This window comes from Tessaracoccus terricola (genome assembly GCF_054776555.1).
On record NZ_BAAHBS010000004.1, the window covers coordinates 684535 to 737648 of the forward strand.

General features: G+C 69.7%; 63 protein-coding genes (2 of these 63 only partly in view). 38 read left to right on the forward strand and 25 right to left on the reverse strand.

Annotated features, from left to right (window positions below; genetic code table 11):
• Positions 1–404: the 5' portion of a DUF4307 domain-containing protein gene (locus ACYU7G_RS08835; protein WP_461106857.1), read on the reverse strand. It extends 13 nt beyond the left edge of the window; only the first 404 of its 417 coding nucleotides appear in the window; it begins with the start codon at positions 402–404; its stop codon lies off the left edge, out of view.
• A 55-nt stretch (positions 405–459) separates the two neighbouring features.
• Here ACYU7G_RS08835 and mca point away from each other — a divergent pair, with 55 nt between their 5' ends.
• Complete coding sequence (mca, locus tag ACYU7G_RS08840; RefSeq protein ID WP_461106859.1) at positions 460–1362, forward strand: mycothiol conjugate amidase Mca; 903 nt, start codon at positions 460–462, stop codon at positions 1360–1362.
• 10 nt (positions 1363–1372) lie between these two features.
• Here the strand turns inward: mca and ACYU7G_RS08845 are convergent, their stop codons facing one another.
• On the reverse strand, positions 1373–1915 hold the full coding sequence (locus ACYU7G_RS08845) for a rhomboid family intramembrane serine protease (protein ID WP_461107287.1): 543 nt from the start codon (positions 1913–1915) through the stop codon (positions 1373–1375).
• Between the two features lie 101 nt (positions 1916–2016).
• Here ACYU7G_RS08845 and ACYU7G_RS08850 point away from each other — a divergent pair, with 101 nt between their 5' ends.
• Both ACYU7G_RS08850 and ACYU7G_RS08855 read left to right on the forward strand, forming a co-directional pair.
• Positions 2017–4029, forward strand: coding sequence for a thioredoxin domain-containing protein (locus ACYU7G_RS08850; RefSeq protein WP_461106861.1), 2013 nt, complete (start codon positions 2017–2019; stop codon positions 4027–4029).
• A 22-nt stretch (positions 4030–4051) separates the two neighbouring features.
• Positions 4052–4876 (forward strand): aminotransferase class IV, encoded by an 825-nt coding sequence (locus tag ACYU7G_RS08855; protein ID WP_461106864.1) that lies wholly within the window; start codon positions 4052–4054, stop codon positions 4874–4876.
• On the opposite strand, the gene ACYU7G_RS08860 is transcribed toward ACYU7G_RS08855, so the two are convergent.
• Both ACYU7G_RS08860 and ACYU7G_RS08865 read right to left on the reverse strand, forming a co-directional pair.
• Complete coding sequence (locus tag ACYU7G_RS08860) at positions 4851–5606, reverse strand: ABC transporter permease (protein WP_461106866.1); 756 nt, start codon at positions 5604–5606, stop codon at positions 4851–4853. The genes ACYU7G_RS08855 and ACYU7G_RS08860 overlap by 26 nt on opposite strands.
• Positions 5603–6583: an ATP-binding cassette domain-containing protein gene (locus ACYU7G_RS08865; protein ID WP_461106868.1), complete on the reverse strand. Its 981-nt coding sequence runs from the start codon at positions 6581–6583 to the stop codon at positions 5603–5605. The genes ACYU7G_RS08860 and ACYU7G_RS08865 overlap by 4 nt, the downstream gene beginning before the upstream one ends.
• A 91-nt stretch (positions 6584–6674) precedes the next feature.
• Between ACYU7G_RS08865 and ACYU7G_RS08870 the strand changes: the two genes are divergently transcribed.
• Positions 6675–7628 carry a helix-turn-helix transcriptional regulator gene (locus ACYU7G_RS08870; RefSeq protein ID WP_461106870.1) on the forward strand — a complete coding sequence of 318 codons (954 nt, stop codon included), beginning with the start codon at positions 6675–6677 and terminating at the stop codon, positions 7626–7628.
• 6 nt (positions 7629–7634) lie between these two features.
• Here ACYU7G_RS08870 and ACYU7G_RS08875 read toward each other — a convergent pair whose 3' ends face one another.
• Positions 7635–8972 carry a PhoH family protein gene (locus tag ACYU7G_RS08875; protein WP_461106873.1) on the reverse strand — a complete coding sequence of 446 codons (1338 nt, stop codon included), beginning with the start codon at positions 8970–8972 and terminating at the stop codon, positions 7635–7637.
• Positions 8973–9157: 185 nt separating this feature from the next.
• On the opposite strand from ACYU7G_RS08875, the gene ACYU7G_RS08880 reads away from it, so the two are divergent.
• Positions 9158–10312 carry an acyl-CoA dehydrogenase family protein gene (locus ACYU7G_RS08880; RefSeq protein WP_461106875.1) on the forward strand — a complete coding sequence of 385 codons (1155 nt, stop codon included), beginning with the start codon at positions 9158–9160 and terminating at the stop codon, positions 10310–10312.
• Here ACYU7G_RS08880 and ACYU7G_RS08885 read toward each other — a convergent pair.
• Positions 10299–10958 carry a PIG-L deacetylase family protein gene (locus ACYU7G_RS08885; RefSeq protein WP_461106877.1) on the reverse strand — a complete coding sequence of 220 codons (660 nt, stop codon included), beginning with the start codon at positions 10956–10958 and terminating at the stop codon, positions 10299–10301. The genes ACYU7G_RS08880 and ACYU7G_RS08885 overlap by 14 nt on opposite strands.
• Before the next feature lie 27 nt (positions 10959–10985).
• On the reverse strand, positions 10986–11630 hold the full coding sequence (gene trhA, locus ACYU7G_RS08890) for a PAQR family membrane homeostasis protein TrhA (protein ID WP_461107289.1): 645 nt from the start codon (positions 11628–11630) through the stop codon (positions 10986–10988).
• 126 nt (positions 11631–11756) lie between these two features.
• Between trhA and ACYU7G_RS08895 the strand changes: the two genes are divergently transcribed.
• Complete coding sequence (locus tag ACYU7G_RS08895) at positions 11757–12557, forward strand: isoprenyl transferase (RefSeq protein WP_461106879.1); 801 nt, start codon at positions 11757–11759, stop codon at positions 12555–12557.
• A gap of 45 nt (positions 12558–12602) precedes the next feature.
• Complete coding sequence (locus ACYU7G_RS08900; protein WP_461106881.1) at positions 12603–13157, forward strand: DUF4245 domain-containing protein; 555 nt, start codon at positions 12603–12605, stop codon at positions 13155–13157.
• Here ACYU7G_RS08900 and ACYU7G_RS08905 read toward each other — a convergent pair.
• On the reverse strand, positions 13154–13357 hold the full coding sequence (locus tag ACYU7G_RS08905) for an exodeoxyribonuclease VII small subunit (RefSeq protein ID WP_461106882.1): 204 nt from the start codon (positions 13355–13357) through the stop codon (positions 13154–13156). The two genes, ACYU7G_RS08900 and ACYU7G_RS08905, sit on opposite strands and share 4 nt — an antisense overlap.
• Positions 13350–14573, reverse strand: a complete 1224-nt coding sequence (gene xseA, locus ACYU7G_RS08910) for an exodeoxyribonuclease VII large subunit (RefSeq protein ID WP_461106884.1) — start codon at positions 14571–14573, stop codon at positions 13350–13352. Before xseA ends, ACYU7G_RS08905 begins: the two co-directional genes overlap by 8 nt.
• A gap of 52 nt (positions 14574–14625) precedes the next feature.
• Between xseA and ACYU7G_RS08915 the strand changes: the two genes are divergently transcribed.
• Genes ACYU7G_RS08915 through ACYU7G_RS08925 form a run of 3 tightly spaced genes read left to right on the forward strand, consistent with a single transcriptional unit; the run spans position 14626 to position 17645 of the window.
• On the forward strand, positions 14626–15393 hold the full coding sequence (locus ACYU7G_RS08915) for a YwiC-like family protein (protein WP_461106886.1): 768 nt from the start codon (positions 14626–14628) through the stop codon (positions 15391–15393).
• Between the two features lie 29 nt (positions 15394–15422).
• On the forward strand, positions 15423–16400 hold the full coding sequence (locus ACYU7G_RS08920; RefSeq protein WP_461106888.1) for a 4-hydroxy-3-methylbut-2-enyl diphosphate reductase: 978 nt from the start codon (positions 15423–15425) through the stop codon (positions 16398–16400).
• A gap of 21 nt (positions 16401–16421) precedes the next feature.
• Complete coding sequence (locus ACYU7G_RS08925; RefSeq protein ID WP_461106890.1) at positions 16422–17645, forward strand: pyridoxal phosphate-dependent aminotransferase; 1224 nt, start codon at positions 16422–16424, stop codon at positions 17643–17645.
• Here the strand turns inward: ACYU7G_RS08925 and ilvA are convergent.
• From ilvA to ACYU7G_RS08940, 3 genes are read right to left on the reverse strand one after another with little or no spacing between them, the layout of a single operon-like run.
• On the reverse strand, positions 17629–18897 hold the full coding sequence (gene ilvA / locus ACYU7G_RS08930) for a threonine ammonia-lyase IlvA (protein WP_461106892.1): 1269 nt from the start codon (positions 18895–18897) through the stop codon (positions 17629–17631). The genes ACYU7G_RS08925 and ilvA overlap by 17 nt on opposite strands.
• Positions 18894–20423 (reverse strand): DNA recombination protein RmuC, encoded by a 1530-nt coding sequence (locus ACYU7G_RS08935; protein ID WP_461106894.1) that lies wholly within the window; start codon positions 20421–20423, stop codon positions 18894–18896. Before ACYU7G_RS08935 ends, ilvA begins: the two co-directional genes overlap by 4 nt.
• 35 nt (positions 20424–20458) lie before the next feature.
• Positions 20459–21271 carry a DUF6576 domain-containing protein gene (locus ACYU7G_RS08940; protein ID WP_461106896.1) on the reverse strand — a complete coding sequence of 271 codons (813 nt, stop codon included), beginning with the start codon at positions 21269–21271 and terminating at the stop codon, positions 20459–20461.
• Between the two features lie 84 nt (positions 21272–21355).
• Between ACYU7G_RS08940 and ACYU7G_RS08945 the strand changes: the two genes are divergently transcribed.
• Positions 21356–22690: a DUF222 domain-containing protein gene (locus ACYU7G_RS08945; RefSeq protein WP_461106898.1), complete on the forward strand. Its 1335-nt coding sequence runs from the start codon at positions 21356–21358 to the stop codon at positions 22688–22690.
• A 1-nt stretch (position 22691) separates the two neighbouring features.
• Here the strand turns inward: ACYU7G_RS08945 and ACYU7G_RS08950 are convergent, their stop codons facing one another.
• A complete protein-coding gene (locus tag ACYU7G_RS08950; RefSeq protein ID WP_461106900.1) occupies positions 22692–23816 on the reverse strand; it encodes a L,D-transpeptidase family protein in 1125 nt (374 codons plus the stop codon).
• A gap of 195 nt (positions 23817–24011) precedes the next feature.
• On the opposite strand from ACYU7G_RS08950, the gene ACYU7G_RS08955 reads away from it, so the two are divergent.
• The 10 genes from ACYU7G_RS08955 to ACYU7G_RS09000 are packed head-to-tail and all read left to right on the forward strand — an operon-like array spanning position 24012 to position 31394.
• Entirely contained in the window at positions 24012–24779 is a 768-nt protein-coding gene (locus ACYU7G_RS08955) for an enoyl-CoA hydratase/isomerase family protein (RefSeq protein WP_461106902.1), read from the forward strand.
• Entirely contained in the window at positions 24776–25615 is an 840-nt protein-coding gene (locus ACYU7G_RS08960; protein WP_461106904.1) for an SDR family oxidoreductase, read from the forward strand. Before ACYU7G_RS08955 ends, ACYU7G_RS08960 begins: the two co-directional genes overlap by 4 nt.
• A 26-nt stretch (positions 25616–25641) precedes the next feature.
• Entirely contained in the window at positions 25642–26766 is a 1125-nt protein-coding gene (locus ACYU7G_RS08965; protein WP_461106906.1) for a hypothetical protein, read from the forward strand.
• Positions 26767–26797: 31 nt separating this feature from the next.
• Entirely contained in the window at positions 26798–28060 is a 1263-nt protein-coding gene (locus ACYU7G_RS08970) for a M18 family aminopeptidase (RefSeq protein ID WP_461106908.1), read from the forward strand.
• Positions 28060–28593: a GNAT family N-acetyltransferase gene (locus ACYU7G_RS08975; protein ID WP_461106910.1), complete on the forward strand. Its 534-nt coding sequence runs from the start codon at positions 28060–28062 to the stop codon at positions 28591–28593. Before ACYU7G_RS08970 ends, ACYU7G_RS08975 begins: the two co-directional genes overlap by 1 nt.
• A 52-nt stretch (positions 28594–28645) precedes the next feature.
• Positions 28646–29716: a redox-regulated ATPase YchF gene (gene ychF / locus ACYU7G_RS08980; RefSeq protein ID WP_461106912.1), complete on the forward strand. Its 1071-nt coding sequence runs from the start codon at positions 28646–28648 to the stop codon at positions 29714–29716.
• Positions 29717–29723: 7 nt separating this feature from the next.
• Positions 29724–30242, forward strand: coding sequence for an AAA family ATPase (locus tag ACYU7G_RS08985; protein WP_461106914.1), 519 nt, complete (start codon positions 29724–29726; stop codon positions 30240–30242).
• A gap of 33 nt (positions 30243–30275) precedes the next feature.
• Complete coding sequence (locus ACYU7G_RS08990) at positions 30276–30557, forward strand: type II toxin-antitoxin system RelE/ParE family toxin (protein ID WP_461106916.1); 282 nt, start codon at positions 30276–30278, stop codon at positions 30555–30557.
• Complete coding sequence (locus tag ACYU7G_RS08995; RefSeq protein ID WP_461106918.1) at positions 30532–30852, forward strand: HigA family addiction module antitoxin; 321 nt, start codon at positions 30532–30534, stop codon at positions 30850–30852. The genes ACYU7G_RS08990 and ACYU7G_RS08995 overlap by 26 nt, the downstream gene beginning before the upstream one ends.
• Positions 30849–31394, forward strand: coding sequence for an AAA family ATPase (locus ACYU7G_RS09000; RefSeq protein ID WP_461106920.1), 546 nt, complete (start codon positions 30849–30851; stop codon positions 31392–31394). The genes ACYU7G_RS08995 and ACYU7G_RS09000 overlap by 4 nt, the downstream gene beginning before the upstream one ends.
• 337 nt (positions 31395–31731) lie before the next feature.
• On the opposite strand, the gene ACYU7G_RS09005 is transcribed toward ACYU7G_RS09000, so the two are convergent.
• The gene (locus ACYU7G_RS09005; protein ID WP_461106922.1) at positions 31732–32121 is read right to left on the reverse strand and encodes a barstar family protein; all 390 of its coding nucleotides are present in this window, start codon (positions 32119–32121) and stop codon (positions 31732–31734) included.
• Positions 32122–32153: 32 nt separating this feature from the next.
• Complete coding sequence (locus tag ACYU7G_RS09010; RefSeq protein WP_461106924.1) at positions 32154–32525, reverse strand: hypothetical protein; 372 nt, start codon at positions 32523–32525, stop codon at positions 32154–32156.
• Between the two features lie 73 nt (positions 32526–32598).
• Here ACYU7G_RS09010 and ACYU7G_RS09015 point away from each other — a divergent pair, with 73 nt between their 5' ends.
• Positions 32599–33420 (forward strand): siderophore-interacting protein, encoded by an 822-nt coding sequence (locus ACYU7G_RS09015; RefSeq protein ID WP_461106926.1) that lies wholly within the window; start codon positions 32599–32601, stop codon positions 33418–33420.
• A gap of 164 nt (positions 33421–33584) precedes the next feature.
• Here the strand turns inward: ACYU7G_RS09015 and ACYU7G_RS09020 are convergent, their stop codons facing one another.
• Positions 33585–34172 (reverse strand): VOC family protein, encoded by a 588-nt coding sequence (locus ACYU7G_RS09020; RefSeq protein WP_461106928.1) that lies wholly within the window; start codon positions 34170–34172, stop codon positions 33585–33587.
• Positions 34173–34255: 83 nt separating this feature from the next.
• Between ACYU7G_RS09020 and ACYU7G_RS09025 the strand changes: the two genes are divergently transcribed.
• Together ACYU7G_RS09025 and ACYU7G_RS09030 are read left to right on the forward strand one after the other, a co-directional pair.
• Positions 34256–34612 (forward strand): hypothetical protein, encoded by a 357-nt coding sequence (locus ACYU7G_RS09025; RefSeq protein ID WP_461106930.1) that lies wholly within the window; start codon positions 34256–34258, stop codon positions 34610–34612.
• Between the two features lie 29 nt (positions 34613–34641).
• A complete protein-coding gene (locus tag ACYU7G_RS09030) occupies positions 34642–34917 on the forward strand; it encodes an alpha/beta fold hydrolase (RefSeq protein WP_461106932.1) in 276 nt (91 codons plus the stop codon).
• Positions 34918–34927: 10 nt separating this feature from the next.
• On the opposite strand, the gene ACYU7G_RS09035 is transcribed toward ACYU7G_RS09030, so the two are convergent.
• On the reverse strand, positions 34928–35374 hold the full coding sequence (locus tag ACYU7G_RS09035) for an AAA family ATPase (RefSeq protein ID WP_461106934.1): 447 nt from the start codon (positions 35372–35374) through the stop codon (positions 34928–34930).
• A gap of 51 nt (positions 35375–35425) precedes the next feature.
• On the opposite strand from ACYU7G_RS09035, the gene ACYU7G_RS09040 reads away from it, so the two are divergent.
• On the forward strand, positions 35426–35722 hold the full coding sequence (locus ACYU7G_RS09040) for a putative quinol monooxygenase (RefSeq protein ID WP_461106936.1): 297 nt from the start codon (positions 35426–35428) through the stop codon (positions 35720–35722).
• On the opposite strand, the gene ACYU7G_RS09045 is transcribed toward ACYU7G_RS09040, so the two are convergent.
• On the reverse strand, positions 35697–36848 hold the full coding sequence (locus tag ACYU7G_RS09045) for a tocopherol cyclase family protein (protein WP_461106938.1): 1152 nt from the start codon (positions 36846–36848) through the stop codon (positions 35697–35699). The two genes, ACYU7G_RS09040 and ACYU7G_RS09045, sit on opposite strands and share 26 nt — an antisense overlap.
• Between ACYU7G_RS09045 and ACYU7G_RS09050 the strand changes: the two genes are divergently transcribed.
• The gene (locus tag ACYU7G_RS09050) at positions 36810–37271 is read left to right on the forward strand and encodes an HAD-IA family hydrolase (protein ID WP_461106940.1); all 462 of its coding nucleotides are present in this window, start codon (positions 36810–36812) and stop codon (positions 37269–37271) included. The two genes, ACYU7G_RS09045 and ACYU7G_RS09050, sit on opposite strands and share 39 nt — an antisense overlap.
• On the opposite strand, the gene ACYU7G_RS09055 is transcribed toward ACYU7G_RS09050, so the two are convergent.
• Positions 37268–37921, reverse strand: a complete 654-nt coding sequence (locus ACYU7G_RS09055; protein WP_461106942.1) for a hypothetical protein — start codon at positions 37919–37921, stop codon at positions 37268–37270. The genes ACYU7G_RS09050 and ACYU7G_RS09055 overlap by 4 nt on opposite strands.
• Before the next feature lie 22 nt (positions 37922–37943).
• Complete coding sequence (locus tag ACYU7G_RS09060) at positions 37944–38318, reverse strand: VOC family protein (protein ID WP_461106944.1); 375 nt, start codon at positions 38316–38318, stop codon at positions 37944–37946.
• Positions 38319–38489: 171 nt separating this feature from the next.
• Here ACYU7G_RS09060 and ACYU7G_RS09065 point away from each other — a divergent pair, with 171 nt between their 5' ends.
• The gene (locus ACYU7G_RS09065; protein WP_461106945.1) at positions 38490–38690 is read left to right on the forward strand and encodes a GNAT family N-acetyltransferase; all 201 of its coding nucleotides are present in this window, start codon (positions 38490–38492) and stop codon (positions 38688–38690) included.
• Between the two features lie 67 nt (positions 38691–38757).
• On the opposite strand, the gene ACYU7G_RS09070 is transcribed toward ACYU7G_RS09065, so the two are convergent.
• Complete coding sequence (locus ACYU7G_RS09070; RefSeq protein ID WP_461106947.1) at positions 38758–39033, reverse strand: hypothetical protein; 276 nt, start codon at positions 39031–39033, stop codon at positions 38758–38760.
• On the opposite strand from ACYU7G_RS09070, the gene ACYU7G_RS09075 reads away from it, so the two are divergent.
• Entirely contained in the window at positions 39007–39675 is a 669-nt protein-coding gene (locus ACYU7G_RS09075) for an MFS transporter (protein WP_461106949.1), read from the forward strand. The genes ACYU7G_RS09070 and ACYU7G_RS09075 overlap by 27 nt on opposite strands.
• A 319-nt stretch (positions 39676–39994) precedes the next feature.
• Here ACYU7G_RS09075 and ACYU7G_RS09080 read toward each other — a convergent pair whose 3' ends face one another.
• Positions 39995–40897 carry a macrolide 2'-phosphotransferase gene (locus ACYU7G_RS09080; protein WP_461106951.1) on the reverse strand — a complete coding sequence of 301 codons (903 nt, stop codon included), beginning with the start codon at positions 40895–40897 and terminating at the stop codon, positions 39995–39997.
• 56 nt (positions 40898–40953) lie between these two features.
• On the opposite strand from ACYU7G_RS09080, the gene ACYU7G_RS09085 reads away from it, so the two are divergent.
• The 3 genes from ACYU7G_RS09085 (at position 40954) to ACYU7G_RS09095 (ending at position 42437) form a co-directional block, all read left to right on the forward strand.
• Complete coding sequence (locus ACYU7G_RS09085; protein WP_461106953.1) at positions 40954–41388, forward strand: GNAT family N-acetyltransferase; 435 nt, start codon at positions 40954–40956, stop codon at positions 41386–41388.
• Positions 41385–41873 (forward strand): HIT family protein, encoded by a 489-nt coding sequence (locus tag ACYU7G_RS09090; RefSeq protein ID WP_461106955.1) that lies wholly within the window; start codon positions 41385–41387, stop codon positions 41871–41873. Before ACYU7G_RS09085 ends, ACYU7G_RS09090 begins: the two co-directional genes overlap by 4 nt.
• A 69-nt stretch (positions 41874–41942) precedes the next feature.
• A complete protein-coding gene (locus ACYU7G_RS09095; protein ID WP_461106957.1) occupies positions 41943–42437 on the forward strand; it encodes a hypothetical protein in 495 nt (164 codons plus the stop codon).
• Positions 42438–42460: 23 nt separating this feature from the next.
• On the opposite strand, the gene ACYU7G_RS09100 is transcribed toward ACYU7G_RS09095, so the two are convergent.
• Complete coding sequence (locus tag ACYU7G_RS09100) at positions 42461–44800, reverse strand: glycoside hydrolase family 65 protein (RefSeq protein ID WP_461106959.1); 2340 nt, start codon at positions 44798–44800, stop codon at positions 42461–42463.
• 41 nt (positions 44801–44841) lie between these two features.
• Entirely contained in the window at positions 44842–46821 is a 1980-nt protein-coding gene (locus ACYU7G_RS09105; RefSeq protein ID WP_461106961.1) for a cation:proton antiporter, read from the reverse strand.
• On the opposite strand from ACYU7G_RS09105, the gene ACYU7G_RS09110 reads away from it, so the two are divergent.
• Together ACYU7G_RS09110 and ACYU7G_RS09115 are read left to right on the forward strand one after the other, a co-directional pair.
• Positions 46820–47446, forward strand: a complete 627-nt coding sequence (locus ACYU7G_RS09110; RefSeq protein WP_461106963.1) for a hypothetical protein — start codon at positions 46820–46822, stop codon at positions 47444–47446. The two genes, ACYU7G_RS09105 and ACYU7G_RS09110, sit on opposite strands and share 2 nt — an antisense overlap.
• Positions 47443–48384, forward strand: coding sequence for a hypothetical protein (locus tag ACYU7G_RS09115; protein WP_461106965.1), 942 nt, complete (start codon positions 47443–47445; stop codon positions 48382–48384). The genes ACYU7G_RS09110 and ACYU7G_RS09115 overlap by 4 nt, the downstream gene beginning before the upstream one ends.
• 31 nt (positions 48385–48415) lie before the next feature.
• Here ACYU7G_RS09115 and ACYU7G_RS09120 read toward each other — a convergent pair whose 3' ends face one another.
• A complete protein-coding gene (locus ACYU7G_RS09120) occupies positions 48416–48769 on the reverse strand; it encodes a hypothetical protein (protein WP_461106967.1) in 354 nt (117 codons plus the stop codon).
• Positions 48770–48798: 29 nt separating this feature from the next.
• Between ACYU7G_RS09120 and ACYU7G_RS09125 the strand changes: the two genes are divergently transcribed.
• The 5 genes from ACYU7G_RS09125 to ACYU7G_RS09145 all read left to right on the forward strand — a co-directional run.
• Complete coding sequence (locus ACYU7G_RS09125; RefSeq protein ID WP_461106969.1) at positions 48799–49020, forward strand: helix-turn-helix domain-containing protein; 222 nt, start codon at positions 48799–48801, stop codon at positions 49018–49020.
• 186 nt (positions 49021–49206) lie between these two features.
• Positions 49207–50265 carry an iron-siderophore ABC transporter substrate-binding protein gene (locus ACYU7G_RS09130; RefSeq protein ID WP_461106971.1) on the forward strand — a complete coding sequence of 353 codons (1059 nt, stop codon included), beginning with the start codon at positions 49207–49209 and terminating at the stop codon, positions 50263–50265.
• Positions 50262–51302: a FecCD family ABC transporter permease gene (locus ACYU7G_RS09135; protein WP_461106973.1), complete on the forward strand. Its 1041-nt coding sequence runs from the start codon at positions 50262–50264 to the stop codon at positions 51300–51302. Before ACYU7G_RS09130 ends, ACYU7G_RS09135 begins: the two co-directional genes overlap by 4 nt.
• Positions 51299–52351, forward strand: a complete 1053-nt coding sequence (locus ACYU7G_RS09140) for a FecCD family ABC transporter permease (protein WP_461106975.1) — start codon at positions 51299–51301, stop codon at positions 52349–52351. The genes ACYU7G_RS09135 and ACYU7G_RS09140 overlap by 4 nt, the downstream gene beginning before the upstream one ends.
• Positions 52348–53114: the 5' portion of an ABC transporter ATP-binding protein gene (locus ACYU7G_RS09145; protein ID WP_461106977.1), read on the forward strand. It continues 58 nt past the right edge of the window; the window shows 767 of its 825 coding nt (coding positions 1–767); the start codon lies at positions 52348–52350; the stop codon falls past the right edge of the window. The genes ACYU7G_RS09140 and ACYU7G_RS09145 overlap by 4 nt, the downstream gene beginning before the upstream one ends.

A 53114-nucleotide genomic window follows, 5' to 3' on the forward strand; every position in this document is an offset into this window, starting at 1 on the left:
TGACAGCCCTCCAGGTCCACTGCAGTGGCTTCCCGGATGGTCCTGATCTCCACGTAGAGCTCGGTGAGCTCCTTGTCACCCGCCGGTACCTGCACCTCGAGCTCCCCGACGCGCTCATAGTTCTCGGCCTGTGCGAACAGCTGGCACACGGCCGGGCGGGACGGGTCGGTGCGCTGCACCACCAGCTCCACCTCGGTCACCTCGGGGCTGACCGTGTCGAAGGCGCGGACCAGGCCGGCCACCGGCGGGTTGGAGCGGACCAGTCCGGCGAAGGCGACGATCGCGACCGCGGCGAGCAGCGCCACGGCCGCCGAGATCCCGACGGCGAGGTCAACCGGGTTCCGCTTCGGGTACCGGGCGGAGATCCTGGCGCGATCGGCGTCGGTGAGTTCAGGCTTGGTCACGCCACCATTGTGCCCGGCTGGAAAAGGTGGGTGCACACGGGCCAAGATTGGACGCATGAACCAGACCGGACCTGCCCCGCTGCGGCTGATGCACGTCCATGCCCATCCCGACGACGAGTCGAGCAAGGGCGCGGCCACCACCGCCAAGTACGTGGCCGAGGGAGTCGAGGTCATGGTGGTCACCTGCACCGGCGGTGAGCGCGGCGACGTGCTCAACCCCAAGCTCGCCCACGATCCGGAGGTGCTCACCAACATCGCCGAGATCCGCCGTCGCGAGATGGCGGCCGCCCGCGAGATCCTTGGCGTGGAACAGGTCTGGCTCGGGTTCGTGGACTCCGGGTTCCCGGAGGGGGACCCGCTCCCGCCGCTGCCCGAGGGCTGCTTCGGGCTGGAGGACCCCGTCGTCGCCGCCGGCCGGCTGGTGAAGGTGATGCGGGACTTCCGTCCCCACGTCGTGACCACCTACGACGAGCGCGGCGGCTACCCGCACCCGGACCACGTCCAGTGCCACAACATCACGGTGGAGGCGTTCAGGGCGTCGGCGGACCCGGCGCAGTGGCCCGAGCACGGACCCGCCTGGCAGGCGGCGAAGCTGTACTACCACATGGGCTTCCACCGGCGGCGCTACGCGGCGTTGGAGGCACTGATGCACGAGCACGGCCTGGAGTCCCACCAACCGGCACCCACCCGTGACGACGACCCCTTCTCCGACGGGCGGATCACCACGTTCGTGAACTGTGGCGACTACTTCCACGTCCGCGACGCGGCGCTGCGGGCCCACGCCACGCAGATCGACCCGGACGGTCCCTGGTTCGCGGTCCCGCTGGAGATCCAGCAGGCCGGCTGGCCCACCGAGGACTACCAGCTCGTCATCTCCAAGGTGCCGACGATGATCCCGGAGGATGACCTGTTCAAGGGCCTGCGGCAGGTGCCGCTCGAACCGGAGTTCGTGATCTGAGTCCACCGGGTCAGGCGGTGGTGGTGGAATCCCGTCGGCCGCGACGGTGCTGCCACCAGGCCGCCAGTCCGCCGCCGATGGCGCCGCCGAGGTGCCCCTGCCAGGACACGCCCGCCGCCGTCGGCAACAGGCCCACGAGGATGCCGCCGTAGACGAGCAGGAGCACCACCCCGAGCGCGATCTGCCCGGCCCTGCGCGTGAACAGGCCCCTGATCAGCAGGTAGGCCAGCCAGCCGAAGATCAGGCCCGACGCACCCGCCGTGACGGTGTTGACCGGCGCGATCAGCCACACCAGCAGGCCGGAACCGAGGATGGAGGCGGCCGTCGTCACCAACCAGCGCACCAGCCCGGCCAGGTAGGTGAGGACGCCCAGCACCATGAACGGCCCGCTGTTGCCGATCAGGTGGACCCACCCGAAGTGGAGCCACGGCGCCACCAGGATGTTGTCCAGCGAGTCCAGTTGGCGCGGGACGATGCCCAGGGGGTCCAGGCTGTTCCCGGTGGCCTGGTCGAAGACCTCCAGCACCCACATGATCGCGAGCAGCACCCCGATCACGAGCACAGCCCTGATGACGGGATGCATCTTGTTCTCGGGAGCCGCATGGGTGGTCATGGCCTCCATTGTCCCATCTGGAGGGCGCTAGCCTTCGGTCCATGGCCAATCGACTCGGGGACGCAACCAGCGACTACCTGCTCCAGCACGCACACCAGGGCGTCGACTGGTGGCAGTGGGGGCCCGACGCCTTGGAGCATGCCCGCGCCACCGGCAAGCCGATCATGCTCAGCGTGGGCTACGCGTCGTGCCACTGGTGCCACGTGATGAGCGAGGAGTCCTTCGACGACGCGGAGATCGCCGCGCAGATCAACGAGCACTTCGTGCCCATCAAGGTGGACCGCCAGCAGCACCCCGACGTCGACGCCGTCTACATGGCCGCCACCCAGGCGCTCAACAACGGCCAGGGCGGCTGGCCCATGACCGCGTTCCTCACCCCGGACGCCAAGCCGTTCTTCACCGGCACCTACTTCCCGCCGGAACCCCGCGACGGCATGCCCTCCCTCCCGCAGGTGCTCGAGGCGCTGGCGACGGCCTGGGCCGAGCGCCGCGACGAGGTGGTGGGCTCCGCCGAGGTCATCACCCATCAGCTCGCCGCCGGCACCGGGCCCGACCCGATGGAGCAGGCACCGGACCTGCGCGCCGCCGTCGACACCATCGCGGCAGACTTCGACGTCATCCACGGTGGCTTCGGCAACGCCCCGAAGTTCCCGACGGCCACGGTCCTGGACGCGCTGCTGGTCAAGGGCGACCCGAAGTCCCTCGACATGGCCCAGCGCACCCTCGAGGCCATGGCTCGCGGCGGCATCCACGACCAGGTGGGCGGCGGCTTCCACCGCTACAGCGTCGACGCCGGCTGGGTGGTGCCGCACTTCGAGAAGATGCTCGACGACAACGCCATGCTGCTGCGCGCCTACGTCCGGGGCTGGCGCCGCACCGCGGACCACGACACCGCGCTGCGCAACCTGTTCGAGCGCACCGCCTACGGCATCGTCAGCTGGCTCGTGCACGAGATGCGCACCGAGGCGGGGGCCTTCGCCGCCGCCCTCGACGCCGACTCCACCGACATCCGGGGCATGACCTTCGAGGGCGTGTTCTACCTGTGGAACCAGGAGGTGTTGACCGATGTCCTGGGGGAGGAGCTGGGCGAGTGGGCCGCGGACGTGTTCCACGTCACCGCCGGCGGCACGTTCTCCGACGGGCTCTCGGTGCTGCAGCTGCGCGGCCGCCCGGACGGGGACAAGCTCGACGACGTCCGCGCCCGGCTGCTCGCCGAACGCGCCTCCCGGTTCCGCCCGGCCACCGACCGGCTCGTGGTGGCCGGCTGGAACGGGCTGGCCATCTCCTCGCTCGCGAACGCCGCGATGGTGTTCAACGAGCCGCGCTGGCTCGAGATCGCCCTCGAGGCGGCCCAGTACCTCGTGGACGTCCACCTGGCCGACGGGGACCTGCGCCGCAGCTCCCTCGAGGGGGTCGCCGACACCGCGACCGGCTCCGCGGAGGACTTCGGGACGGTCGCGGAGGCCTTCGCGGTGCTGGCCGGCATCACCGGCGACGTCGCATGGTTGCGCCGCGCGGAGACCCTCGTGGAGCGGGCACTCGAACTGTTCGGTGCCCCCGACGGCGGTTTCTTCGACTCCGCCGCCTCGGACCTGTACGACCGTCCCCGCTCCCTGACCGACCACGTCTCGCCGAGCGGCACCTCCGCGCTGGTGACGGCCCTGCACCAGGTGGGCCTGCTCGCCGAGCGGCCGGACCTCACGTCCAGGGCTGAGGAGGCGGCCCGCACCACGTTGCGGACCGTGGCGCAGGCCCCCCGGTTCGCGGGGTCCGCGCTGGCCGAACTGATGGTCAGTGACGAGGCCCGCCGCGGGCTGAAGCGGGCCACCGTCGTGGTCATCTCCGAGGACCCGTTCGACGAACTCGCCCGCGCCGTGTGGCGGATGGCCCCCGCCGGCACCGCGATCCTGCGTGCCGAACCCGGAGCGCAGGGCTGGGGGAGCCTGCTGCAGGGACGGACGGAACGTGCCGTGTACGTGTGCCGCGGCACCGTCTGCTTCGACCCGGTCGACGACTACAACGAGCTGAGGACACCCCTCTGGCGCCGCGCCTGAGACGCAGGGCTTATGGTGGGGCATGCTGATCTGGATCGATGACCAAGTGGTCGACGGCGCAGATGCCGTCGTCAGCGTGCATGACCACGGCCTCACCGTCGGCGACGGTGTGTTCGAGGTGGTCAAGGCCCCCGGAATGGTTCCGTTCGAGCTGGCGGCGCACCTGCGCAGGCTGGTCACCTCGTCGGAGCGGATGGGACTGCCGCTGCCCGACGTGGACCGGGTGGAGGCGGCGGTCCGGCAACTGCTGGCCGCCCACGACGGTCCGGATGCGCAGGTGCGCATCACCTGGACCGCGGGCGACGGACCGCAGGGCTCCGACCGCTCCGAGGGTGAACCCCGCCTGATCGCCTCGGCGGGCCCGGTGCGCAAGCGCGCGGCGACGGAGACCGTGGCCGTGATGCCGTGGGTCCGCAACGAGCGGGGCGCCATGGCCGGGGTGAAGACCACCTCCTACGCGGAGAACGTGGTCTCGCTCGAGCGGGCCCACTACGTCGGCGCGGGGGAGGCGCTGTTCGCCGACACCCGGGGCCGGCTGTGCGAGGGGACCGGCAGCAACGTGTTCGTCGTCACGGACGGGCGGCTCACCACCCCCACGCTGGCCGTCGGCTGCCTCGCCGGCATCACGCGCGCGCTGGTGCTGGAGTGGAGCGACGCGAGGGAGGAGGACGCGCCGCTGGAGGTGCTGGAGACCGCCGACGAGGTGTTCCTGACCTCCACCACCCGCGACGTCCAGCCCGTGACCCGGATCGTGTGGCCGGACGGCCGGGAGCGCGAACTCCCGGCCGGCCCGCGCACCCGCGAGGTGGCGGAGACGTTCGCTACGCGCTGTGCCGCATCGACCTGATCCCCAACCACAGCCCGAGGGCGGCGGTCAGGCCGGCAGCGACGAACCCCCAGGCGACGGCGGGGGCTCCGAAGCTCCCGGCGAACAGGGCGCGCTCGGCCTCGACGACGTGGGTCAGCGGGTTCACGCGCGCCGCCACCTGCATCCAGCCAGGGCCGCCCTCCAGCGGGAGCAGCATCCCGGACAGGATCATCAACGGGAACAGGAACGTCTGCTGCACCGCCCAGAACATCCAGTCCTGCTTGCGCACGGCGATGGCCAGGGCGTAGCTGAGCGAGCTGATCCCCACGCCCAGCACCGCGAGCAGCACCAGCCCGGCCAGCGCGCCCGGCAGGCTGAACCGGAACCCGAAGGGCAGCATTACCAGCACCACCAGCACGGCCTGGGCCACCAGCGTGATGATCTCTTTCATGGCACGCCCCACCAGCAGCGAGGAGCGGCTGAGCGGCGTCACGAGCATCCGCTCGTGGGCACCGGTCTGCATCTCGTAGAGCAGGTTGGAGCCCACGGCGCTGGAGCCGAACAGGGAGATCATCACCAGGATCGCAGGCACGAACCACTGCCAGACCTGGCCGGGGAGCTCGTCGCCCAGGTTGCTGGCCAGCAGCGGCCCGAACAGCGCGAGGAAGAAGATCGGCTGGACCAGGCTGAAGATGATCGAGAACGGGTCGCCCAGCACGGGGCGCAGCTCGCGGGAGGTGACGATTGCGGTGTCGGTCAGGACGCTCATTGTGCGGTCTCCAGTTCGGGGGTGGAACCGGCTTCGCGGAGGCTGCGGCCGGTGAGGTTGAGGAACACGTCGTCGAGGGTGGGGCGGCGCACCTGGATGTCGGCGATGCCGATGCCGGCGGCGTCGGCGAGGTGGACCAGGTCCGTGACCCGCGTGGAACCGTGGGTGATGGCGGCACGGACGGCGGTGCCCGCGACGTCGACCTCGCTGGTGGCCTCCCACTCGGTGAGGCGGGCGGCGAGATGGTCGGCGTCTGCAGGGCTGGCCGCGGTCACGGTGAGCCGGTCACCGGCGTGCCTGGACTTCAGCGCCTCGGGGGTGTCGTCGGCGATGATCGAACCGTGGTCGATGATCACCACTCGCTCGGCCATGGTGTCCGCCTCGTCGAGGTAGTGGGTGGTGAGCAGCAGGGTCATGTCGGTGGCCGCCCGCAGTGCGCCGATGTGCTCCCAGAGGTTGGCCCGGTTGTGCGGGTCCAACCCCGTCGAGGGCTCGTCGAGCACCAACAGCTCCGGAGCGTGCATCAGCCCCATCGCGACGTCGAGGCGCCGCCGCTGCCCGCCCGAGAGCTCGGAGACCTTGGTCCGTTCCTTGCCCGCGAGGTCCAGGCCGGTCATGAGCTCCTGGCCGCGCCGCCGGGCCTCGGCGCGCGTGAGGCCGAACGTGACCCCTTGGTAGTAGAGCTCGTCGAGCGCGCGCTGGCCGTGGCCGGCGCCGTTGCCCTGCCCGACGTAGCCCAGCCGGCGCCGCACCTGGCCCGGGTCCCGGGTCACGTCGAAACCCGCCACCTGCGCAGTGCCCGCGGTGGGGGCCAGCAACGTGGTGAGCATCCGCATGGTGGTGGTCTTGCCGGCGCCGTTGGGACCCAGCACGGCCACCGTCTCACCGCGCTCCACGGTGAGGTCGATGCCGCGCACGGCGTGCACCGTCTCGGTGCGGCTCACGAAGTCCTTCGCCAGCCCTCTTGCTTCGATCATTCCTGTCTCCCTGCTCCGGTTGTGCTTGCAGGAAAGACGCTACGGAACGTAGAGGACAGGTTCTGTCCGCTACTGGTGTGAGAATGAAGTCATGTCGAATCCATCGGGAAGGCTGCTCGAGTTGCTCTCGCTGCTGCAGGCGCGCCGGGACTGGCCCGGGGGAGCGCTGGCGGAGCGCCTCGAGGTGAGCCCCCGCACCGTCCGCCGCGACGTCGAGCGGCTGCGGGACCTCGGCTACCCCGTCCAGACCACCAAGGGCCCCGCCGGGGGCTACCGGCTCGCGCCCGGGCTGGACCTGCCGCCGATGCTGTTCGACGACGACCAGGCGGTGGCGGTTTCGGTGGCGCTCCAGACCATCCGGACCGACGTGGCGGGGCTCCGCGACGCCGCGCAGCGGGCGCTGGCCACCATCCGTCAGGTGCTGCCGTCGCGGCTGCGGCACCGGGTGGATGCACTGCAGGTGACCTCACTGGGTGGGGACCCGGCCCCGGAGGAGACGGTGGACACGGCCGTGCTGGTCCACATCGGATCGGCCATCCGGGACCGGGAGGTGCTGCGGTTCGACTACGTCGCCCGCGACGGCACGGAGTCACTGCGGCAGGCAGAACCCCACCGGCTCGTGAGCCGGGGCAGGCGCTGGTACGTCCTGGCCTGGGACCGGGACCGCAAGGCCTGGCGCACGTTCCGGGTGGACCGGTTGGTGGCGCGCACCCCCAACGGGCCGAGGTTCGAGCCGCGGCAGCTCACCGACGAGCAGGTGGCGGAGCTGTTCGGGACCGAGGAGGAGCTGCCGCAGTGGCCGGCCACCGGCACCGTCGTCATCCAGCAACCTGCCCACGTGCTCGCGCGCTGGATGCACGGCGACCGCGCCACCATCACCGCCATCGACGCGCACAGCAGTCGGGTGGAACTCGGGGCCTGGTCCCACGGCGCCATCGTCGCGACCCTGCTGATGTTCGAGTCGGACTTCGAGGTTATAGAGCCCCCGGAGTTGAGGGAGGCCGTCGACGAGGTCGCGGCCCGGGTGGGCCGGGCCGCGACCTGAACCGTGTCAGTCCTCGCCGAGCAGGTCGGTGACCAGGGCGGCGATCTGGGAGCGCTCGGAGCGGGTCAGCATCACGTGGGCGAACAACGGGTTGCCCTTCAGCTTCTCCACCACCGCCACCACGCCGTCGTGCCTGCCGACGCGCAGGTTGTCGCGCTGCGCCACGTCGTGGGTGAGGACCACCCGCGAGTTCTGGCCCACGCGGGACAACACCGTCAGCAGCACGTTGCGCTCCAGCGACTGGGCCTCGTCGACGATGATGAACGCGTCGTGCAGGGAGCGGCCACGGATGTGGGTCAGCGGCAGCACCTCGATCAGGTCCTGCTCGAGGATCTCGTCGATCACGTACTTGTTGGTGACGGCAGAGAGCGTGTCGAAGACCGCCTGGCCCCAGGGCTGCATCTTCTCGCCCGCGGTCCCCGGCAGGTAGCCGAGGTCCTGGCCGCCCACGGCGTACAGGGGTCGGAACACCATCACCTTGGAGTACTTGCGCTGCTCCAGCACCGCCTCCAGGCCGGCGCACAGGGCCAGCGCGGACTTGCCCGTGCCGGCCCGCCCTCCAAGGGAGACGATGCCGATCTCGTCGTCCATCAGGAGTTCCAGGGCCACGCGCTGCTCGGCGGACCTTCCCCGTACGCCGAACACCTCGCGATCCTGCTTGATCAGCTTGACCTCTCCCGACGGCAGCTTGCGCGCCAGCGCCGAGGAGCCGGGTGCGTGCAGGACGATGCCGCTGTGGACCGGCACGTCGTCGGCGGCGGGCAGTTCGACGGTGCCGTGGTCGTAGAGGCTGCCCACGTCATCGGCCGTGACGTCGAGCTCGGTCATCCCGGTCCAGCCCGTCTCCAGCGGCAGTTCGTTGCGGTACTCGTCGGCTGCGAGCCCGACGGCCGCGGCCTTGACGCGCAGCGGCACGTCCTTGGACACCAGCACGACGTCGTGGCCCTCGGTGCTGTAGTTCAGGGCCACGGCGAGGATGCGCGAGTCGTTGTCACCCAGCCGGAACCCGGACGGCAGGGCCGACGGATCGGTGTGGTTGAGCTCCACGCGCAGGTTGCCGCCGGAGTCGTTGATGGCCATCGGAGTGTCCAGCCGGCCGTGTTCCAGCCGGAGGTCGTCCAGCAGGCGCAGGGCCTTGCGGGCGAAGTAGCCGAGTTCGGGGTGGTGGCGCTTGGCCTCGAGTTCGGTGATCACGACGATGGGCAGCACCACGTTGTGTTCTGCGAACCTGAGGACCGCTTTCGGGTCACTCAGCAGGACCGAGGTGTCGATGACGTAGGTGCGGATCGCCTGGTCCGCGGGCGTGGCGGTGATGGCCGCCGCTTGATCGTTGACGTTGAGCACGGGTGCTCCCTTCGCGGGGGCAGGTGCTCCACCTGTCCCCGGCAGTGGGGTCAGGTGACCGGTATGGCTGTGATGGAGCGGTTCTCCATGGAAGAGAATGTAACCCGCGCGGCGATGGATCCGGGCAGGAACCGCCAAGAAATCACACTGCTGTAACTTCCCGTTCATCTCGTAGGGTCAAGGGCATGACTTCTTCGCTGCTCCCAGACGCCCTGCTGGACCGGATTCGCGAGCGTGCCGCCGCGCACGACCGCGAGAACACCTTCCCCTTCGATGACCTGGAGGACCTCAAGGCCGCCGGCTACCTGACCGCCCTGGTGCCGACGTCGTTCGGCGGGGGAGGGCTCAGCCTGGAGGAGCTGACCCGGGAGCAGATGCGGCTGGCTGGGGCGTCCCCGGCGACGGCGCTGGCGGTCAACATGCACCACGTCTGGGTGGGGGTGGCCAAGGTGGTGCACGAGCGCGGGGACGCCTCCTGCGACTTCATCCTCACAGACGCCATGGCCGGCGAGGTGTTCGCGTTCGGCGTGTCCGAGGCGGGCAACGACCTCGTCCTGTTCGGCTCGGCCTCCGATGCCGCCCCCGACGGCAACGGCGGCTACGGCTTCACGGGCACCAAGATCTTCACCTCGCTGTCCCCGGGGTGGACGAGGCTCGGCACGTTCGGGACCGACACCACCGGGCAGGACGGACCCCACAACGTGTGGGGCTTCGTGAATCGGGACGCGCCCGGCATCACCGTCAAGGACGACTGGGACGCCTTGGGCATGCGGGGCTCGCAGTCGTGCACCACCGTCCTCGACGGCGTGCCCGCCCCGGCCGACCGGATCGTGCGCCGCATCCCGCCGGGCCCCACCATGGACCCGTTCATCTTCGGGATCTTCGCCAACTTCGAGATCCTGCTGGCCTCGGTCTACACGGGCGTGGCGCAGCGGGCGCTCGACGTCGCCGTCGAGGTGGTGGGCAAGCGCAAGTCCATGAAGAACCAGGGTGCCCCGTACAGCGACGACCCCGACATCCGCTGGCGGCTGGCCGACGCCGCAATCCAACTCGACGGGCTGTTCCCGCAGATCTCCCAGATCGCCCGGGACGTGGACGAGCAGGTGGACCGCGGCGCCGTGTGGTTGCCGCAGCTGTCCGCGGTGAAGTCGCGCGCCACCGAGGTGGCCAAGGACGTGGTGGAGAAGGCCATCCGGGCCTCCGGTGGCTCCTCCTACTTCAACCGCCACGAGCTCTCGCGGCTGTACCGCGACGTGCTCGCGGGCATCTTCCACCCCAGCGACGACGAATCGGTGCACGCCGCCTGGGCCAACGTCCTGCTGGGGCCTATTTCAGGATGAAGCCCACCCGCAGCAGGCCGTCGTCGGTGGTGGCGAGGTCCTCCACCAGTTCGGTGGCCTGTTCGAATGCGGGCTTGTCCGGGTTGAGCACCTCGAGGTAGACCTTGTGCTCCGCCAACGAGGCGACGGCGCGTTGCACGTCCTCGGCCTCGACGTCGACGCAGTGAGTGGTTCCGGGGCCGAACTCGTACACCCACTGCGGCTTGTGCTCGGCCCGGGCCACCGCGTCGTGCACGGCGTTGCCGAACTCGATGTGGTCCGACTGGTTGGGGATCTCCTCGGTGTAGTTGGGGCCGGTGTAGCCGGTGATCACCACGTCGGGGCGGCGGGCCTCGATCTCCTTGACCACTGCGTCGCGCAGGGCGTCGTCGTTGCTGAGCCGGCTGTCCGGGAAACCGAGGAAGTCCACCACTTCGACGCCCACGTGCGCTGCGGCGCGCAGTTGCTCCTGCTCGCGCAGCGGGCCGCACTCCTCGGGGCTCATGCCCTCGATGCCGGCCTCGCCGCTGGTGGCCAGCACGTACTCGACGGTCTTGCCGCCCCGCGTCCAGTGGCTCACTGCCGGAGCCATTCCCCACTCGACGTCATCGGGGTGGGCGACGAAGACCACTGCCTTGTTCCAGTCCTTCGGGAATTGGTTCGTCATGGCTGAAGCCTACGTCGGGGGTAGTGCTCAGGCGGCGAAGACGGCGAGGGCGATGGCCACCAGGTGGCAGGTGGCGGCCAGGATGGTGCAGGTGTGGAACACCTCGTGGAAGCCGAACCAGCGGGGGCTCAGCCTCGGGCGCTTGGTGCCGTAGGCGAGGGCGCCCACCGAGTAGAGCAGGCCGCCGACGATCACGAGCACCACGACGGCTGGGCCGCCGTTGGCCCAGAACTGGCCGAGCCACCCGACGGCCGCCCAACCCATCGCCACGTAGAGCAGGGTGTAGAGCCACCTGGGGGCGCCGAGCCAGACCAGTCTGAACAGCACGCCGAGGACCGCGATGCTCCAGATCAGCACCAGCAGGAACACCCGCGAGTTGCCCTCGAGCAGGAGCAGGGACAGGGGGGTGTAGGTGCCCGCGATGAACACGAAGATGTTGGAGTGGTCGATGCGGCGGAACACCGCCAGGGTTCGGGGCTTCCAGTTGCCGCGGTGGTAGGCCGCGCTGGTGCCGAACAGCTGCACGGCCGAGAGCGTGAACACGCCGCAGCCGATCCGGCCCAGCAGGGTGGGCGCGAAGACGGTCAGCACGAGCCCCGCCACCAGGACGGCCGGCGCGAACCCGAGGTGCAACCAGCCGCGCATCAGCGGCTTCTCGGGGGCAGTTGTCATGTTCGTCCGTTCAGTGGTTACGGTCACGTAGGTTACGGTACCGTAAGTTACGGCAATCCGCCATGGTCCAACGCTACCTTCGCGATCCTCCCGGGGGAACGCCGCCGCCTCGCTACTCTGTTTGCCATGTCCTTCCTCCGCCGCGTCATGGAGCGCGTGTGGCCGCCCAGGTGGTTGTACAAGACCTACGAGTCCCAGCTGCTCGAGAACCTGGACCGCTCCCGCCTCCCGGAGCACGTCGCCGTGCTCGCCGACGGCAACCGGCGCTGGGCGAGGCTGAACGCCCCGGGGCAGCCGCTGGTGGTGGGGTACCGGGCCGGTGCCGCCAAGCTCGAGCAGTTCGTCGAGTGGTGCGACGACGTCGGCCTGAAGGTGGTCACCCTCTGGGTGCTCAGCACGGACAACCTCGACCGTTCCTCCGACGACGAACTGGGCCCCCTGCTGGGCGTCATCTCGGACCTCGTGGCCGACCTCGCGGCAACGGGCCGTTGGCGGGTGCAGGCCGTCGGCGCGCTCGACCTCCTGCCCGAGGAGTGCGCCGCCAGGCTGCGCGAGTCGGCGGCCTCCACCGACGGGGTCACCGGCATGCACGTGAACGTCGCGGTCTCCTACGGCGGCCGTCACGAACTGCGCGACGCCGTGCGCTCACTGCTCGCGGAGCGGGCGGAGGCCGGCGCCTCCCTGGACGAGGTCTCCCGCACGTTGGAGATAGACGAGATCTCCGAGCACCTCTACACCAAGGGCCAGCCGGACCCGGACCTGATCATCCGCACCTCGGGGGAGCAGCGCCTCTCCGGTTTCCTGTTGTGGCAGTCCGCGCACAGCGAGTTCTACTTCTGCGAGGCGCTGTGGCCGGACTTCCGCCGCGTCGACTTCATGCGCGCACTGCGCAGCTACACCCAGCGCGAGCGTCGCTACGGCCGCTGAGGCGCCGATTGGTCCGGGCTCGGCACCTCATGGGACGATGGGCCAATGGCTGGCAGGAAGAAGAACACGGGTCCCAGGGACATGGTGATCTCGCTGCTGGTGCTGTTCGTGCCGATCATCGCGATCTACTGGTTCTTCACGCTGGACCCGGAGCCCGAGGCGGAGAAGGTCGACTACGCACCCATGCTCGCCGTCGCGCAGGAGGAGTCCCCGTATCCCGTGCTGCGTCCGGTGAACCTGCCGGAGGACTGGGTCCCCGTGCGCGTGGCATGGGCCGCCGACGGCGAGCCCTGGATCAACAACGAGCCCGCAGTGGGCAACTCCTGGCAGCTCGGCTTCATGGCGCCCAACCAGATCTACGTGGCCGTGCAGCAGCGCGATCGGGCGCCGGTGCAGTTCATCGAGCAGGTGACCCGCGACGGCGTCGCCTCTGGTGAGACCGTCCAACTCGCGGAGCGCGAGTGGGAGCAGTGGGTATCCGAGGACGGCCGTTCCCGCAGCCTGGTGTGGCGCGACGGCGACCTCAGCGCCGTCGTCACCGGCGACACCGACTTCGAGCAGCTCGAGGCGTTCACCGCCGCCCTGGCCGGGACCGGCTAGTCCTGCTGCTCGCGGGCCTCACGGGCCTTGGCGACGACGGCGCGGGCCGCGTCGAGGTGTCCCTGGCAGATGGCCGCCAGTTCCTCGCCCCGCTTCCACAGCGCCATCGAGTCGGCCAGGGGCGCCCCGCCGGACTCGAGCTTGCGCACCACCTCGACGAGTTCCTCGCGGGCAGCCTCGTAGGTGAGTTCCTCAGCCATCGTTCTCCTGTTCCGTGACGCCTGCGACGTCGAGTGCCAGCTGGCCGTCGGCCAGGTACGCGTTGATGCGGGTGCCCGGGTGGGCGTCGGCCACCGACGACACTGACAGGCCGTCGTCGTCGACGAGGACGGCGTAGCCCCGCTCCAGGGTGGCCTTGGGGGACATTGCCCGGATGCTGCTGATCCGGGAACGCAGGTCCGACTCCTCGTGGCGCAGCCGGTTCTCGATGCCGGAGGCCAGCCGGTGCCGCAGCAGCTCGAGCTTGTCGAGGTGGGCGCCGAACGTGGCCGTCGGGTCCATCAACGCGGGCCGGGTGCGCACGTCGCCCAGCCAGCGCTGCGCCGTCTCGAGGCGGTTGCCGATGGCGGCGTCGAGCCGGTGCCGGGCCTGCGCCACGACGTCGGCCTCCTGGTGGAAGTCCGGCACCACGCGCTTGGCGGCGTCGGTGGGGGTGGAGGCGCGCAGGTCCGCCACGAAGTCCAGCAGCGGCACGTCCTGCTCGTGCCCGATGGCCGAGACCACCGGTGTGCGGGCCTGTGAGACGGCGCGCACCACGCCCTCGTCGGAGAAGGCGAGGAGGTCCTCGAGGCTGCCGCCGCCGCGGGCGATGATGATGACGTCCACCTCGGGGTCCGCGTCCAGCCGCTGCAGCGCGGTCATGACCGACTCCGCGGCGAACGGCCCCTGGACGGTGGCGTGGGCGATGTTGAACCGGGCGGGCCAGCGGTCCTCGACGTTGGTCAGGACGTCGCGCTCGGCGTCGGAGCCCTTGCCCGTGATCAGCCCGATGGTGCGCGGGATGAACGGCAGCCTGCGCTTGCGGTGCGGCTCGAACAGGCCCTCGGCCTGCAGCTTGCGCTTCAGCTGCTCCAACTGCGCGAGCAGGCGGCCCTCGCCGGCCACGCGGATCTCGAGGCACTCGAAGCTCAGCCGTGCGCTGCGGTCCCAGACCCTGGGCCGCAGCCTGGCCGTGACCCGGGAGCCGTCCGGCAGCGGGCCAGCGGCGTCGAGCACCATGGCGGAGGCGGTGATGGAGGCCGAGACGTCGGCGATGCGGTCCCGGAACGTCAGGAACTGCGTGGGGCCGCTGCGGCGCTTGATCTCGATCACCTGGGCGTCCACCCAGATCTCGCCGAGCCTGCCCACCCAGTCCTTGACCGCCATGACGACGCGGCCAAGGGGCTGCGGCTCCTCGGCCGAACTGTTCATCGCCATGACGGGTACCCTACCGGCGAGCACTGACAACGCCGTCGATACGCTGGCGGGCATGAAGCGCGCGAAGGGCCCTGCCAAGGGATGGCTGCCGAACCAGCACGGGGCCTGGGCGATGCTCGTGCTGCCGTGGCTGCTGGGACTCGCCCACGCCGTCGGCGCGGGGGCCTTCGAAATCGCCCACGTGGTGCTGTTCGCGTTCTGGATGGTGGGCTACTTCGCCTTCTTCGCCGCGACGCTGTGGCTGAAGTCCCGGTTCAAGCGCCGATACCTGCCGGCGCTGGCCACCTACGGGGCGACGGCGGCGGTGCTCGGGCTAATGGTGCTGTGGCTCGCGCCGCAGTGGTGGGTGTGGGTGCTCGCGTTCGCGCCGATCTGTTCCTTCGCGCTCTGGCTGGCGTGGAAGCGGCAGGAACGCGACGTGGTATCGGGGCTCGCGACCATCGTCGCCGCCTGCCTCATCCCGTTGGTGATGGGCGGCTGGGGACCGGTGCCGGTGTCCCTGGCGCTTGTGTGCTTCGGGTACTTCTTCGGCACGGTCCTCTACGTGAAGACCGTGATCCGCGAACGGGGCAAGCCGGGGTGGGTGGCGTTCTCCGTGGCCTGGCACGCGGCCTGCGCCGTCGCGGTGGTCGGGGTTCCCGCGCCGCTGCCGAGGTGGTGGCTCGTGGCGTTCTTCGTGGCCGTCGCGCTGCGGGCCCTGCTGGTGCCGCTGCTGGGCCCGATGCGCGGCCGCAGGGTGGACGTGAAACTGGTGGGGATCTGGGAGTTCGTCACGTCCGCGGCCCTGCTCGCGATCACCCTCCCCGCGCTCATGGGTTGATCCTCACAGGCCTCGCCTAGACTGGCAGCATGAACGCCACCCAGACCAGCAAGCAGGTCCTCGTCGCAGCCCCCCGCGGCTACTGCGCCGGCGTGGACCGGGCCGTGATCACCGTCGAGAAGGCGCTCGAGACCTACGGCGCACCCGTCTACGTGCGCAAGCAGATCGTGCACAACCGCCACGTCGTCGAGACCCTGGAGCAGCGCGGCGCCATCTTCGTGGAGGAACTCGAGGAGGTGCCCGAGGGGTCCACCGTCGTGTTCTCCGCCCACGGCGTCTCGCCCGCCGTGCACGCCGAGGCGAAGGTCCGGCAGCTCAAGGCGATCGACGCCACCTGCCCCCTGGTCACCAAGGTCCACCGCGAGGCCGTGCGCTTCGACAAGGAGGACGTCGACATCTTCCTGATCGGCCACGCCGGCCACGAGGAGGTGGAGGGCACCACCGGTGAGGCCCCGGACCGCATCACCCTCGTCGAGCACCCCGATGACGTCGACGAGCTCGACGTGCCCACGGACCGGCCCATGGCGTGGCTCAGCCAGACCACCCTCAGCGTCGACGAGACGATGGAGACCGTGAACCGGCTCCGCCAGAAGTTCCCGCTGCTGATGGACCCGCCCTCCGACGACATCTGCTACGCCACCCAGAACCGCCAGCAGGCCGTCAAGCAGATCGCGCCCAGGGTGGACCTGATGATCGTGGTGGGCTCGAAGAACTCGTCCAACTCGGTGCGCCTGGTGGAGGTCGCGCTCGAGGCCGGCGCGAAGGCCTCGCACCTGGTGGACTACGCCAGCGAGATCGACGAGGCCTGGCTGGAGGGCGTCTCCTCCGTCGGCGTCACCAGCGGTGCCTCCGTGCCGGACGAACTGGTGCAGGGCGTGCTGGAGTTCCTGGAGGAGCGGGGCTTCCCCGCCGCGGTGGAGGAGCGCCTCACCGAGGAGAACCTCACGTTCTCCCTGCCGCCGGAACTGCGCCGCGACCTGAAGGCGAACAGCGCCCTGAACCACTGATCCTGCTGCGATCATGGTGGGATGCGTGAGATCAGGCAGAGCCGCAAGCTGAAGGACGTCCGCTACGACGTGCGGGGACCCATCCTCGTCGAGGCCGAGCGCCTCGAGGCGCTGGGGCACCGCATCCTGCGGCTCAACATCGGCAACCCGGCACCCTTCGGGTTCGAGGCGCCCGCCTCGATCGTCGCCGACATGGTGCACCACCTGCCCGACGCGCAGGGCTACAGCGACTCGCGCGGCATCTTCTCGGCCCGCACCGCCGTCGCGCAGTACTACCAGAGCCACGGCCTGGTGGACTGCCACGTCGACGACGTGTTCATCGGCAACGGTGTCTCCGAACTGATCTCCATGGTGCTGCAGGCGTTCGTGGACGACGGCAACGAGATCCTCGTGCCCGCACCCGACTACCCGCTGTGGACAGGTGCGGTCTCCCTCGCCGGCGGCACCCCGGTGCACTACCTGTGCGACGAGTCCAACGGCTGGGAGCCGGACCTGGCCGACATCGAGTCGAAGATCACGGAGAACACCCACGCCCTGGTGATCATCAACCCGAACAACCCGACGGGGGCGGTCTACAGCGAAGCCACGGTCAAGGCGCTGGTGGACATCGCCCGCCGGCACGACCTGGTGGTCTTCAGCGACGAGATCTACGAGAAGATCCTGTTCGACGGCGCTGTCCATCACCACTGCGCCACCTTCGCCGGGGACGACGTCCTGTGCCTGACCTTCAGCGGACTGTCGAAGGCGTACCGGGTGTGCGGCTACCGGGCCGGCTGGGTGATGGTCTCCGGCCCCAAGCACCAGGCGCGTGACTTCCTCGAGGGCCTCACCCTGGTCTCCAACATGCGGATGTGCTCCAACGTGCCCGCCCAGCACGCCATCCAGACCGCACTCGGCGGCTACCAGTCGATCGAGGAGTTCATCGGGCCCGGCGGCCGGTTCTACGAGCAGTCCATGCTTGCCCACCGGCTGCTGAACGAGATCCCCGGCGTGAGTTCGGTGAAGCCGGAGGGTGCCCTGTACGTGTTCCCCCGCCTGGACCCGGAGGTCTATCCCATCGAGGATGACCAGGCGTTCGTGATAGACCTGCTGCGCTCGCAGCACATCCTCGTCACCCACGGCACCGGCTTCAACTGGCCCCACCCGGACCACTTCCGGCTGGTCACCCTGCCCGACGTGGAACTGCTGGAGGAGGCCATCGGCAGGATCGCCGAGTTCCTCGAGCAGGTCAGATCAGGAACCTGAAGAACGGGCTCTCCGCCTCCACCACCTCCACCTGCATGCCGGACTCGGTGATGCGCTGGAGCAGGAACTCGTAGTCCCCGGGCTGCCCCAGCTCGACGCCCACCAACGCGGGGCCGGTGTCCCGGCTGCTGCGCTTCACGTACTCGAAGTAGGTGATGTCGTCCTCCGGCCCGAGGACGTTGTTGAGGAACCGCCGCAGCGCGCCGGGTTCCTGCGGGAACTCCACCAGGAAGTAGCGCTTGCGGCCCTCGTGGACGAGGGAACGCTCCACCACCTCGGCGTAGCGGGCGACGTCGTTGTTGCCGCCGGAGACCATGGTCAGGACAGTGGATCCCGCGGGGATGGAGATCCGGGTGCCGACGCCTCCCGTCGGCAGCGCGGCCGGCGCGAGGGCGCCGGCGGGCTCGGCGATGATGCCGTCGACCTGGTACATCTCCAGCATCTCCGAGCAGACCTGCCCCTCCGGGATGCGGGCGAGTTCGACGTCGGCCTCGCGGATCACGTCGAAGGTGTAGTCGCCCACCCGGCTGACGGCTGCGCCGTCGACGAACGTGTCGATGTCCTGCAGCGCCACGGGGCGGCCCGCGGAGACGGCGGCCGCCACGCAGGGGGCGCCCTCCGGTTCGATGCCGACGATGCGCACCCCGGGATGGTTCGTGCGCAGCCAGGCCGCGGCGCCCGCCAGCAGGCCGCCGCCGCCCACGGGGAGCACCACCACGTTCGGGACCTTGTCGAGCTGTTCGAACGCCTCGACGATGGCGGTGGCCTGCCCGGCAGCGGTCAGTTCGTGGTCGAAGGCGGGCACGATGGTGGACCCGTTGGCCGCGGCGAACTCCTTGGCGGCCTGGCTGGCCTGGTCATAGGTGGAGCCGGACATCTGCAGCTCCACGTGTCCCTGTCCGAGTTGGAGGATTCGCTGCCGCTTCTGGCGCGGTGTGGTGGTGGGCACGATCACGGTGCCGCGGATCCCCAGCACCGCGCAGCTGTGGGCCACGCCCTGGCCGTGGTTGCCGGCGGAGGCGCAGACCACGCCCGCCTCCTGTTGCTCCCTGCTGAGCTGGCTGATCAGGTTGTATGCGCCGCGCAGCTTGTAGGAGCGGACCGGCTGGAGGTCCTCACGCTTGATCCAGATGTCGGAACCGGTGGCGTCGGAGAGTCTGGCGTTGCGCGTGACGGGGGTGCGGGCCGCAATGCACGAAAGCCGGGCCGTCGCGTCTGGTACCAGTGCTGCCAGTTCGGTGAGGGCGCTCATTCGCCCATTGTGTCATCGGTGCCAGTGCGCTTGCGGAGCTCTCGCACGGTGCCGAGGCCCAGTGCGGGTTCCTCGTCGAACAGGGAGGCCTCGATGGCGAGCCGGTCCTGCTGCTCCTGGTGCTCGATCATCTCCGGTACGGAGATCTCCCGCGGGGACGTGTCCACCGTGGAGATCTCCTTCAGGTCCGTGTCCACCACGTCCAGCTCCCTGAGCTTGCGGGCAGAGACCATGACCCTGGTCTCCAGGGTTCCGACGGCCTTGTTGAAGTGACCCACGGTGGTGTTCAGGGACCTGCCGAGCTTCTCGAAGTGGTCACCGAGGGTGGAGATGCGCTCGTGCAGTTCCCGGCCGAGCTTGGAGACCTTCGCCGCGGACTCGGCGAGCGCCGCCTGCTTCCAGCCGTGGGCCACGATGTGCAGCAGTGGGATGAGGGTGCCGGGGGCGGCGAGCATGATGTTGCGGCGGGCGGCGTACTCGTGGAGGTCCGGCTGCTGCTCCAGCGCGAGGCGGTAGAACTCGTCGGAGCCGAGGAACAGGACCACGAACTCGGGGGAGCCCACGTCCAGGTGCCAGTAGTTCTTCCCGCTGAGCGCGTCGATGTGGCCCCGCACGTGCCGGGAGAAGGTCTCCAGGTGCTTCTTCTGCTTCGCCATGTCCTCGGTGTTGTACGCGTCCAGGACGGCCTTGAGCGGTACCTTGGAGTCAACGAACACCACCTTGCCGTCGGCCAGGTTGATGCGCATGTCGGGGCGGAACCGATCACCGTCGGCACTGGTGTAGGAGGTCTGGTCGTCGAAGTCACACCGCGCCGTCAGGCCCGAGATCTCGACGATGCGCTTCAGGCTCTGCTCACCCCAGGAACCGCGCACCTGCGGCGTGCGCAGTGCCGTGCTCAGGCTGAGCGCCTCCTTGCGGATGGTCTCCCCGGAGTCCTTGACCGCCTGCACCTGCTCGCGGAGTTCCGCGGACAGTGCGGCGCGCTGCTTCTCCACCTCGCCCAGCCGGTCACTGAGGCGGTTGAGGTGCTCCTGCAGCGGAGTCACGAGCTGCTGCGTGGCGGCCAGGCGTTCATTCGCGGTCTTGTCCGCCTTCGCGCTCTGCGCCTCCAGGGACTGCTCGGAGAGGAGCTTGAACCGATCCTCCATCGCCTTGCGATCAGCCTTCAGCTCCTCGGTCAGGCGCAGCGCGGCGTCCCGCTCGGCCTCGGCCGTAGCCCTGCCGGCCAGCGCCTTCGTCAGTTCGGTGCGCACGTCGGCGGTCTCCCGCTGAGCCTCCACCGTCGCGGTCCGCAGGTCCGCCATCTGGGTGAGGTGGCCCGCCAGTTCGGAGCGGACGTTGGCCGTCTCCTCGCGGGCCCGGCTGGCCTCGGAACGTGCGGTCTGGGCATCGAGTCTGGCATCGGAGAGCGTCTTCTCCTGCTCCGCCGTGGCTTCGGCGAGGCGGCTGCGGCGTGCGAGCAGGTACCCGGCGAGGGTGCCGAGCAGGGCCGCGACGATGCTGACGATGATGCCTGTGGTGGTCATGGGTCCACCATTTCAGGCAGCACTGACAATTGGGGTCAGCGACGCCGCCGCAGGCGCAACTTCTCCAGTTCCGCACGCTCGGACTTGGTGAGGCTGTGGATGCCCTGGGCGCTGATCTTGCCGAGCAGGTCGTCCAGGCGCTCCTCGTCGGAGGCCTGGCGCTTCTCGGTGCGGGTGGGGGTGTGGTGCCGGCGCGTGCGAGGTCGGGACTGGTGCTCCTTCCCGGGGATCCACGAGTAGGAGCCGAGCAGCCCGATGCGCTTGGCCGCGACGGCGACGATGACCAGCGCGATCAGCAGCGAGAACAGGCCGCCCCAGGCGCGGGCGGCCAGCATCTGCAGGACCTGCAGTCCCAGCAGGACCGCACCGATCACCCAGGCGGGGATGTTGAAGAAGAAGCGGCGGGTGGGATACTCCGCGATCCACAGCAGCAGCACGAACAACTCGATGGTGTTCAGCCCGAGCGCCGCGACGGAGCCGCGCGCGACGAGACCCACCAGCACGGTGGAGATGGTCAGGGCGCCCCAGCACCACAGGTACAGGCGTGCCATCGCGGCCCGACCCACCTGGGACTCGAGCGAGGTGCCGAAGTACCACAGCAGCACCAGCGTCAGGAGGCTCCACAAGGAGATCTGGTCCGCGAGCGGCCAGGTGAACAGGCGCCAGACCTCACCGCTGAACAGCGCGTCCGGGATCAGCGCCAGCAACAGCGGCAGGAACGGGACGATGACCGAGGCCAGCAGCCCCAGCGCCCCCAACGCCACGACGAAGATGGTGGACGTCACGTCCACCCTGCCGACCCTGAACCAGGCGTCCCCCTGCGCACGGGACTCGAATGCACCACTCACGCCTCTAGGTTCCCATGTCCTTCCAAACGAGGCCAGAGACACGTCTCCCACCGAACTGTCAGACCCCCTTCGTAGAGTGCCGACATGGACACGCAGACGGCCAACGCAGGCCTGGATGCGGCGGGAGGGCAGGACATGGCAGAGCTGGTTGACACCAGGCAGCCACAGGGTCTGGAGGCGCTCGAACGGGTGACGGACTCAGTGGCCATGATTCGGCTGGGGGAGGTGCAGAAGGCGATCGCACTGGCGGACCTCGCCGAGGTCTACTCGGTGGAGGTGGACACGCTGGTGCCCGAACTTGCCGAGCGGATGATCCATCCGGGCCACGAGGGGACACCGGCTGTCTCGGAGTTCCTGGGGCTGGAGATCGGAGCGGCCCTCGGCATCAGCCAACAGGCCGCATTCTCGCTGGTTGCGGAGGTCCTGGACCTGAAGCACCGCCACCCGGAACTCTGGAGGGTGTTCTGCGTCGGGGGGATCGAGCGTTGGGAGGCGTCCAAGCTGGTGGACATCACCGCAGACCTCAGCGCGGAGCAGGTGCGTGAAGTGGACGCGAAGATCGCGCGCAGGGCCGGCCAGGTCTCCTTCAACCACCTGAGGCGGCTCACCCACGGCTGGGTGGCGCAGGCGGACCCCGAACTCGCACGGGAACGGGAGCGGACGGCCCGCAGCGGCAGGCTCGTGCACCTCGGTCCCAGCGTATTCGGGACCTCTGAGATGGTGGCCAGACTGGAGGCGAGGGACGCCAAGCTCCTGGACGACACGCTGAACCGTCTGGCCTGCGCGATGGCGGAGGCTGGTGACGAGCGTGACCGCAACCAGCGCCGGGCCGCCGCGCTGGGGCTGCTGGCGGACCCGTCCGCCGCGCTGGACATGCTTGGAGGTGACGCCGACGCCACCGCGCGCAGTCGCGGAAGGACGGTCGTCCACGTGCACCTGGCTGCCGGCACGGTGGTGGACCCGGACACCGGCGTCGCCAGGATCGAAGGATTCGGTCCCCTCACCGTGGCATCGTTGCCGGAGTTCCTCGCCGGCAGCCACGTCACCGTGCGCCCAGTGCTCGACGACGCGGACGTCGAACCCGTCGACTCCTACGAGATCCCGGACCGGATCAGGGACGCCGTGCACCGTCGCAACCCGACGGAGATGTTCCCCTACTCCGGGCGATGTTCACGCTCGCTGGACCTGGACCACGTCGAGCCTTATGCGTGGGAGGGCGCCCGGAGGCAGGCGCAGACCAGGATCGAGAACCTCATCCCGTTGAGCCGACGCGTCCACCGGGCCAAGACCTTGACGGCATGGCAGGTGGTGCGGACCGCCCACGGCAAGTTCGTGTGGCACTCGCCACTGGGGCGGCGCTACACGGTGCTGCCCGATGGCACCACCCGGTCCGAGCTCGAGGGTTCGTTCCGGGTGTAGCTCAGCGGATGGCGATCACGTCGCCGGGGGTGGCGTGCTGCAGCCAGGTGCGCATGCTGGCCTTCGTGATGGACACGCAACCCGCCGTCGCGCCGGAACCGTGCACGTGCAGGAAGATCGCGCCGCCCTTGCCCTTCACGGCGGGGGAGCGGTTGTAGTCGATGACGCCCACCAGGTCGTACTGGCCCGCGTACTTCACCAGGTGCTCGGACTCGGACTTGTCGAAGCCACCGGCGCCGGCCTCCCGCCACTGGTTGTAGTGCGCCGAGTTGTTGTCGAGCACCCAGTACGAGTTGGGCCCGACGTCGCGCCAGGCCAGGGCGGTGCCGGGGTCGGGGTCCAGCCCGAAGGCGTCGTGCACCGTGAAGTCGCCCGTGGGGGTGGTGAACGTGTCCTGCCTGCGCTCGGCGGCGGGGGCGGTCCCGCGCGACCCGATCCGGCCGCTGGTGTCCCGGAACACCGTCCGCACCGTGCAGGAGGTGTTCGGGACGCGCTCCACCATGGCGACGACGGCGCTGGTGCCGCTGCTGCGGACCGCGGTGGCCGTGGTGCGGGAGGCGGGCAGGTCGATCCGGATGCCCTCGACGGTGACCGTGCAGCTGCGGGCCTTGGACACGTCTGGGGGTGAGGTGAGCCTGCCGAACTGGACGACATTGTTGAACACCCACTTGTCCTGCCTGACGTAGCGTCCGTCGACGGCGGCCACCACCGTCGCGCGGATGAACGAGCGGCAGCCGTTGGGGCCGGTCCACTCGTCCTTGCAGGAGGTGCGCCACTGCCTGCCGTTGGAGGTGAACTCGCCGGAGTTGGCCAGCGGGTTGGAGCCCCAGGCCGCCTCGGGGATGGGCAGGTAGGTGAGGTTGTTGAAGGCCCAGCCGTTGACCACCTCGTACCCGTTGCCGGGGTGCTCCAGGATCTGGGTGGCCCAGATCTCGCTCTCGCAGCGCAGGATGGTGGAGGTGTAGGACTCGCACCAGGTACGCCACTTGCGGCCGTCGACGGTGTGTTCGCCGGGTGTGGTGTAGACCCAGCCGCTGTCGGCCGCCGCGGGCTGCAGCGGGAAGCCGAACAGCAGCAGGGGTGCCAGGACCAGAACCAGCAGGTGGCGTTTCGCCCGGGAGGTCACTTGGCGTCCAATCGTTGCGGCAGCGCCAAGGAGCGCTCCGCCGCGAGTGCAGCGGGGGCAGCATCGTGGTGGAACAGGACGACGGTGGCCATTCGGAACTCCTCGGATGGAGGTCGGGCTCCCGAGAATAGTTGACGAACGTGTCAGCTGCGAGGGCTATCGTGGGGGAGCGAACCAGCCGCGAAGGAGCGCCCTGTGTCCCAACCGATCCTGCTCGCCGTCGACGACGGACTTGCCCGCATCACCCTCAACCGGCCCGAGCGCCTGAACGCGTTCGACACGTCCCTGGCCGCGGCCTGGGAGGAGACCACGTCGGAGGTCACCGCCCGCGAAGACGTCGGCGCCGTGCTGCTCGACGCGGCCGGACCAGCGTTCTGCGCCGGTGGAGACGTGGTGGCGATGGCGGCCACCATGGGTTCCGGTGCCCAGATCGAGGCCCTCGCGGAGACCATCAACCGCGGCATCCGGACCCTGCGGGACTCGAGCCTGCCAGTGGTCGCCGCAGCCCACGGCACGACGGCCGGAGGCGGGCTGGGGATCCTGCTCACCTCGGACTACGCCGTCGTGGGCAGGAGTTCGCGGATCGGCAGCCTGTACGCCAACGTCGGGCTCACGCCGGACCTGTCGGTCACCGCACAACTGGCACGCGCCGTCGGGGAACGGCGGGCCCTGCAGTTGCTGCTCTCGGACCGGATGCTGACCGCCGACGAGGCCCTCGGCTGGGGGCTGGTGGCGGAGGTGGTCGACGACGACGCCGTCGGCAGCCGGGCCGAGGAGGTGGCCAGGTCATGGTTGTCCGGGGCCGCACGTGCCTACGGCGAGGCCAAACGCCTTGTCAGGTCACAACCTGGCCGCAGCTTCGAGGCACAACTGTCCGAGGAGGCCGCCACGATCGGTGCCATCTTCGGCAGCGCCGAGGCCCAGGCCCGGATCGCCGCCTTCGCGAAGCGGGGCCGGTCATGAGCGCCGCCAAGCCCCTGGAGGGGCGCACCCTGCTGATGTCCGGCGGCAGCCGCGGGATCGGGCTGGCCATCGCGCTGCGGGCGGCCGCGGACGGCGCCAACGTCACGCTGCTGGCCAAGACTGACACCCCGCACCCGAAGCTGGAGGGCACCATCCACACCGCGGCGGAGCAGATCCGCGCCGCCGGTGGGCGGGCGCTGCCCGTGGTGGGTGACGTCCGTGACGACGAGGACATCGCCCGGGCCGTCGAGGCCACCGTCGCGGAGTTCGGTGGCATCGACGTCGTGGTCAACAACGCCTCGGTGATCGACCTCTCTCGCTCGGAGCAGTTGGCCGCGAAGAAGTACGACCTGATGCAGGACGTCAACGTGCGCGGCACGTTCATGCTCTCCCGCGCCGCCATCCCCGCGCTGCGAAACAGCGCCAACCCGCACATCCTCTCGCTGTCCCCGCCGCTGAACCTCGACCCGAAGTGGCTGGGCGCCCACACCGGCTACACCCTCGCCAAGTACGGGATGACCATGGCCACCCTCGGTCTGGCGGCGGAGTTCGGGGAGGAGGGGATCGCCGCGAACACGCTGTGGCCCCGCACGACGATCGCCACCGCCGCCGTCCGCAACGTGATCGGCGGTGATCGGTTGATGGCGGTCAGCCGCACCCCCCAGATCTACGCCGACGCGGCCTACGAGGTGATCACCGCTCCCGCGGCCTCCCGCGCTGGCCAGACGCTGATCGTCGAGGACGTCCTCGCGGCGGCCGGGATCACCGACTTCTCCGGCTACGCGGCAGTGCCCGGAACCCCTGACGAGCGGCTCTTCCCGGACATCTTCCTCTGAGCTTGTCGGCCCGTAGTTTGGAGGGCATGAGACGACTCCCGATCGCCCTCCTCGCGCCGCTCCTGCTGGTCACTGCCTGCACCGGGGAACCACAGACTGAGTCGTTGGCCGCTGGGGACGGGTACTCCGTGCTGGGAGCACTGTCCGAGGTGCCCATGGGTGCAGGCGGGGAACAGTTCATGGTGACCACCGGGGACCTGGCCGAGGCGAGCCGCTTGTCCGGCCTGGCGCGCCCGGACGACGTCGCGGACCGGGACGCTGTCAACGATTGGATCGGACCGCTGCTCGGCTCGAGCGGCGCAGACAGGATGCATGCCCCGGTGATGGTGCCGCTGGGTTCACTGCTGTCCCAGCACGCCGTCGCGGGCATGGCTGGGGTGAACGAGGAACTGGGCTGGTCGTTGCTGGACGTGGACGCGTTCGTGGAGGTCACCGCGGCACCGGACAATTTCGCCGTCGTGCTGGGGGAGGGGATCGCGCCGGCCGAGGACCTGCCGGAGGTCACCGAAGGCGTGGTGACCGCGGGCGAGGGTGAGGACCACGAGGCAGATGTGGGGGCGGTCACCCCCGCCAGGCCGATCGGCGCGCCCCTGCGCATGGCGCAGTCCGGAGATGCGCTGGCGGTCTCGCCCACGACGTCGTTGGTGCAGGCCTGGGCCTCGGGCGGCCAGTCGCTGGCCGACGATGAGACCCTGGCCGCGGTGGCCGCGGCGTTCGACGACGTCGGCGTGGTCTCGGCCGTGCTGGCGAAAGGCCACACCCGTGATGTTGCGGCCGCGCTCGCCGGCCGCGGGGGCAGCCAGGAGCAGGTGGATGCCATGCTGGCCGAGTACGAGGAACTGGTGCCGGCTGGGCCGTTCGCCGCAGTGGGGTTGGGTTTTGGGGTGGACGGCGAGGAGCCAAGGGTCACGGTTGTTCTCCACCTCAGCGACGACGCCGCCGCCCAGGCCGCCGTGCAGGTGCTCGAGCGCCAGTACGCCGAGGGCAACTCGCTGCTCACCGGCAGGCCACTGGCAGACACCTTCGAACTCCTTGACGCAGCGGCCGACGGCCCCCTTGCGGTGCTGCAGCTGACGCCCGTCCAGGGGGTGCCGGTCCACACGGCCTTCCAGCAGCTCCTGGCCGGGGACCTGCCCTTCGCCCACCGGTGAGTTGCCGGACACATCTGGTTGACTGGCTCCCATGTTCAACGACGCCGCCGCACACCTCGATGACCTGGCAGACTTCGTGGTCGCCTCGCCCACCTCGTTCCACGCCGCCGCCACGGCCGCGTCCAGACTGGAGGCGGCAGGGTTCCTGAGGGTGGACGAGAAGGGTGCCTTCCCGCGGGGCGGGGGCAAGTTCTTCATCGTCCGCCACGGCGCGATCGTGGCCTGGTTGCAGCCGGGTGAGCTCTCCGAGGATGCCGGATTCCGCGTCGTCGGAACGCACACCGACAGCCCGGCCTTCAAGGTCAAGCCCGGGGAGCTGCTGACCAGCGCCGGCTGGAGCCAGGTGGGGGTCGAGATCTACGGAGGGATGCTGCTGAACTCCTGGCTGGACCGCGAGCTCGGCATCGCCGGCCGGATCGTCACCAAGGACGGGCAGGAGCACCTCGTCCGGACCGGTCCCATCGCCCGGGTCCCGCAGCTGGCCGTCCACCTGGACCGCGGCGTCAATGACGGACTGAAGCTGGACAAGCAGACCCACACCCAGCCGGTGCTCTCGCTCGCGCCCCGCGGTGGGCTGCTGAAGCACCTGTGCGAACTGGCCGGGATCCAGCCCGCCGACGTCGCGCTGCACGACCTCTACTGCTTCGACGTCGCCGCCCCGGCCCGGTTCGGTCTGCACGACGAGTTCTTCGCCTCCGGCCGCCTCGACAACCTGGCCAACACCCACGCCGCGCTGACTGCCATGGAGTCCGCCCAGCAGGGCCGCCATGTCCCCGTGTTCGCCGCCTTCGACCACGAGGAGGTGGGCTCGGCCACCACGTCGGGTGCGGCGGGCCCCATCCTCGAGGACGTGCTGGTCCGGATCGCCTCCGCGGCCGGCCTCGACGTCGACGGCACGCGGGCGATGCTCGCCCGGTCCTCGTGCGTCTCGGCCGACACCGGCCACGTCGTCCACCCCAACTACCCCAACCACCACGACCCCGTGGTCAAGCCGCTGCCCAACAGGGGGCCGTTGGTGAAGCTGAACGCCAACCAGCGCTACGCCACTGACGCCGTCGGTGGTGCCATCTGGCTGGACGCGTGCGAGAGGGCAGGGGTGCCGACGCAGCCGTTCGTGTCCAACAACGCCATCCCCTGTGGTTCCACAATCGGCCCCATCACGGCCACGCGGCTGGGGATCACCACCGTCGACGTCGGGATCGGGCTGCTCAGCATGCACTCGGCCCGTGAGATGTGTGGTGTCGAGGACCCGCACCTGATGGCCCGCGCGCTGGCGGGGTACTGGGCGGTCTGATGGGAACCAGGTTCGCTGCCGCGGCCGACGTCCCGGCGCTGGCGGAGCTGGCAGCCGAGACGTTCCCCCTGGCCTGCCCGCCTGGCACGGACCCGGACGACGTCGCGGACTTCATCGCCACCCAGTTGAACGAGCGAGAGTTCGCGGCGCACGTGGCTCAACCCACCCGGGTGGTGCTGGTCCACGAGGCCGATGGCGGCCCCCTGGACGGCTACGTCCTGATGATCGGCGCCGACGAGGTGACTCCGGAGGGAGGGTTCGGCGTGACCGGTGCCCGCAGCGCCTACCTGTCCAAGTTCTACGTGCTGCCCGGGGCGCACGGTGGCTCCGTCGCGGCACCGTTGATGGAGGCTGCGAAGGACGCGGCGGCGTCGCGGCTGGGGGCGGACTCCATCTGGCTGGCCACGAACGTGGCCAACATCCGCGCCCGCCGCTTCTACCTGAAGCACGGGTTCGGGATCGTCGGAAGCAAGACCATGCAGGTGGGATCGGTCCTGATGAACGACGACGTGTTCGAGCTCCCGCTCCTTTGACCGACCTGCCGCCGGTGCTGTTGCGTGCTCGAACCGCGTACACTGCCCTGTTGTGGCACTCACTATTGGAATCGTCGGCCTCCCGAACGCCGGCAAGTCGACCCTTTTCAACGCCCTGACCCGCAACGAGGTGCTCGCCGCGAACTACCCGTTCGCGACGATCGAGCCCAACGTTGGCGTGGTCGGTGTCCCCGACGATCGGCTCCCGCAGCTGGCTAAGATCTTCGGCTCCGAGCGGATCCTGCCCGCCACGGTGAGCTTCGTCGACATCGCCGGCATCGTGAAGGGCGCCTCCCAGGGCGAGGGCATGGGCAACGCGTTCCTGGCCAACATCCGTGAGGCCGACGCCATCTGCCAGGTCACGCGTGTGTTCGAGGACGAGGACGTCATCCACGTCGACGGCAAGGTCGACCCGGCAAATGACATCGACACCATCACCACTGAGCTGATCATGGCCGACCTCGCCACCGTCGAGAAGGCTCTGCCGCGCATCGAGAAGGAGGCGCGGATCAAGAAGGAGTCGCAGCCCAAGCTCGCCGCGTACCAGGCCGCCAAGGAAGCACTCGAATCCGGCAAGGGCGTCCGCGCCGCCGGCCTGGACCTGGACGAGCTCAAGGACCTGTTCCTGCTGACCGCCAAGCCCTACATCTACGTGTTCAACTGCGACCAGGACGAGCTGGGCGACGAGGACCTCAAGGCCCGCATGCGCAAGGTCGTCGCCCCCAACGAGGCGATCTTCCTCGACGCCAAGTTCGAGTCCGAACTGGTGGAGATGGACGAGGACGAGGCCAGGGACTTCCTGGAGGAGATGGGCGTCGAGGAGCCCGGCCTCGAAGTGCTCGCCCGCGTCGGCTACGACACCTTGGGCCTGCAGAGCTACCTGACCGCCGGACCCAAGGAGTCGCGCGGCTGGACCATCCCCAAGGGCGCCACCGCCCCCGAGGCCGCTGGTGTGATCCACACCGATTTCCAGAAGGGGTTCATCAAGGCTGAGATCGTCAGCTTCGAAGACCTGGTTGCCACCGGCTCCATGGCCGCTGCCAAGGCCGCCGGCAAGGTGCGCCTCGAGGGCAAGGACTATGTCATGCAGGACGGCGACGTGGTGGAGTTCCGTCACAGTTAGGCATCTGATGCTCATCGTGATCTCTGGGCTGCCCGGCGTGGGCAAGACGACCGTCGCTGACCTCGTCGGTGCTCGTCTCGGCGCGACGCGTCTGTCCATCGACCCGGTCGAGGAAGCCCTGCTCGGTGCGGGCTTCCCGCACGGGTGGGAGACGGGCGTCGCCGCCTACGAAGCGGTTCGCGCGATGGCTGAACTGAATCTGCGGACCGGTCGGACGGTCGTGGTGGATGCCGTCAATGACAGCGAGCCAGCGCGTGAGACCTGGCGTCGAGCGGCCGACTCAGCGGACGCGGGATTGTGCTGGGTCGTCTTGACGATGAGCGACACCATCGGCCACGCGTCGCGGCTCCACGAACGTGATCGAGGCTTCACGCATGTCGTCGAGCCGACCTGGCCCGAGGTGGCCGGGCGGGAGGTCGCGCCGTGGGTTGATGTCCACGTGGCGATCGATGTGTCGGGCAGGAGTGGGGAACAGATCGCCGCAGATGTCGAACGATACGTCGTGGAGTCCCGGTTTAACGTCTAGCGTCATTGACGGATCTCGTTATATACTGGTCGTGTGATCAGATCGTTCGGCAGCAAGGACACCGAGCGCATCTGGCATGAGCAGTACGTCAAGCGCGTTGACCGGACGGTGCAGCGGGCGGCCTTGCGGAAGCTCGAGCTGATCCATGCGGCGCAGGATGTCGAAGACCTCAGGGTCCCGCCGGGCAACCGCCTGGAGCGGCTGGTGGGCAATCGACGCGGGCAGCACAGCATCCGCGTGAACGCGCAATGGCGTCTCTGCTTCGTCTGGAGAGAGGGAGGTGCGGACAATGTCGAACTCGTCGACTACCACTGAGGCTGACCTGATTGAGCCGATCCACCCGGGAGAGATCCTGATGGAGGACTTCATCGAGGGCTTCGCAATCACGCAGAACAAGCTGGCCGTGTCGATCGGTGTGCCGCCGCGCCGGATTAACGAGATTGTGCACGGCAAGCGGGGGATCACCGCAGACACGGCGATCCGTCTGGCGCGCTATTTCGGGACCTCCGAGGAGTTCTGGATGAACCTGCAGTCGAACTACGAGCTGCGGCTCGAGCGCCGTGCACTGCGCGACAAGGTTGCCGCGATCACGCCGTTGCAGGTCGCATGACCTCTGGGGTGACCGGCTCTGAGAGTTCTCGTCTGATCATCATCCGCGGGAACTCGGGCAGCGGGAAGTCGCATTTGGCGCAGGCGATCCGAGCTGCGCGTCCGCGCGGCGTGGCGATCATCGGCCATGACGTGCTTCGGCGAGAGATCCTCCACGTTCGCGACCATCCGGGTGCGTTGAGCGTGCCGTACATCGATCTGTCGGCGCGGTTCGCGCTCGACAACGGTCTCGACGTCGTGATCGAAGGCCTCCTGCATTCCGAGAGCTATGGCGAGATGCTCGCTGAGCTGCGAAAAGATCATGCTGGTCTGACTCGCTGCTACTGCTATGAACTCGACCTCGATGAGACGCTCGAACGGCATCGAACGAAGGCATTGGCCGATGAGGTGTCGGAGGCCGATGTCGCGTCCTGGTACCGCAGTGCGGACCGGGTCCCCGCCTTGGATGAGTCAGTATTCGATGCCACGGTCAGCGCCGCTGACGCTCTGCAGCGGGTCCTCGTGGACGCGGGGTGGGGCGAGGCGCTCGACATCGGTTCATGACTGACGCTTGTGATGCCCTTCCCCTACATGGTGCGGTCGAGCCGAACTCCATCAGAGGTTGCTCTGTACCGGAACTCGGTGGAGTTCCACTTCAACGTGTCGTGTCGACGTCAGTTGGCGACGGGCCCCGTGCCGACTTGGCGAGCTCTGGGATTTTTGACCGAAGACGTCGGAACGAAGAGCCCAAAACCGGACCCCTTGCGAAACCCCTGCATAGATTCCGGAACAGGGGGTGCCCATAGGTGCAAGGCGAGAAGTAACGAATGGTGCCGCAACCCGTCGGCGACCACGGCGTCGACGCGAATGTTCCCGGCGTCCAGCCGCCCAGGGCTTCCGATCAGCTCAGGGTGAGCCGCACACCGGGGTGATCTGCGAATACCTCGAGCACCAAGTCGAAGTACGTCGGGCCGACGCCTGCGAGCAAGTTGTCGAGCTGGCGCTGGACTCCCTCGACGTTGAAGGCATCAGGTCGTGTGAGCTTCTGCTCGAGCCAATCCCGAGTGGCCTCGAATCCCAGGGTGCTGCGACTCTGGGCATGATCCGCCCAGATGAGCTCGGCGGCGGGAGCTTCGGGGGTGCCCCCGTGGAACCGGTAGAGCACGTCGTTCAGAGCGTCGAGGCTCGTGCCCATGCGCCACCCGGCGTCCTCCATGAGCTGCGCGTTGAACTGGTCGTAGAGGTCGGCGATCGTAGTGATCCGGGCGCCTTCGATCCGGAACTGCTCCATGCGTCGAGCGTAGCCGGTGCAGGTGACCCAACTCAGAAGGTGATGTCGGCTGCCCGCTCAGCCTTCGGTCGGTGGCCGAACTTCGACTGGTACGCCCCGATCAGGTCGGTCGCGGTGACGTTCACGCCATCCACAAGCTCTGCCAGGTGAGGCACGAGCCACCGGGCCTCGCAGGCGTCGAACTCCTCGGCGAATGACTCGTTCAGCCCGCCATCGAGGATTACCCGTGTGACGGGGATCTGGCCGCCCACGTTGGCGGCGTGGGGCCCCACGGAGAAGTTGAGGAGCGTTGTCCTGCCGCGCGGGTGAACGCTGATCGTGACCGGGTGCGGCCAGCCGGTGGCGCCGTCGGGTGAGTGGCCGAGCACGATGAAGTCCAGCCAGTTGCGCGAATCTTCGGCCATGGGCCCTCCTTCGTCGTGCTCGACTTCGCCCTCAGTGGTGATGAGGTTCAGCTGTCAGGTTAGCCTTGCCTGTGTGGGTAGGAAGAAGAACACACCAGTCGACCGCCAGTTCATGATTGCGCACGTCACGCGAACGGAACTCATCAGTCCCAACGTCGTCCGGGTGACACTGGGTGGCTTGGAGGGACTCGAAGCGCGCGGCGCAGACCACTGGTGCCGCCTCCTCTTCACGCGGCACGGGCAGGACGCGCTGGAACTTCCCACCAGGACCACCGAGATCGGTTGGTACCTGCAGTACCTCGCGACGCCAAAGGCGCGCCGTCCCTGGGTGCGTGCGTACACGCTGCGTGACGCGCGGCCCGACGCGGGCGAGGTGGACGTCGACTTCGTCATCCACGGTGGGGAGGACGGGAGCATCGGACCTGCAGCCCAGTTCGCGCTCGACGCCAAACCGGGGGAGCGCGTCGGCTTCCTGGACCAGGGCATCGGCTTCACCCCTGACCACCCCCATGACTGGACATTGCTGATCGGTGACGAGACGGCGATGCCCGCAATCGCGGGCATCTGCCGCTCGCTCCCGGACACCGCGCGAGGGGTCGCGATCATCGAGGTCCCCTCTGCGGCTGATCGCCAGGACTTCCCGACGCCGGCCGCGATGGAGATCACGTGGATCCATCGCGACGAGTCGCCCGATGCGCATGGTCGGCCCGGCGAGCTCGCCCTGAGTGCGCTGAAGGCGGCAACGCTGCCCGACGGTGTTGTGCACGCGCACGCCATCGGCGAGTCCGCGCTCGCCACCGGTGCGCGCCGCCACCTCATCGGGGAGCGTGGGATTCCCAAGCGAAACGTGGACTTCGTCGGCTACTGGCGCCATGGGAGGGCAGCCGCCAGCTGATCACGGTTCTGCGACCGCCCGGCCGGGCGCCGCCCTACGTGGTGGCCGGGGGTGGTGCAGCTGCTGCCAGAGCGTTACCGGGCCTCGTCGAGGCCGAGTTCGAGTGCCCGCTCGGCGACGGCGGCTTCCCACGCCTCGAGAATGGTTGTCATGGTGAGGATCTTTCAGGACAGGCGCTCGGTGAGCTCGTCGAGGAAGCCATGAGCCTCACCCAGCGCTGGATCGTCGGACTCTGCGCGCTGGATCGCGCCCCGGAGGATCTTGGCCGCCTGGGCCTCGTCCCCCTTGCTGTCGGCGAGCACCACCGCGTTCTGGAGGGCCTCTCCCAACCGGCTTGTCTCGGGAGGTGACGGCTCCGGGTTTCCGTCCCGGAAGAAGCGGAGCCAGTTCCCAGCCGGGTCGACGAGGCTGAATCCGCTCACCCCATCGGCGTTCTTGCGGGCGCGCGGCCTGGTGATCCGAGGGAAACCCGCGACAGGCAGCTTGCCGTAGGCCTCGCGGAGCCCGGCAGCGAACTCCTCCCAGATCTGCCCCGTGTCCTCGACGATCACGAGGCATGAGCTGTGCGAGGACTCCGGGGTGTGACCCTCCAGTCCGTAGTACTGCAGGTCGAAGCCGTGACCCCTGAGGCTGAGGATCGGGTTGGGGCGCGTCTGGCGGTAGGTGGTGCGGAACCCCAGGGCCGCGAAGAACGGCTCGATCCCGTCGATGTCGGCGCAGGGTAACAGCGGGACGGCGCGAGTTGGGGCCATGTTCAGGACCCTACTCCCCGAGGCCGCACCAAGTGCCGCGTAGAGTGCAGGGCGGATCGTTGCCAGCATACGGAGGAAGTCCGATGGGGAAGCGGAAGACTCCGGAGGAGAAGGCCGACGAGGAGCGCCGTTACGCGCTGGCTCGTTCAGCCCGAACCGATGCGGATTTCGAGGTGTTCTACACGGACCCGAACCAAGCGATTCGAAACGTCGCCGCTGCGAACGCCCACGCCAGTTCGGCCGTCCTGGACAGGTTCGCCGAAGACAAGTTCTGGAGCACCAGAATCTCGGTGGCGGAGCATTCCAACACCTCCCGCACGACACTCCTGAAGCTCCTCGAGCCCGACCGCAAGAAGCGTGGCGTCGTGCACCACGCTGCTCGGAGGCGGCTGGAAGCGGAGGGCGTGCTGTTCACCGATGACGGTCTTCCGGTCGAATGACCGCCTTGTGCCACGTGCACCGGGATGACGTGTCGATCGCTGTCACAGACCTGGGCGGGGACGGGCCGACGGTGCTGCTCCTCCATGGCCTGGCGGGCAGCTCACGGGAACTGCGCCGCACAGCCGAGGCGCTTGCCGTGTTCGCCGCGCACGGCATGTTCTCCTCCGGCGACAAGGACGAGCTCATCCGACGCCGACCCGCCACCGCAAGGTCGGACCTCAGGGCCGGCAGTCACGACGCCCATCTCGATGCCTTCGACGACTGGGTGACCGTCCTGACCGACTGGCTCGTCAGGACGCAGTGAGCGCGGATGGCTAGCGCGTCGGGTGGAGTGCTTCGATGGCGTCGGCCAGCGCGCTGACCGGCTGCCGGCCGTCGAGTTCGAGACTCGCGCCCTTCCGGAGCAACGGTTCGACCTCGTCGACGTACCGGCGGATCTCCTCCTGCTGGGCGCGCGTGCGGCCATAGGGGTTGTTCGTCCTTTTCGCGACTCGTTCGATGAGCAGATCGACAGGCGCGCTCAGCAGGACGACGTGCTCGAATCGGTCGTAGAACTTTCCCTGGTTCTCGACGGTGCCTGAGACCACCACATCGTTGTGGCGGGCGAGCAACTCGCTCATCCTCGGTTCGTCCCAGAGGCTTCCCGACAGCTCCCAGCCGTCGTAGTCGGTGTCGACGGTGTGGTGTCCCCGGGCGGAGAGCTCGTCGAGCAGGGTGGTCTTCCCGGCCCCGGACATGCCGGTTATCAGGATGCGAGCCATGCCAAGTCCGTCATCGGGGCAGTCTATTCCTCGCCTCGCTAGCATCGCAGCATGAAGTACGAGGCCGTCGTCACGCTCACCGGCAAGCTCATCTGCGCCGACGACGAGGAGGCCGCCACCGTCCGCCGGCACCTGCCGCGCCATCTCCAACTGACGAGGGCGGAGGCGGGATGCCTCCACTTCCTCGTGGAAGCCACCCAGGACCCGCTGGTGTGGCTGGTCTCCGAGGAGTTCCAGGACCAGACGGCCTTCGACGCGCACCAGGCGCGGGTCCGGGACAGCGAGTGGGGTCGGGCCACCGCGGGCATCCGTCGCGACTACGTCATCCGAACCGGCCGCGAACGCTAGGGCCGGGTCCCGCCGAGGGGAGTGTGGGGTCCAGGCCGCGGCGCAGCAGCTCGGCCCGGGCCCGGTCCAGTCCACCGTGTTCAAGCGCAGCCAGCGACGTCCGGCCGGACCAGACGGTCCGGTTGAACCGGCGAACACGGACCTCCAGGTCTCCGACGAGGTGCTCGAGGTCTCCGGGAACGTTGCGGTGCTCGCTCGGCAGGGGGACGGGCAGCACGAAAGCCTGGTCCAGTGGGGCAGTGGCCGTGACGTCGATGCGCCAGCCGAAACCGCGGCCGGACAGCTGCCAGTGCTCGTAGCTCGTGTGGGTGCGCACCGGGCTCACCAGCGGGTCACCCAGACGGATGCCCCGGCCGTCGGGGAGCATCACGACGAGGGCGGTGATCTCCACCCGCATCGGGCCGGCGGTAACCAGACCGCCGGCGAACGCCACGCACGCGCCCGGCTCGTCGAATCCCTGCGCCTGTCCCCACCACCAGGAATCGGGGAAGCCCTCCCGGCCCCAGTTCTTCTCCCCGTAGACCTGAGCGTCGGTGAACCGCCAGGTCTGGTCGCCGACGGTGGCGGTGCCCGACGCCCTGCCGCCCAGCAGCCACGGGTGCCAGTACTGGTTCAGGCCGGGCACCGACTGGAACACGCTGGAGCCACCGAACACCCGGCGCGGCCAGGGAGTGAGCCGGTCGAAGGACAGGTCCAGCCGCGCGTCGGGGCCCAGGTCCACGCGCAGCGCCTCGTCATCGCCCTCGAAGGTGGGTCCCGTGCCGCCCCGGACCCCCAGGCCGTCCGGGTCGGTCCAGGCGCCGTCGACGGCAGCGGTGCGCACGAACCCGGCGGGCCAGGCGGCCAGCCCCACCGTCGACCACGGGCCCCGCGGACCCACGTTGGCGCCGCACAGGGCGATCAGCACCCGCCCCGTCGCGGGATCCGTCACTCGCCAGAAGTAGCCCTCCATCGCCACTCCGTGGTGCGCGCGCCGGGGATCGCCGAAGGGCGCGTCGGCGCCCGTGGCCCGGAAACTGTTCAGCAGGTCCATCGCAGCGAGGACACGATCGCGGACTTCGTCGGGCTCGACGAGGTGGCTGCGGGTGTGGCCGAACTCGACGCCCTCGAACTGTCGGACTTCCACGGTGTCGTCGCGCTCCCTGGAACACGAGAGCTGCTCGAACGGCTGCCGAGGGACCGCTGGGCGGCGGTGACCTCGGGCGGCCAGGAACTGATGCGCGCCAGACTCGCCGCTGCGGGCCTCCCGGTGCCAGAGGTGCTCGTCGCCGCCGAGGACGTCGCCGCCGGCAAGCCGGACCCCGAGGGCTACCGGAAGGCGGCGTCGCTGCTGGGTGTCGACGTCACCCGCTGCCTGGTCGTGGAGGACGCCCCGGCGGGCATCGCGGCGGGCCGGGCGGCCGGTGCGACGGTCCTGGCCGTGTGCACCTCCCACGATCGCGACGGCCTCGACGCGGACCTCGTCGTGCCGGATCTAGCCCACGCCGAGGTCTCCGTGCGCGGGGACGTGGTGGAGTTCGGGATCGGGAGCGCCGCGTCGAGGGGCTAGTGGGCGGCCTCGTCGGCCGCGCGGAGCCGGCGAAGCAGGGCGTCGCGATCCTGTTGATGCCACGGCCCGGAGGCGGCGAGTGGGATCTCGGTCATGAACCTCCGCTCATCCGCTGCCAGCAGCGTGACGAAGGTCTCGGGGTCGGAGTGCGCCATGGCGTAGAGGTTGGGACCGTCGGCGTAGTAGGGGTCGATGAGGACCAGCCTGCCGTCGCCGGTGCGCATCACGTTGGAAGGGTTCTCGTCGAGCGGCCCGCACCACGGGAGCTTCGCTCTGGCCTCCGAATGGACCCGCGACACCACTTCGAACAGCGCCTTGAGCTCCGGGCTGGGTGCGGTGAGGCGCCCCAGGAAGTCGACGGCCTCGGCCTCGGGCACTTCGGTGAGGCGCTCCATCACCTGCAAGTCACCCCCTCCCACCAGGCGTTGGTGGTGCCGCAGAACGGGAACCCGTCGCGTGGCCCTGGCCTCCTCGTACAGGGTGGCCGTGAACGGCCCGACCGGGTCGAAGGGGCTGATGCGTGCAACGGCGTCGCCCCTGGGCGACAGGAGCGCGTACGCCCAGTCGCCGGCCCCGAGCCATGTCCATCCCCGCTCGCGCAGGAACTCGTCCACATCGCGATGGGTGTGCCCGGGACCGACGTCGACCATCCGGTCAGGTTAGCCGCACGCCTCACACGTAGGGGCGCGTGATCAGTTCCAAGTAGTGGCCCGAGGGGTCCAGCAGGTAGACCCCGCGGCCACCGTGCTCGGTGTTGGTCTCGCCGGGGCGGGCCCGCTGGGGGTCGGCCCAGTGCTCGATCCCACGCTCGGTGATCTTCGCGTAGGCGCGATCGAAGTGGGCATCGTCGAGGAGATAGGCGTAATGCTGGGGCGGGAACTCCATCGGCGGGGCCGCGAACTGCAGCAGGATGCCGTCGCCGATCTGGATGTTGGTGAACGGCCCCCAGGGCGGTGCCTCGTCGGCCTCGAGCAGGTCCAGGTAGAACGCGGCGGTCTCGGCGGCGTCGACGGAGGCGATGATGGTGTGGTTGAAGCGTGCTGTCATGCTTTCTCCTTGGTTGTCTCGCAAGTGGGTTCGGGATCACTCACGGGCAAGGAGGAGCGCGGATCAGACCACGACCAGTTCGCCGATCCGGGAACGGCCGACGGGGGCCTGGCTGGTCATCACGGTCTCACCATACGCCAACTGACCGCTGCGCCTGCAAGGCTGGATGGCATGGAACTGCCCACCCCGACGCTGGAAACCCACCGGCTCCGGCTCCGCCCGTTCACCGCGGATGACGCCGAAGACCTGTTCGAGCTGCAGAGCGATGCCCGACCGCCTCCGCGGCCACCGCCGGTTCCGAGGCGTCACCCACAACGCGGCGCAGACATCGGCATCGCCGGCACCGCTGGCGAGACGACGGTGACCTCGTGACCCGCGTCCTGTGCCAGCGCGGCGAGCCTTGCGCCGGTGCCCTTGGAACCGCCCACCACGGTGATCCTCACTTCGGTTCTCCCGCCGCGCGCAACTGTTCCTCGGTGGGTTGTGGCCACACCCCGCCAGAGCGCTTCTCGATGGCGTCGTTGAGCTTCTCAAGCATGGTGGCCAGGGTTCGGCGTTCCTCGTCGCTCCACTCGGAGAGGATGTCGGCCACGAGCCTGCGGCTGGCGAGCCGTTCCTCCTGGAGCGCCTCGATGCCGCGTTCGGTGATGCGGAGCCTGCGGGCGATCGAACCGTCGGGGTCGAGGATGTGCTCGGCGAGCCGCTCCTTGACCATGGTGGCGGTCTGGCGCGTGAGGGTGGAGACGGTGAGCCGGGTGATCTCGGAGAGTTCCCCAATGGTCTTGGGGCCGCCGACGCGCGCCCCGCCATCCGTCCCAACGCCCTGATCGCGCTGCTGGCCGCGGCCGACATCGTCGTGGCGATGACCCAGACCCTGGTGATCCCGCTGATCGCCTCGCTGCCGACGATTCTGGACGCGCCGGCCGCGGACACGTCGTGGGTGATCACGGTGACGCTACTGGTGGGGGCAGTGGTCACGCCGGTGGCGGGCAGGTTGGCAGACATGTTCGGCAAGAAGTTGATCATGATGGCCTCGCTGGTGCCGCTGGTGCTGGGCTCCGTCGTCTGCGCGCTGTCGGTGGGCCTGCCCATGATGGTCATCGGACGCGGCCTGCAAGGGCTGGCCACCGGGTTCATCCCCGTCGGCATCTCGCTGCTGCACGACCTCCTGCCCAAGGAGCGCACGGCCGGCGCCATCGCTCTCATGAGTTCCTCGCTGGGCATCGGTGGTCCCGTCGGCCTGCCGTTCGCTGCTGCCGTCGCGCAGTTCGGGTCCTGGCGGATCCTGCTTCTGGGTGATGGCGGGTGGATCGATGCTGATCGCAGTGCTTGTCCAGACCCTCATCCCCGCGCCTGAGCGCTCCGCGCGCTCCGCAGCTCGGTTCGATTTCGTCGGAGCCGTCGGCCTCGGTCTCGGACTGGTCACGCTCCTGCTCGCGGTGTCCAAGGGCGCTGGGTGGGGGTGCGCCCGTCGGGGCCCGCATCACCAACCGCTTCAGCGCGAGGACGACGCTGGCCTCCGGCGCGCTCGTGATGGCACTCGGCTACGCCCTGTCCACCCTCGCGATGCCGGCTCTGATCCTGGGCGCCGTCCCCAAGTCGGAGAAGTCCGCCGCCAACGGCCTCAGCGGCCGGGCCGGAGCTCGCCTCGGTGTGAGGCGACTCGCCGGGAACCGTCAGGCGGACGGGGAACGCAGCTGGGCCGCGGCCGCCTCCCGGTGCTCCGGGGCGCCCGTAACCAGGGCGTAGATGCCGTAGTTGACGGCCGAGGTGGAGTACAGCTCCACGCAGTGCTCGGACAGCATCGGCCAGACCCGGCCGCCCCGCTCCACGTAGCGCTTCACGGTGGCGTCGAAGGCCTTGTCCGAGACGGTGGCGCGGTGGAACAGGAAGTCCTTCGCCGGGTCGCCGATACTGGCCGTGGTCCAGTCCAGCACCCCGATGATCTCCTCGCCGGTGAGCAGGAGGTGGGCCGGGTAGATCTCGCCGTGGGTGAGGGTGGACCACTCGGGCCAGTAACGGTCGTCGGCGAGCCAGGTCCGCCACCGCTCCAACAGGTCGGGGGAGACCTCGAACTCCGCCGAGACCTTCGCGATGTCGTCCCGGATTGCCTGTCGGGACTCGGCCGGCGTGCGCGTCTCGACGCCGGTGTCGGCGACCTCCTCGGCGGGGACCGCGTGCAACTGCGCCAGGAAGTCCCCGAGTGAGGTGGCGAACCTCTGGGACTCGACGTCGAAGTGCCACTCTGGTGTGCCGTCGGCGCTGATCGAGAGGCCCGGCTCGCCGGGCAGCAGGGGGTAGGCGATCAGCTCGGGGGTGTGGACCCGCCAGTCCGGGACCGCTACGTCGACCCGTGGTGCCACCGCGGACAGGAGCCGCCCCTCGACGATGGCGCGCTCGGTGACGTCGGCCCGGCGGGGGATCCGCAAGACCCATTCCTGGCCGTCGGTCGCCGCCGCGATGGCGACGCGGAAGTCGAGCCCCAGTTCGTTGACCGAGATGGTCTCGGGCCGGATGGTCAGGTCGTGGGCTGCGGCGAGATCCGTGATGGCTGCGTTGTCGGCTGCTCCGGTGTCCATGCACTCACTCTGTCACAGTCAGGCTCGGGAACCCGTCGAGACCGTAGGCTGCTGCCATGGACAAGTCGTCGACCGTGCGCCCGGCGACGTCGGGGGATCTCGGTTTCCTGATCGCCACCGACCGACACCCGGACTCGCAAACCATGGCTCAGCTCGTCTCCGCCGGCCGGGTGACCGTGCTCGAGGAGCAGGGCACGCTCTCCGGTTGGTTGCGGTGGAACCTGTTCTGGGACGAGATCCCCTTCCTGAACATGCTCTGCGTGGAGGAGCAGCGGCGGGGCAGGGGGCTGGGTGGCTGCTTGATGGACGCCTGGGAGGCGAGCATGCGCGCGGGCGGGCACACGTTCGTGCTCACATCGACGCAGTCGGACGAGGAAGCGCAGCACTTCTACCGCAGGCGCGGCTACAAGGACTGCGGCGCGCTGTTCCTGCCGGACCAGGCCTGCGAGCTGTTCCTCCGCAAGGAGTTGCAGGACAAGGATGTGGAATGACTGACTGGCGCATCGACCGCGTGGGGGCAGCCCTCGAGGGACGCAATCCGACCGTGATGGCCGAACTCGGGCATGCGTTCGCCGTGATCGGGGACGTCCAGTTCCTGCCGGGCTACAGCCTGGCGCTGACGAAGCGCCGGGGCGTGGACCGGCTCACGGACCTGCCCAGGCCGGAACGGGTGGCCTACCTGGCCGACGTTGACCTGGTGGCCACCGCCGTGGAGACGGTGTGCGAGCGGCTGGACCCGGACTTCCGGCGCGTGAACGTCGAGATCCTCGGCAACACCGACGCCTTCCTGCACGCCCACGTGTGGCCGCGCTACGAATGGGAGCCCCCGGAGGTGGTTGCGAAACCCGTGTGGCTGTACCCGCCGCAGCGTTGGGGCGACCCGGCCTCCGCGCTGCGGAAGCAGCACTCGGACCTGCGATCAGCCATCGCGGACGTGGTGGAGCGGCTCGCGGGCGAGTTCGGCGCCGCATGCTAGCGAACGGGTGGTCCCGGAAAAGTTCGCACCCCTGCTACGCCGCACGGATCCCGTTGGGAGGATGAGGGAATGGGAGATTTCCTCTGGGTACTGAAGAAGTCCGAGCTCGACCTCATGCGTGAGATCGAGCCCAAGCGTCTGGCGAAGCTGGACGAGGAAGAGCTGCTGGCGCTGCACAAGCGCGTTCGCCGTGCGCGCAACAAGCACCTCAAGAACTACCGACGCAGCGGAGCCGAGCGGGTTGCCACTGCCGGTGGCCGTGGCGCGGCCGCACCCAAGGGAGCCAAGGCGCGGCTGCGCGCCGCATGGTTCGAGGAGGCCCTGTCCATCGTCTCGGGCCGTCTCGCCTTCGTCGCGCACGAGGCCGCCGAGGAGCTCAAGGCGGAGCGGCTGACCCAGGCCGGCAAGAAGCGCGGCTCCGGCCCCGACGTGTCAGCCAAGTCCGGCGGCAAGAAGGGCAAGGGCAGGGCCCGACGCCACGAGAAGAAGGCGGGCGGCAAGAACCGCGACGCCGCCTCCAGCGCCAAGGGCAGGAAGCGGCAGGCCAAGCGCGACGCCAGCTGAAACGTCGTTGTGGGAACCGGGGGTCACGCCCTCGGTTCGCGGCCGGCCGGCTGCGACGGCTCGGGCAGCAGCGGCGTGGGCTCGCGCAGCGATGCCCGGGCCGGCTCACCCGGCCGGACCGTCAGGCGGGCGCCGTCCACGATGACGTCAACGGGGCCGTCCCCGTCCCGCAGCAGCGAAACTGTGGTCCCGCCGCGGGTGGTCTCCACCCTGAGCAGCCGTCCGCGCCAGGTCAGGCGGTAGCAGGTCCGGGACAGTCCGGACGGCAGCAGCGGTGCGAGTTCGAGGTCCTCGTGGTCCTCGCGCAGCCCGCCGAGGCCGCTCACGAAAGCCAGCCAACTCCCACCCACGGAAGCCAGGTGCAGCCCGTCCGCGGTGTCCCCGCGCAGGTCCCGGAGGTCCACCAGCGCGCTCTCGCGCAGGTACCTGAGCGCCAGGTCCGGATGTTGCGCCCGGGCGCACACCACTGCCTGAATGCAGGCCGACAACGACGAGTCCCGCACAGTGCGAGCCTCGTAGTAGTCGAGGTCACGCGCCACCTCCTCTTCGGTGAAGTCCTCACGGCACCACCACAGGGCGAGCACGAGATCGGCCTGCTTGAGCACCTGGCGCCGGTAGAACTTCGCGTAGTGCTGGTGCTCCTGCACGGGGTAGGAGTCCTGCTTGTCCTCGAAACGCCACTCCCGGTACGTCGTGAAGTTGGTGTTCATCGGGTGCACCCGCCGGTCCGGGTCCCACGGGATGTGGACCGCGGCGGCGGCCGCGCGCCAGCTTCCCACCTCCTCGGCCGTCACCCCGAGCCTGGTCGCCTCCTGTGGTTCGGCCTCGCACGCGTCGGCAGCGCGCAGGAGGTTGCGACAAGCCATCAGGTTGGTGAACACGTTGTCGTCCACCACCCCGGTGTACTCGTCGGGGCCGGTCATGCCGAACAGGTGCCAGCCGCCGTCGCTGTCGGTGTGGCCCATGGACATCCAGAGCCGTGCCGTCTCGACCAACACCTCCAACCCCAGCATCGGCACCAGCGGCGCCCCGGTGACATGGCTGTGCAGCCAGAAGGCGCGCGAGACGTCGGCGTTGACGTGCATCGCCGCCGTGCTCGCGGGCCAGTACGCGGACGTCTCGTGGCCGTCGATGGTCCGCCACGCGAACGTGGCGCCCTTCAGCTCCAGCGTGCGTGCACGCTCTCGAGCGGCGTCCAGGGTGGAGGCGCGCCAGGCGAGCAGGCGTGCGGCAGCGTCGGGGAACAGCAGCGTCAGGGCGGGCGTCACGAAACCCTCGATGTCCCAGAAGGTGTGGCCGCTGTAACCGAGCCCGGACAGCCCCTTGGCGCCGAGCGGGGCCCGGGAGATGCGGGCCGTGCTGGTGAACAGTGTGAACAGGCTGAACCGGATCGCCTGCTGCAGTTCGTCGTCCCCGTCCACCTCGACGTCGGCGGCGCGCCACCAGGCGTCCAGCTCCGCGCGCTGGTCCGCGACGAGCCCGTCCCAGCCGCGGTCGATCCCCGAGTCCACGACGGTGCGGGCCGCCTCCAGCAGGGAGTCGTTGCCGGTGTCCCGGGACCAGACGTGCCCCAGGAACTTCACCACCTCTAGAGCCTCGCCCGGTCCCAGTTCCGCGGTGACCGTGGTCACGACATGGTCCTCGGATACCGACTCGGTCCGCACGTCGCCGGCACCGGTGACGAGGTGCTGCGCGGCGGCCCCCACCGTGATGCCGGTGCGCCCGGTCACGGCACTCAGGACCCCGCCCGTCTCGTCGCAATTGACCTCTCGTACCTCGAACGGGTGGTCGAGCACGTCGGCCACGCGCGGATCGTCACTGTCCACCTCCGGCGGGCTCGCCCCGAGCACCAGCTCCGAGCGCACCGCCACGTGGGCCGTCCCATCGAGGGCACGGATCCGGTAGCGGGTGGCGCAGACCGAGGGCTCCTTGAGGGAGACGAGCCGCTCCGAACACAGTTCCATGGTCATCCCTGAGGCCGTGCGCCACACGAGCCGCCGCTCCAGCACGCCGGTACGCAGGTCGAGCGTGCGACGGTGCGTCCTCGGCTCGATGCTGCGGATGTCCAGGGGCTCGCCATCCACCGCCAGGCGGATGGGCGTGCCGTCGGCGACCGAGATCATCGCCTGTCCCTCCGGCGGGTGCCCGTAGCCGAGCTCCGGGTACGCCAGGGGATGGGTCTCGAAGACACCCGCGAGGAAGGTGCCCCGGAACCCGTGCGGTTCGATCTCGTCCAACGTGCCCCGGATGCCCAGGTGACCGTTGGAGAGACTGAACAGCGATTCGCTGGCGGGCAGGGCGTCCGGCGCCACGGGCGACTCGCTGATCCGCCACGGCTCAACGTCGATGCGAGGGGCAACCATGGTCCAACGATGCCGTACCGGAGGGCCGTCCGCGCGGCTGGTCACTCCTCGGGTTCGGACCCCGACACCTGGGGCGGCACCAGCGCCACCAGGGTGTAGCCCTGGTCGGCCAGCTTCGTCTCGGGCGTGACCACGCCCACGTCGCCATCGGAGATGGTGAACATCGCCACGACGTCGTCGCCGCGCTGGGCCCGGAAGTCCGCAAGGGTGAACTCGGCAGTGAGTTTCGTCCGCTTCATCGTGAAGCCACGCTCGAGCAGTTGCCCGAGCTCCTCGTGGGTGCGGGCGGGCTGGAAGCTCGTGCGGGCGGACAGGTGCGCGGCAGCCTCACGGCGTGACGAAGGCACGCGGTCCGCGGACCCGGCGCGGGCCAGCTGGTAGACGTTGGCGCGCCCCAGCACGTGTGCGAACTCGCGCGCCGCGGTGGCGTTCACCTCGTCGTCGGGAGTGCCTGCGATGAGGCTCTTGATGCCGGGCAGTTCCATGTCCTTGACGGCGTAGTCGCTGAGGATGTTGGCCGTGACGGATCGCAGTCCCGCCCTGCGGGCGCCGGCGAGCTTGCCGTAGTCGCGGGCCACCAGCGTGGTGGTGACGTCGGACGCGTCGAGCGCCTTTGCGGCATCCACCATCCACTGCGAGCCGCCGACGAACACCACTCCCTGCGGCGAAGCCGTCGCCAGCCCCAACCGCTCCGCGAGCCTGCCGACGCCGAGGCCGTAGATGGCCACCGTGCACACGATCACGAAGAACACCAGCGGCACCAGCTCCTCGGCCTGTGCGGCCAGTTCCATGAGGCCCTCGGCGCGCAGCTGCAGGGCAGCGGCCTCCTCACCGCTGGCCTCCGCCGCGGCGGCAGCCGTGTCCTCGGCGGCGTGCAGGAACTCGAGCCCGAAGATGCTGGTGACGGCTGCGGCGACGATGCCCCGCGGCGCCATGAACGACAACAGCGTCCGCTCCTGCCGGGTCACCGGGGTGCCCAACAGGCCCACCAGGATGCTCACGGGCCGCACCAGCAGCACCAGGACGGCGACGAACACGATGCCGCGCGGCGCGATCGCCGCCACCGCCTCCGGCGCGATCCGACCGGCCAGCATCACGAAGAGCACACCCACCAGCAGCACCTGCAGGTGTTCGGTGAACTCCTGCACGTGGCGCAGGTGCAGCTCGGGTCGGTTGCCCAGGTAGATGCCGAGGACCGTCACGGTGAGCAGTCCGCTCTCGGACTGGATGGCGTTGGAGGCCACCAGCGAGCCGATGGCCACCGACAGCACCACCACACCGTGCAGGAAGTCCGGGATCAGGTGGCGCTTCACCAGTTGCTCCAGCAGCCAGCCGAGGCCCAGCCCCAGCACGGCCGCGACGCCGATGGTCAGCAGCAGGGAGCCCACCAACTGCGGCAGGGCCTCGCCGCCCCTGCCCAGCAGCACGCCCTGGAACACCAGGACGGCGAGGATGGCGCCGATCGGGTCCACGACGATGCCCTCCCACTTCAGCAGCGCCGCCACGCGCCGGGTGGGGCGCAGCATCCGCAGGATGGGGCCGATGACGGTGGGGCCGGTGACGATCAGGATGGCGCCGACGAGGAGGGCCACCTCGAGAGCGAACCCGAGCAGCCACGCGGTGCCGGTGATCATCGCCCAGGCGATCAGGGGCGTGAGCGAGAACAGGCGGAGCACCGGACGGCCGAGGTCGCGCACGTCGCGCAGCCGCAGTGTGAGGCTGCCCTCGAACAGGATGATCCCCACCGCCAGTGTGACCGCCCCGAACAGGACGTCGCGGCCCAGCGCCTCGTCGGGGGAGACCAACCGGCCCAGTCCGAAGCCCACCACCAGCAGCAGCAGGATCGACGGGACCCGCAGCTGCCAAGCTCCCCACTGGCACAGGGCGGCCACCACGGCCACCAGTGCGAGGTACCCGGCCGGGTCCAGCCCGGCCAGGGCGGTGAGCAGTGTCTCCCAGAACTGTTCCACCCCGAAAGCCTCCCACGCCACGGTGCCGTCCCGCCGTAGGCTGAGCCACATGATCGACGTCCTGGATGCGCTGCGCTCCGCCCTCGGACTGGAGGCGGGGCTCTACCGGGACTACACGTCGGCGACGATGTGGGCGGCCCTGGGCGTGGCGCTGATCGCCGGTGCGTCCACGATGCTGGGCCACGTCGCGATCCTGCTGCTCAACAGGATCTCCGGGCTGCGTCTGGTCACCAGCCTGCTGCTCAGCTTCCTCACCCTCGCGTTCCTGTACGCCAGCCAGGGTGCGGTCACGTGGGCGGTGGCGACGGTGGCGCTGCGTCGGCCCCTGCCGCTGGTGCCGCTGATCGCCGTTGCGCTGCTGGCCCTGGCGCCGCTCGCGTTCAACTTCATCACGGCGCTGCCGCACCTCGGCCTCGGTATCGGGCGCGTCCTGCAGGCCTGGAGCTTCCTGGTGCTGTGGTTCGGCGTGGGCGTCACGTTCCAGCTGACCTGGCCGTGGGCGCTCGGCTTCACCATCGCCGGCTGGGTGGTCATGCAGTTGCTCGCGAGGTTCCTGGACCGCCCCTTCAACTGGCTCTACTCGCGGCTGTGGAGCCTGGCCACCGGTCGGCCCACCATGGCCACCTCGCAGGACATCCTCAGCGGCATGCCCATCATCCCGGTGGTGGGCAAGTGATCGCCTGGGCCCTCGGCATCCTCGTCCTGCTGCTCGTGCTGTTCGTGCTGCTCTCGCCGCTGGAGTCGCTGCGGTGGTGGACGGACAAGGGGGAGAAGGAGGTGCGGCAGACGTTCGAACTGCTGCCGCCCGAGGCCGCTGCGGAGGACCCGGCCCGACGCTACGTCGTCTACCTATCCGGGGTCGGGGTGGTGGGCGGCGACCGCCTCTCCGGGCGCGAGGAGGCCTGGCTGGAGGCGCTGCGCGAGGACCTGCCCGAGGTTCGGGTGGTCTCCGACGTGTTCCCCTACGCCGTGGACAACCGCGGCCTGCTGCAGCGCACCACCGTGTGGATCTGGTCCCGCCTGGACCGCTGGCGCCGCGCCGGGTCCATCAAGCTCGTGCCCCTGCTGATCAACATCCGCAACATCGCCAAGGTGCTCGTCTCCGCCGACCCCCGCTACGGGCCCACCCTCAACATCGGCTTGGCGCAGGAGATCTGGCGCTCGCTGCAGCGGCACGGCTACGTGCCCGGAACCAGCACGCCCGTCACCATCGTCGGGTTCTCGGGCGGCGGCCAGATGGCACTCGGCGCCGGCTGGTTCCTCAGCGGTCTGGGTGTGCCCGTCTCGGTGATCTCGGTGGGTGGGATCTTCGGCGACGACCCGGGTCTGGACCGGATCAGCCACCTGTGGCACCTGCGCGGCCGCAAGGACCGCATCCAGCACCTTGGCACCGTCGCCTTCCCCGGCCGCTGGCCGACCGCGCCCCTGTCCGCCTGGGGCAAGGCCCGGCGCGAGGGCCGCATCACCACGCGGATCATCGGGCCGATGAATCACGATGGGCCCCGCGGCTACTACGGGCGGCGCGCCTTCGGCACCGACGGCCGCAACCACGCCGACATCACCCGGGCCGCGGTGGTGGACATCCTCCGGACCCAGTTGGACGTCGCTCCGTGACTGACAACGCGGAAGTCCGCACGCTCCCGAGCTACACCGCCGGCGAGATCCGGATGTCACACACCATCCGGGTCCACGAGGAACGCCTCAGCGCCCGTACCCGGTGGGAGGACCACTCGCACCTTACCCACGAGCTGATCTGGAACCAGGAGGGGGTCTCGCACGTGTCCGTGGGGCGACGCACCTGGACCGTCTCGCCGATGCACGCCCTGTGGAGCCAGCGGGGGTGCAGCATGCCGGCCTCGCACCGGCGGGCACCTGGGTGCGGAGCACCCACTTCGACGTCCACGCAACCGCCACCATCGCGGAGCTGCCGGTGCCCGTGGAGGTGACACCGCTGCTGCGCCTGCTGCTGGAACCGGCCCCGCATGCCATCGTCGTCCACATCCCGGACGCGCGCTGCTGGCGCCGGTGGTGGAGGCGCTGCTGGCGGAGCCCGGTGACCAGCGCACGCTTTCCGACTGGGCCATCGCCCTCGGGGTGTCCGGGCGCACCATCACGCGGGCTTTCCACCGGGAGACGGGGCAGGGGTTCACCCAGTGGGTGGCCGCCGTCCGCGCCCACCGGGCGGCGCAGCTCCTGGCTGACGGGGAGCCGATCGTCGACGTCATGGAAGACGTCGGTTACACCTCCTAGAGCGCCTTCGGGGCAGCTTTCCGTCGGGTGGCGGGGCTGCCGCCGGGGGCCTACCTCGCGGCCGGCGGCGAGGTGTCCGAAACGCGATAGCGGCGTCGATTGCACGAGATTGCGGCACCCAGCCGGAGTGATTTAGGCTAGGCAAGCCTTACCAATCTGGTCACTGATCCGAAAGCATGGTTGCACGTGTCACTCAAGAGAACTCCCGCCGCCCTGGCCCTCGCACTGGCCTCGGCCCTGGCCCTGTCCGCATGCGGTGGCGAGGCCCCTGCGGACGAGACCGAGAACACCTCCGCCCCCGTCGCGGAGGAGACCGCCACCGCAGACGGTGAGTACCCCATCACCATCGAGCACGCCCTGGGCACCACCGTCCTGGAGGCCAAGCCTGAGCGCGTCGCTACCGTCGCGTGGGCCAACCACGAGGTTCCGCTGGCGCTCGGCGTCGTGCCCGTGGGCATGGCCGCCGCCAACTTCGGCGACGACGATGGCAACGGGACGCTGCCGTGGGTGGAGGAGGCGCTCGAGGAGCTCGGCGCCGAGACCCCGGTGCTGTTCGACGAGACCGACGGCATCGATTTCGAGGCCGTGGACGCCACCGACCCCGACGTCATCCTCGCCGGCTACTCCGGCCTCACCCAGGAGGACTACGACACCCTGTCCCAGATCGCGCCCGTCATCGCCTACCCGAACGGCCCGTGGGAGACCGGCTGGCGGGACCTGATCCTGTTCAACAGCGCCGGCATGGGCATGGCCGCCGAGGGCGAGCAGCTCGTCGTGGACCTGGAGCAGGAGATCGCGGACAAGGTGGCCGAGTACCCGCAGCTCGAGGGCCGCGCGACGATGTTCCTCACCCACGTCGACCCCTCCGACCTCAGCCAGGTCAGCTTCTACACCAGCCACGACACCCGAGCCGCGTTCTTCGAGGACCTCGGCCTGACCACCCCCAACAGCGTCGCCGAGGCCTCGGCCGACGAGGAGGCGTTCTCCGGCACGGTCAGCGCCGAGCAGGTGGACACCTTCGCCGACGTGGAGATCATCGTGACCTACGGCGACGAGGAACTGGTGGCCACCCTCGAGGGCGACCCGCTGCTGTCCCAGATGCCCGCCGTCGCCAACGGCGCCATCGTCGCCCTGCCCGGCTCCGACCCGCTCGGCACCGCCGCCAACCCGACACCCCTGGCCATCTCCTGGGTGCTCGACGACTACCTGCAGCTGCTCGCCGCTGCGGCAGACAAGGTCGCATGACCGCTGTCCTCACGCTCGGTTCGGGTGTCGCCGTGGTGCGACGCCCGAACCAGCTGCGTCTCCTCTGGTTGCTCGCGGTGCTGGGCTGCCTGGTGGTGCTGATGGCATTCTCCCTGGCGATCGGCTCCCGCGAGATCTCCCCCGCGGACCTGCTGGCCGGGCTGCAGGGCCACACCGACAACATCTCGCAGGCGGCAGTCGCCAAGCGGATGCCGCGCACCCTGCTGGCCGTCACCGTCGGCGCCGCGTTGGGGCTGTCCGGCGCGGTGATGCAGGGCGTCACGCGCAACCCCCTCGCGGACCCCAGCATCCTGGGCGTGAACATGGGAGCGTCGCTGGCCGTCGTGACGGGCATGGCCTGGTTCGGGCTCGCGAGCGCCACCGGCTACATCTGGGCCGCGATGAGTGGAGCAGCCGTCACCGCCGTGCTGGTCTACGCCATCGGCTCGCTGGGCCGCGGCGGCGCCACCCCGCTGAAGCTCGCCCTCGCCGGCGCCGCCACCTCCGCCGCGCTCGCGTCGTTCGTCACCGCTGTGTCCCTGCCCCGCGGCGACATCGCCGCCAACATCCGCTCCTGGCAGATCGGGGGAGTGGGCGGCGCCACCTTCGACACCATCGTCACCGTCGCGCCCTTCCTGGCCGTGGGGGCCGCGGTCTGCCTGCTGAGCGCCCGCAGCCTCAACGCCCTCGCCCTCGGTGACGACCTCGCCGCCGGCCTGGGCGAGCACGTCGCCGTCGTCCGCGGCATCTCCGCACTCGGGGCCGTGATGCTGTGCGGCGCCGCCACCGCCGTCGCCGGCCCCATCGGGTTCGTCGGCCTCGTCGTGCCCCACCTCTGCCGCCTGCTGGTCGGGGTGGACCAGCGCTGGCTGCTGCCGTTCTCCGCCCTCACCGGGGCCGGCCTGCTGGTGGCCTCCGACGTCCTCGGCCGCATCGTCGCCCGCCCCAGCGAACTCGACGTCGGCATCATCACCGCCCTCGTCGGCGCCCCCGTGTTCATCGCCGTCGTGCGCCGCCAGAAGGTGCGTGCCCTGTGACCGCCACCGCCCTCACCCCAAGCCACGCCACCGCTGACCTCGTCGCCGCCTCCCGGCGCTCCCGCTCCCGCCGCCGCCGGCTGGTGATCGCGGTGCTCGCCGCCGTCGTGGTGGTGATGTTCGGCGTGAGCCTCACCGTCGGGCAGAGCATCTACTCCCCAGCCGAGGTGCTGCGCGTCATCCTCGGCCACGAGAGCGAGGCCTCGTTCGCCGTCGGCACCCTGCGCCTGCCGCGGGCCCTGCTGGCCATCGTGGTGGGCCTCAGCTTCGGCCTGTCGGGCGTCACGTTCCAGACCATGCTGCGCAACCCCCTGGCCAGCCCGGACATCATCGGCATCTCGAGCGGGGCCAGCGCCGCCGCGGCCATCGCCATCGTGGTGCTGGACCTCAGCGGCGCGGCCGTGTCCGCCTTCGCCATCGTCAGCGGACTGGCCGTCGCCATCGCCGTCTACCTGCTCGCCTACCGCGGCGGGGGAGCGGGCACCAGGCTCATCCTCGTCGGCATCGGGATCGCAGCCATGCTGGACAGCGTCATCAACTACGTCCTCAGCCGCGCCGGCCAGTGGGACCTGCAGGAGGCGCTGCGCTGGCTCACCGGCAGCCTGAACGGTGCCCACTGGGGCCAGGTGGTGCCCGCGCTGGGCGCGCTGGTGGTGCTCGGCCCGCTGGTGTTGGCGCTGGCCAGCCGGCTCGGGGCCCTGCAACTCGGCGACGACGCGGCCGCGGCCCTGGGCGTGCGCGTCGAGCAGACGCGCATCCTGTTGATCGTCGCCGCCGTCGGGCTGATCGCGTTCGGCACCGCCGCCGCCGGCCCCATCGCGTTCGTCGCGTTCCTGTGCGGGCCCATCGCCGCCCGCATCGTCGGGCCCAACGGCTCGCTGCTGCTGCCGTCGGCGCTGGTGGGTGCCGTGCTCGTGCTCGTCGCGGACTTCGTCGGCCAGTACGCCCTGGGCACCCGGTTCCCCGTCGGGGTCGTCACCGGCGTGCTCGGCGCCCCCTACCTCGTATACCTGATCGTCCGCACCAACCGGGCCGGAGGCTCACTGTGACTGACCAACACCTGCTCGAGGCAGAGCACCTCAGCGTCGGCTACGCCGACCGCACCGTCATCGAGGACCTGGACCTGCAGGTCCCACCCGGCCGGATCACCGCCATCGTCGGCCCCAACGCCTGCGGCAAGTCCACCCTGCTGCGCTCCATGTCCCGGCTGTTGGCGCCCCGCGGGGGAAGGGTCCTCCTCGACGGCAGGCAGGTGCACCAGATGCCCGCCAAGGCCCTCGCGCGCACCCTGGGGCTGCTGCCGCAGTCGCCGATCGCGCCCGAGGGGATCACCGTCCTGGACCTCGTCGGCCGCGGCCGGCAGCCGCACCAGGGGCTGTTCGCGCGCTGGAACCGCAGCGACGACGTCGCCGTGGCCGAGGCGCTGGAGGCCACCGCCACCGTCGAGCTCGCGGAGCGCGCCGTCGACGAGCTCTCCGGCGGCCAGCGGCAGCGCGTCTGGATCGCCATGGCCCTGGCCCAGCAGACGGACCTCCTGCTGCTCGACGAGCCCACCACCTTCCTCGACGTCGCACACCAGGTGGAGGTGCTGGACCTCCTCACCGACCTCAACCACCGCCGCGGCACCACCATCGTGATGGTGCTGCACGACCTGAACCTGGCCGCCCGCTACAGCGACCACCTGATCGCCCTGCGCGACGGCGCCGTCGCCGCCGCCGGGGACCCCTCCGAGGTCCTCACCTGCGACGTCGTCCGCGACGTGTTCGGGATCGCCAGCGAGGTGGTGACCGACCCGGTCTCCGGCCGGCCGCT

Bases quoted from the DNA above. Each gene is read 5' to 3' on its own strand.
- ACYU7G_RS09100 (WP_461106959.1), bottom strand. From the start codon at position 44,800: ATGGTTGCCCCTCGCATCGACGTTGAGCCGTGGCGGATCAGCGAGTCG.
- ACYU7G_RS08975 (WP_461106910.1), top strand. From the start codon at position 28,060: ATGGGAACCAGGTTCGCTGCCGCGGCCGACGTCCCGGCGCTGGCGGAG.
- xseA (WP_461106884.1), bottom strand. From the start codon at position 14,573: ATGGCGATGAACAGTTCGGCCGAGGAGCCGCAGCCCCTTGGCCGCGTC.
- ACYU7G_RS08895 (WP_461106879.1), top strand. From the start codon at position 11,757: ATGTCCTTCCTCCGCCGCGTCATGGAGCGCGTGTGGCCGCCCAGGTGG.
- ACYU7G_RS08995 (WP_461106918.1), top strand. From the start codon at position 30,532: ATGTCGAACTCGTCGACTACCACTGAGGCTGACCTGATTGAGCCGATC.
- ACYU7G_RS09110 (WP_461106963.1), top strand. From the start codon at position 46,820: ATGATCGACGTCCTGGATGCGCTGCGCTCCGCCCTCGGACTGGAGGCG.
- ACYU7G_RS08915 (WP_461106886.1), top strand. From the start codon at position 14,626: ATGAAGCGCGCGAAGGGCCCTGCCAAGGGATGGCTGCCGAACCAGCAC.
- ACYU7G_RS08885 (WP_461106877.1), bottom strand. From the start codon at position 10,958: ATGACGAACCAATTCCCGAAGGACTGGAACAAGGCAGTGGTCTTCGTC.
- ACYU7G_RS09085 (WP_461106953.1), top strand. From the start codon at position 40,954: ATGGACAAGTCGTCGACCGTGCGCCCGGCGACGTCGGGGGATCTCGGT.
- ACYU7G_RS08900 (WP_461106881.1), top strand. From the start codon at position 12,603: ATGGCTGGCAGGAAGAAGAACACGGGTCCCAGGGACATGGTGATCTCG.
- ACYU7G_RS09035 (WP_461106934.1), bottom strand. From the start codon at position 35,374: ATGGCTCGCATCCTGATAACCGGCATGTCCGGGGCCGGGAAGACCACC.
- ACYU7G_RS08970 (WP_461106908.1), top strand. From the start codon at position 26,798: ATGTTCAACGACGCCGCCGCACACCTCGATGACCTGGCAGACTTCGTG.
- ACYU7G_RS08870 (WP_461106870.1), top strand. From the start codon at position 6,675: ATGTCGAATCCATCGGGAAGGCTGCTCGAGTTGCTCTCGCTGCTGCAG.
- ACYU7G_RS09055 (WP_461106942.1), bottom strand. From the start codon at position 37,921: ATGGTCGACGTCGGTCCCGGGCACACCCATCGCGATGTGGACGAGTTC.
- ACYU7G_RS08850 (WP_461106861.1), top strand. From the start codon at position 2,017: ATGGCCAATCGACTCGGGGACGCAACCAGCGACTACCTGCTCCAGCAC.
- ACYU7G_RS08965 (WP_461106906.1), top strand. From the start codon at position 25,642: ATGAGACGACTCCCGATCGCCCTCCTCGCGCCGCTCCTGCTGGTCACT.
- ACYU7G_RS09060 (WP_461106944.1), bottom strand. From the start codon at position 38,318: ATGACAGCACGCTTCAACCACACCATCATCGCCTCCGTCGACGCCGCC.
- ACYU7G_RS09090 (WP_461106955.1), top strand. From the start codon at position 41,385: ATGACTGACTGGCGCATCGACCGCGTGGGGGCAGCCCTCGAGGGACGC.
- ACYU7G_RS09080 (WP_461106951.1), bottom strand. From the start codon at position 40,897: ATGGACACCGGAGCAGCCGACAACGCAGCCATCACGGATCTCGCCGCA.
- ACYU7G_RS08905 (WP_461106882.1), bottom strand. From the start codon at position 13,357: ATGGCTGAGGAACTCACCTACGAGGCTGCCCGCGAGGAACTCGTCGAG.
- ACYU7G_RS08865 (WP_461106868.1), bottom strand. From the start codon at position 6,583: ATGATCGAAGCAAGAGGGCTGGCGAAGGACTTCGTGAGCCGCACCGAG.
- mca (WP_461106859.1), top strand. From the start codon at position 460: ATGAACCAGACCGGACCTGCCCCGCTGCGGCTGATGCACGTCCATGCC.
- ACYU7G_RS08960 (WP_461106904.1), top strand. From the start codon at position 24,776: ATGAGCGCCGCCAAGCCCCTGGAGGGGCGCACCCTGCTGATGTCCGGC.
- ACYU7G_RS08880 (WP_461106875.1), top strand. From the start codon at position 9,158: ATGACTTCTTCGCTGCTCCCAGACGCCCTGCTGGACCGGATTCGCGAG.
- ACYU7G_RS08935 (WP_461106894.1), bottom strand. From the start codon at position 20,423: ATGACCACCACAGGCATCATCGTCAGCATCGTCGCGGCCCTGCTCGGC.
- ACYU7G_RS08945 (WP_461106898.1), top strand. From the start codon at position 21,356: ATGGACACGCAGACGGCCAACGCAGGCCTGGATGCGGCGGGAGGGCAG.
- ACYU7G_RS09070 (WP_461106947.1), bottom strand. From the start codon at position 39,033: ATGGTCAAGGAGCGGCTCGCCGAGCACATCCTCGACCCCGACGGTTCG.
- ACYU7G_RS09105 (WP_461106961.1), bottom strand. From the start codon at position 46,821: ATGTGGCTCAGCCTACGGCGGGACGGCACCGTGGCGTGGGAGGCTTTC.
- ACYU7G_RS09020 (WP_461106928.1), bottom strand. From the start codon at position 34,172: ATGGCCCCAACTCGCGCCGTCCCGCTGTTACCCTGCGCCGACATCGAC.
- ACYU7G_RS08855 (WP_461106864.1), top strand. From the start codon at position 4,052: ATGCTGATCTGGATCGATGACCAAGTGGTCGACGGCGCAGATGCCGTC.
- ACYU7G_RS08860 (WP_461106866.1), bottom strand. From the start codon at position 5,606: ATGAGCGTCCTGACCGACACCGCAATCGTCACCTCCCGCGAGCTGCGC.
- ACYU7G_RS09000 (WP_461106920.1), top strand. From the start codon at position 30,849: ATGACCTCTGGGGTGACCGGCTCTGAGAGTTCTCGTCTGATCATCATC.
- ACYU7G_RS09095 (WP_461106957.1), top strand. From the start codon at position 41,943: ATGGGAGATTTCCTCTGGGTACTGAAGAAGTCCGAGCTCGACCTCATG.
- ACYU7G_RS09025 (WP_461106930.1), top strand. From the start codon at position 34,256: ATGGGGAAGCGGAAGACTCCGGAGGAGAAGGCCGACGAGGAGCGCCGT.
- trhA (WP_461107289.1), bottom strand. From the start codon at position 11,630: ATGACAACTGCCCCCGAGAAGCCGCTGATGCGCGGCTGGTTGCACCTC.
- ACYU7G_RS08920 (WP_461106888.1), top strand. From the start codon at position 15,423: ATGAACGCCACCCAGACCAGCAAGCAGGTCCTCGTCGCAGCCCCCCGC.
- ACYU7G_RS09005 (WP_461106922.1), bottom strand. From the start codon at position 32,121: ATGGAGCAGTTCCGGATCGAAGGCGCCCGGATCACTACGATCGCCGAC.
- ACYU7G_RS09010 (WP_461106924.1), bottom strand. From the start codon at position 32,525: ATGGCCGAAGATTCGCGCAACTGGCTGGACTTCATCGTGCTCGGCCAC.
- ACYU7G_RS09135 (WP_461106973.1), top strand. From the start codon at position 50,262: ATGACCGCTGTCCTCACGCTCGGTTCGGGTGTCGCCGTGGTGCGACGC.
- ilvA (WP_461106892.1), bottom strand. From the start codon at position 18,897: ATGAGCGCCCTCACCGAACTGGCAGCACTGGTACCAGACGCGACGGCC.
- ACYU7G_RS09040 (WP_461106936.1), top strand. From the start codon at position 35,426: ATGAAGTACGAGGCCGTCGTCACGCTCACCGGCAAGCTCATCTGCGCC.
- ACYU7G_RS09065 (WP_461106945.1), top strand. From the start codon at position 38,490: ATGGAACTGCCCACCCCGACGCTGGAAACCCACCGGCTCCGGCTCCGC.
- ACYU7G_RS08925 (WP_461106890.1), top strand. From the start codon at position 16,422: ATGCGTGAGATCAGGCAGAGCCGCAAGCTGAAGGACGTCCGCTACGAC.
- ACYU7G_RS08985 (WP_461106914.1), top strand. From the start codon at position 29,724: ATGCTCATCGTGATCTCTGGGCTGCCCGGCGTGGGCAAGACGACCGTC.